Consider the following 56504-nt stretch of genomic DNA (forward strand, 5'->3'; position numbering starts at 1 on the left):
AGAAACGGGGGATACGGGTGACCAAGAAGCTCTACGTCATACGTCATTGTTCAGCCATAGGTCAAGCGCAGGATGCACCGTTGACGCGAGAAGGGGAGGAACAGGCTGAGTGTCTCGCAGAATTTCTGTTAGACAGCAAGATCGAGTGGATTGTTTCGAGTCCGTACCTGCGCGCTCGGCTTAGTATCGAGCCCCTGGCGAAACGGCTGAACGTGGGTATGCAGATTGATGCCCGTCTATCAGAGAGGGTACTTAGTACAGAATACTTGGACAATTGGTCATAATGTCTTCGACAGACGTTTCAGGATTTTGGCTTGGCGTTCGTGGGAGGGGAGACGAGCCGGGAGGCGATGGACCGAGTGGTTCAATGCGTAAGCGAGGTCTTATCCCAAAATTATGAGAGGGTGGCTATCGTTACGCATGGCAACTTGATGACCTTGTTGTTGAAGCATTTTGACGGACGATTTGGCTTCGAAGAATGGTCACGGCTGACCAATCCGGATGTATTCGTTGTCACAATATCCGGGGACAAATCAAGTGTGGAACGCATCTGGAGCCATTCGGGGGGCAACAAGCATCGATAAACGGGTTCGCAACTCAAAGCAGAGGGTGCTGAATATTGAGGTTTACGGTCAGTTTGAACAGAAGCATCTATTACATCCGGGATCCATTTTGCAGCACAAGAGGGCGTATTCGTGAAGGCTTATCAGCGAGATTTAGAAGAGGAAGGTGCAATCTCTGATTTGGGGCAGTTTGACAACATTATTGCCATTCATTTCGAGCCACCGTTGCATACGTTTCAGCAAATGTGTGGGATGTTGCGGCGAAATGGCATATCGCTCATGACTTTGTTTAATGTTCGGCAACACGCTGAAAGGAACTTCCCACAGGATGCTGCTATGCGGAACGTGAGTTTATCCCGTTGAATGAGTCACTTGAACTGATGGAGACGTATCCTATGGGGATAACGCCCTGCGGAGATACCGGGAGCGGGAAACATGGGGGAATGCCTATCGCAAGCCCAATGCTTACGGGAGACTGGTGGATACACATGTGGATCCACCGTTTTTCCGCAAGGATGCCAGGCGTTGAATATTAAACAGAAGATTTAATCAAATATTCAGGGCAGGGTGAGGCTTGAGATGGGCCAATGTTCGACCGGTGGTGATGCAGATTCGCTGCCGAGCCCACGAGCTTGAGGTTAGCAACTCAACGTTCGTTGCGTTGACAACCGAGGGCAGGTACAAGTGAGAATCCCGTGCCCCACAAGGACCGGGCTGTCCCGGACCTATCACATCGGAGTCTCCCAGAGGTACTCCCTGATGCGCGGCATCAGTCCGATTCCACACAAAGTGGCATGAACCGGGGACCGAAGATGCGGATTTGACAGCAAGATGCTGAAAGCGAGCTCGAACCAAGACATGGTATATCAAGGATGCAACCGCGTCGTGCCGGAACACAAAGTGCACAAATACCAAGCTGACGGGTTCGGGAGGTTCCAACGTGTCTGGTACAATGAAAAGCTCGATTTCGGTGTGGCAGGGGATTGCACTCTATGTCGGTGCTGTCATTGGCTCAGGCATCCTGATTCTGCCCGGCATGACCGCCGGGATTGCGGGAGCCGATGCCTTGTTTTCCTGGGGCGGAATGATTGTGCTCAGCATTCCCCTTGCCTACACCTTTGCGTTTCTGGCGAGGGAGTATCCCAGCGCCGGCGGGGTCTCTACGTTTGTCGAGAAGGCTTTTGGCCGTCACGCTGGGGCACTCATCGGTTGGTTTTACTTCATCGCGGCTTCCGCAGGACAGTTTGTCGTGCCATTGACCGGCGGCGTCTACGTGACGTATGCCTTCCATCTGCCAAATCTGGTGGCTTTCCTCATTGCGGCAGTGGTGCTTTTTGGGGCCGTCATCGGCAACTATCTTGGACTGCGGACGAGCGGGAGGGTGCAACTGGGTACGAGCGGGCTCATCGTCGTGGTGCTGCTGGCCACCATTTTGTTTGCCATTCCGTCCATGCACGCCAGTGCCTTCTCCACGCATGCTTCGGCGTCCGCGCTCCCATCCATAGGCAGGGCGGCAATGCTGATCTTCTGGTCGTTTTTTGGATGGGAGGCGATTGCGAGCCTGGCACCCGAGTTTCATCGTCCTGAACGGGATGTGACGCGGGCCACGTGGGGGGCAGTGGTGATTGTGGGTGTGCTGTATTTCGGGATCGCATTGGCGGTGATAGGCACGCACTCGTATGTCACCGGACAGCAATCGATGGCGCAGGCGATGAACAATGCTTCCCTGGCGCAGGTCATGGCAAACACCATTGGTGGAAGTGGAGTGGTGGCGACGGCCGTACTTGCACTCGTCATCTGTCTGGGCACCACGAACGCGTTTGTCGCCAGCATCAGCCGCTTGGCCTACTCGTTGTCGCATGAAAGATTGGCTCCGGCTTGGTTTGATCACGTCAACGAACAAAGGTCCACACCACAACGGGCGGTGCTGTTGGTGGGGGCGCTGGCTGGGATTGGGCTCGTCGTCACCTATGTATTCAACCTTAGCATGAGTCAGCTGGTGTACATCCCGAATTCACTTGGCATTGCCACCTACATTCTCGGCACCGCGGCCGGGGTGCGCTTGCTCCGAGCGTGGATTGGCAAGGTGTGCGCGGGCGTCGCATGCGTCCTCTGCTTGGTCGCATACCCGTTCGTTGGGGCATTCATCCAGATCCCGATGGTGGTGGCGGTATTGTGCATCGGGTACTTGCTGTGGAGAACCAGGCAGGAAAGGCGCAAACACAAGGCGGGCAGGACCGAAGCTGTACGAGTAGAATAATACCAGTAGAAGTCGTTGCATAGATTTGTTCGGATCTGAAAATTGAAAGAGGGGGCTGCCTTTGCTGCGATTGGTCATCTGGGATCTCGGCGACACACTCACCACGCCGCCTCCGGGTGGGCAGGACAAGAAGCCACTGGACGAGTATCCAGAAATCAGTCTGCGTCCGGGTGTTCTTGAGGTGCTGCAGACGCTTCAAGAGCAAGGGTATCGCCAGGCGGTGCTCAGCAATACGGCGGTAAGCGACAGCGACAGCGGCCGGCGCATGCTCAAAAGGCTGGGCATCGAGCTGTATTTTGACTCCATCTGTGCCACGGCCTCCGAGCTTGATTCGTCCATTTCCGGCAAGCCAGATCCGGTCGTGTTCCAAAGGGTGTTGGAGACGCTGAACATTCCCCCGGACGAGGCAGTGATGGTTGGGAATACCTGGGACACCGACATCCTGCGTGCCAATCGAAGCGGGATCCATGCGGTCTGGTTACAGAATCCTGAAGTCTCTGTGCGGAAAGACTTTTCTTCCCCGGTTGCGACCCCGCCTTTTATTCTGCCGGCGTGGGATGTACAACAAATTCCAGAAGCCATAGCCGTTCTAGCGCTGGATCGGGGAACCATCCTTCGTGTGCGAGACTTTAGCCACGTCACAATTAATGTGTCGGATTTGAACAAGTCTCTCGATTTTTACGCGGGTCAACTGGGGATGCGATTGGTGCACCGGGGGAGACGGGACGCTTATCTGGAGTGGGGGGCTGCGTGGGTCTGTCTGCAGGAGAGGCCGGAACTTGCGTCCCAGCGGCGCCAGTTTGGCGTTGATCATGTGGCCTTTTACATTCAGCCAGCGGCTTTTCATGAAGCGGTCGAAGGGTTGCGGAGAGCCAACGTGCCAATTGTCCGGGGACCGGTGGAGCGTGGTGGGGGATGGACCGTGAATTTTCTCGATCCCGATGGCACACAGCTGGAGTTTCACACGGGGACGCTGGCTGGGCGGATGAAGGTGTGGGCGTGAAAGTGTTAAATGGGTTAGACAGCGAGGCTATTTGCAAAGGGGAAGAGAATGGTGACTCTAGAAATTCGTCCGGCTCGCATCGAAGATGTTGAAGATTTGAGTCGCTTGATGGGACAGTTGACCGGTCATGAAGTGTCTGCGCAGACGATGGAGGAACGCATAGAGTTCGTATCGAACAGCGCTTTCGATTCTTTATACGTTTGTCACGAGGACCGGAAGGTATTGGGTCTGCTCGGGTTCCGTATTCGTGAGAATTTAGAGGAATCAAGTCGCTATGGCGAGGTATCTGTGATTGTAGTGGACTAAGGGGCAAGGCGCAAAGGGGTAGGTCGGTTTTTGATGGACTTTGCGGAGAAGCTCGCTCGGGATCAGGGTTGTATCGGGACTTGGTTGGTCAGCGGCTTCGGCCGGGAAGAAGAGGCCCATCACTTTTACAGGGCTCTCGGATATGAGATCACAGGATACCGTTTTGTGAAGAAATTCGGATTCGCGCCCGCAGAATAAATATGTGTCTCCCTTTATTCTCGTGGGACTGGGGCATCTATGCTTGGTGCAAGGCATATCGGACGTGTTGTCGCCTTTCGTGTAATATATTCTTGACATTATGTAAAAATTATATTACTATTGGTGCGGAGTGATGAGAATGATTCGTAAAGGACGTCTGACGAATCGGCTGATGGTGCTCCGCGCGGAGAAACGCTGGTCTCAAAAGGAGGTTGCGGAACGTCTCGGAATCAGTCGACAGACAGTCATCTCAATTGAAGCCAACCGATACAGCCCGTCTCTTATACTGGCTTTTGAAATAGCCAGATTATTTGATAAAGACATAAATGAAGTATTCCAATATATACCAGATGGGAGTGGCGAAGATGATTAAGTGGCTAACTCTCGTGACCGTGGCCCTGTACCTTGCGTCCCACTACTATTCAAGACGCTTCGTATTGCAAGAGGGTCGTGACGAAAGAGGAAGGCTGATTCTCGACAAATCCCGCGCAAAAGCCTTCCCTTTCATTTTGGGGGGATGGGCTGCCCTATATTTTTGCAATGCGGATTACCACCTGACGTATCCACAGTTCCAAAATTGTGTTGTTCTTTTAGTGGCTGGTGTAAACTTGATTCAATTCGCCTACTTACTTGTCTATCGGCGCCGATATTGACTTGAGTTCACGGAGCAGTCATGTGTCTTCGGATTCGCGCAGTCACTACCACGAAGTGAATACGCACTAATAGCCGATTCCGTTGACTGACCAATCGTGCAGCCGCTGCGAGCTACGTTTGTGGGCTTCCTCAATGCCTGTCATCGGGCCGGCAGGGTTGTGGTGATTGGTGACCGGATCGCCGTGTGTCGTGGTTTCCTCCTCTCTCACCTCCATAATGAAGGCCGTTTCACACTTGGATGGTAATGAAGAGGGGCTGGCTCCACGCATCTCTGCAGACGCCCCAGTCTTGAAATCGTCTGCAAACCTGTTTTCCGTGCACGCGTATCCTTTTGGCCCTCTCCATCGTTTATTACATGTCAGCGGAAAGGAGGGAGATGAAGTGAAGAACCATGTCGCGATGTCCTCGTCTGGACAACCGGAGTCGAGTGTCTGTGGAGGGTTGTCGGCCGTGCGTGACCACTTGCTCCGCTATTGCGAGTTCCTGAGCGGTTCCCGTCAGGAGGCCGAAGACGTGGTGCAGGCCACGTTGCTCAAAGCGCTCCCAGTTCTCCAGGGACAGCCGCACCCAAACATGTTGGCGCTGTTGCGGCGGATCGCGAAAAACACCTGGATTGACCACGTCCGCCAACAGAGAAAATGTCACCCGCTCGATCCCGGGCAACTGTCAGACCTGGGCGGATCCACGCCGCCGGAAGAGCATGTGGGAGTGGAAGCGGCCTTGCAAGTCCTGATACAGAGGCTGACTCCCAAGCAACGAGCCGTATTTCTCCTGTGCACTGTTTTTCAATATGCGGACAGGGAAGCTGCGGAACTGCTCGGTATGAGCCGAGGCGCTGTGAAGGCGTTGCTGCACCGGGCGAAAAGGCGATTGGCTTCAGTGACGGAGATGCAGCCTGCAACAGACCACGCTGTGCAGAAAGAGGTCCTACAAGCGTACGTGGCGGCGTTTCATGCGGCGGACACTGCAGCGCTCATCCAGCTGTGCCTGGGTGACGCGTTCGATCCGGTGCAGGCGACGAGCAAGGTGTTGATATCCGCCCGGAGTCCGGCCATTCCGAGCGCTGCAAACGGCCTGACCCCGATGTCCGTGCTTGCGGCGTAATGCACCAGCTAAAGGAGGCCTGCTCTAATGGGATTGATTCCCTACGTGGTGGAACAAACCAGCCGAGGTGAACGGAGTTACGACATCTACTCACGTCTGTTGAAGGATCGGATTGTATTCGTGGGTTCCGCCATTGATGATCAGCTGGCCAACTCGGTCGTGGCGCAATTGCTGTTCCTCGCAGCGGATGATCCGAGCAAAGACATTCATATGTACATCCACAGCCCGGGTGGTTCAGTCACGGCCGGGTTCGCCATCTACGATACCATGCAGCACATCAAACCGGACGTTTCGACTATCTGTGTGGGGATGGCGGCCAGCTTTGGTGCGGTTTTGCTTACGGCAGGCGCCAAGGGCAAACGATTTGCGCTTGCGAACAGCGAGGTCATGATTCATCAGCCGCTTGGTGGAGCGAGCGGCCAGGCATCGGACATTAAGATTCATGCGGATTGGATGCTGAAAACGCGCGAGAAAGTCAATCAAATTTTGGCCAAGCACACTGGGCAGACGGTGCAACGGATAGCGGCGGATACGGACCGGGATAGGTTCATGAGTGCGGAGGAAGCGAAAGCCTATGGCCTGATTGACGATGTGATTCTTCAATAAGATGTGCGACAGGATGGGCGACCGCGTGCCTCGCGCGCGCTAAGCTGAATCTACGGCCCGATTCAGCCTGAGACGGCGTCGGGCCGAGCGTATGCAGCCAGAACGTCACCTATGATGGAAGAGCGACAGGTTCACGGCGTTGGCCATAGCTTCGTATCCAGCGTCGTTTGGGTGAAGATGGTCTCCGGAGTCGTAAGCAGGCAAGAGACGCTGCGGGTCTTGCGGATCCTGTACAGCTTTATCCCAATCGATTACACCGTCAAACGCACCGCTCGTACGAATCCAATCATTCACGGCTTCCCGCGTTCTTTCATTGGCTGGACTGTAAAACCCAGATCCCTCAAAAGGTTGTAGGGTTGCCCCAAAAACCTTGATGCCTCGTTGATGGCATTGTTGGATAATCTGTTTATAAGCATCGATGATTTGAGCCACACTCTTATGCGCTTGGATGTCATTATTCGCCTCGAACAGGATGACGTCTGTCACCTTCGTCTGGTCCAAGACATCTCGTTGCAGGCGGTTCAGCGCACTCTGGCCGCTTCCGGCCGTGTCACTGAGCAATTGGTTTCCAGGGATCCCCTCGTTCAAAACAGATTTCCTCAGCCCTACAGGTTCTCGATTGATTCTATCTGCCAGATAATCGGAGACACGGTGGTTTGCGTTTACAGTGGAACCCGTGCCGTTGGCGGCGGAGGCACCCAATAAGACGATGGCCCCACGCTCCGACGGATTTTGGACATCGACGCCGTCTAACCAAAACCAGGAGTTGACTTGGCCGGAGAAGGCCTGGCCGCTGCTTTCCGACGCATAGTTGCCTGTGCTGGAAATATAGCTGGTTTGGAGGGAATCGGGATGCCAGGTTGTCGGACCGGTCTGCCCGGATACATAGATGCTGATGGTCAAATCATGGTAATGTGTAACCGGGAGTGATACGGGATCACTCAGTAACTCTTGGCCCACAGGAATCGTTGCGGAGCGGGTACCCCCAAACGTCACTCTGTGGTTGGTCCCAGGGATCACTTGAGCCCCCGTTCCCGTGTATCCAACGTAAACATCGCTTAGGGTGAGCGGATTGCTCCCAAACGTGTTGGAGAAACGAAGCCGTATGGCTTTGCCGTTCGCATGAGGGTGCACAATGATTCGAATGGTCTGGTTATCGAACCCTGTGTAAGAAATACCGCTGCTCGACGGGGCTTGTGGGCTGGCAGACCATGTTCCCACCCAATGTTTGTTGTTTGCATACCGAACTGTGTCCGCTTGAACAGGGAGCGCCGCGCTGAACAAAAGCGATGTCGTTGTCATGGCACTGACAACTAGTCCTGGCTTCATGGATCTGACCTTGAAATATCTACGCATTAGGAATGACACCTCGTTTCGCGATGGTGTACAAAAAAGAAACACTACAACAAGTGTTGCGGTGTCTCTGGCAGTCCAGTCGACAAATTTGATGTGAATACTCGTATTTATATTTATGCACATCGTGAGGAGAAGGAGCAATGAAATTTATGGATAATCAAAAAATGAGGGTAAAATCATACTGGGACAACAGATATAGCCGCGGGCGGATTTGGGGCGACTCGCCCTGCCCGTCCGCCATCATGGCGAGTGAGCATTTCCGGCGAGTGGGCGTGAAAAGCGTACTGGTGCCCGGATGCGGATACGGGCGGAACAGTGTGTTCCTGGCAGGCCAGGGTCTGCAGGTAACTGCGTTTGACGTTTCCGACGTCGCCATACAGCTGGCCATGGAACAAGCCAGGGAGCGGTCAGCCGATATCGAATATACGGTGGGTGATATTTTCGATGAAACTTTTCTCGTCGGAAGGCAGTTTGAAGGTGTGTATCTGTCGAATGTGCTACACCTCTTTCTGGCCCGGCAACGAGAGCAACTTCTGCGCCGCATGACCGCCGTGCTGAAACCTGGCGGCATCCTCACCTTCTCCTGTATATCGGTACATGACACAAACAATTATGGCGTGGGTAAAGAAATAGAACCAGACACGTTCGAGAAACACCCAGGGAAGCCTCTACACTTCTTCAACGAGAATGAGATTCAATCGATGTTGGAGGCCGATTACAAAATTCTGGAGTGCGAGCTTCACGTTCAAACCGAATCCGACCCAGGCGGCGATGTCGAAGATTTGAGGTTGTGGTTTGTGGCAGCGCAAAAACGCTAGGGTGTGTACCATCTGTCGTAGGAGTCATGATGGGGGCTGGTGTAGTCTCGCTGAAAATGTGCCGAGCGAATGGGCCAAAGGAGATAAAGCTCGGGCGGGGGTAAGCATGAATCTGCGATCATCACACATCTATTTGCGGAGGTTGGAGCGGAACGATGCTCATGCTCTACTCGAACTTCGATTGCGGAACCGTGGGTTCTTGAAACCGTGGGAACCGAGTCCATCGCACAACCATTTCACGCTGCTCGGGCAGCAAGAGGCGATAGAGAAGTCCATCGCTAACTGGGAGTCGGGAACAGGATACGGGTTTGGCATCTTTCTTGTTGACCGCAATGAGCTCATTGGTCGGGTCAACTTGAGCAACGTGGTGCGTGGCGCTTGGGAAAGTTGTACAATTGGCTACTTTCTGGATGAACAACACAATGGTCGGGGGTATATGACGGAAGCGGTTCGAATGGCGGTTACATTTGCGTTTAGGGAAGCGAATCTGCACCGAGTTCAGGCGGCTGTGATGCCGAGGAACGCTGCTTCCATCCGAGTCCTGGCGAAGGTCGGTTTTCGATTTGAAGGATTTGCGGAGTATTACTTGAAGATTAACGGGGTGTGGGAGCATCACAACATTTACAGCATCACACGCGAAACTTGGCCGGATGGCCTAGTATCATGAGAACAAGGGTGACCATTTTGACTCAACTATTCCCAGTCCACCAGCGCATCACGACGGAAGACGAACTTCGTCAATTGATGGGGCATCCAAGTGAGTTGGTTCGTCACAAGGTGATTGACCGCCTGGATGAACACTGCCGTCATTTTATCGGTCTCTCACCTTGCTTGTTCGTATCGACAGCAGACAGGTATGGTGAATGCGACGTGTCTCCTCGAGGAGACGCACCCGGATTTGTGTACGTGATTGATGAGAAGCATCTTGTCATTCCCGACCGACCCGGGAATCGTCGAATGGATCGCTTCGCAACATCCTTTCGAATCCACATGTTGGCCTCGTTTTTCTGATTCCAGGTTTGGAAGAGACGCTACGTGTCAACGGTACGGCTTGTATCCTTCGAGATGGTTCCCTATTGTCTCAAATGGAGGTCAATGGTAGACGGCCACTGGTCGCAATTGGCGTCGAGGTCAAGGAGTGTTACGTCCACTGCGCCAAGTCATTTAAACGATCCCGTTTGTGGCAGCCAGACTCATGGCCCGGTTCAGACAAATTGCCGAATCCGGCCAAAATATTAGCGGATCATGCTAGGTTGCCAGGAATGAACGTTGACAAGGTGGCTGATTCGCTGTCGGAGAGTTATACGAAACGTTTGTACTGAAATTGTCCACTTTTCGAGTGGAGGGGATATTTTGCCGCGGTGGTACTGGATTGATCGAGATTTCGTGGCAAGTGCCCAGAGGACAACGGATGATACCTGGCTCCAATCCTACGAACGCTATCTACCACGAAACTGGAGCCTATTATATAAAATTCACTTTACACCCAAGGGATTTGCGTCTGAGGCAGAGGTCATGGAGAGATGTCAGATCCTCGGAAAAGTTTACTTTCCCAGAACATTTTTGATTCTGGCATTCATGAACGTGGTGTCACAGAGGGACTGGAGATCCGTTTTTCTGAGGAGATTCAACCAGGCCGACCCATTCACGAGTATTGTTTTGTTCCTTGCCACACGGTCTCCTGGGTTCAATCGCATATGGACGAGATAAGCACATGGGTACAGACGATTGATCCAGGTGACAGCGACGCCATGTCTGCTCTTTTCTCACGTCACCTTGATAAGATCCCGATGTCCGGGATGCCGCCAAGAACCGGGTATGTCTATGGGCATCTACTCGTAAGAGCGTTTCAAAATCATGTCGGGAAAGATGCCGCCGAGTTGGCCAATGCTGATTGCGAGTTCGTGTTGGGGGGGTGAAGAAGTAAATGGTCGAATATGTAAGCTTCGAAAAGTACCCGGGCAAACCGTATGACAGTGGCATGTGTCGTCTGCACGACAGCATTTTCACAGAGCAAGATTCAGACACCATTTCCATGGAGCTGCAAAGGAAATCACGGTTTCTCATTCTTTTCGCCGTAAACCACGGTGAAGTTGTAGGTTACAAAGTCGGATATGAAGATCGGACGGAACGGTTTTACAGTTGGCTCGGTGGTGTCTATCCAGAATACCGTGGGCGGGGCATTGCATCGGAATTGATGCGCAGACAGCATGAGTGGTGCCGCAAGCGAGGATACAGGGTCATTCGAACGCAAACCAAAAACAAGTGGCGAGATATGCTGATTCTCAATCTGCGCCATGGGTTCGACATCGTTGGGACATACACGGACGAGAAGGGGGAACCGAAGATCATCTTGGAAAAGAAGTTGAACTGAATAGTGAACGGGAGAGGAGAAATTATGAAAGTGGTCAGCGCATGTCTGGCAGGATGCAGATGCCGGTATGATCACAGGGCAGCCACAAGGCAGGATATTGAGGCATGGGTCCAATCAGGTGACGCCATTCCCGTTTGCCCAGAGCAAATGGGCGGTTTGCCAACTCCGAGAAATCCGGCGGAAATTGTGGGCGGAGATGGATTCGACGTTCTCGACGGACGAGCCAAGGTGATGGACTCTCAGGGAAACGATGTAACAGATGAATTCATTCGAGGGGCGGTGGAAGCGCTGCGGATTGCGCAAATGGTGCAGGCCAAAGAAGCAGTCCTGAAAGCGAAGAGTCCGTCTTGCGGGAGCTCACAAATCTACGACGGATCGTTTTCCGGAAAGACAAAGGACGGTGTGGGCGTGACTGCAGCGCTGTTCATTCGCAACGGGATATCGGTGTCACAAGAAGAGGAATAATTTGCGAGGGATGTTCAATGGCTGTTTTCCTGCAATCTGAAATTACAACCATACGCAATACAAAACCGCAAGACCTCGATTTCGTCTTGCGACTGGAGAGTGACGAAGACAACGCTCGTTTCATTATACCCTGGTCCAGGGCCGAACACGAAAGGGCCATGACAGATGCGGACAAGGCACATCTTGTGATTGAGAGGACTGATGACCACAGGCGGATTGGGTACATGATCTTGGCAGGGGTACAGAACCTGAACCGCAGCGTGGAGTTGATTCGAATCGTCATTGCAGAGAAGGGTTTTGGTTACGGATCCGAGGCGATTCGACTCGTGCAGAGGTGGGTTTTTCTGGAACTAAGGGCCCACCGATTATGGTTGGATGTCAAGGAACATAACATTCGGGCGCAGCATGTGTACCATGCCTTAGGATTCACAGCAGAGGGTGTCCTCAGAGAGTGTCTTCGGGGAGCGGATGGTTACGAATCTCTTGTCGTGATGTCGATTTTAGAACAGGAATACCGAGGCAGGCAACTCGAACTGGCCGACACGTCACCGGAATGACGCATGCGGACAGGGAGATGAAACGCTGTGATGACATCCCGAATCGAGCTCTTTGTGCAAAACGTTGCAGCATCAGCCGACTTTTATGTGCGCGTTCTGGGGTTTTCCTCCAGTGAAAAGCAAACCGCAGAATATACCGTGGTCAGGAGTGGCGGTGTTCAAATTGGACTGGGGGCCCTGGCCAACCTGCCCCAAGATCATCCACTTCAATTACGCCATCCCAATGAACGAAAGGGAATCGGTGTCGAGATCGTTATCGAGGTGGATGACGTAGACGCATTCTACGAGAAGGTGCGAAGCTCTGGTTATCCCATCCAGGAGGCTCTTACAGTTCGCCCCTGGGGATTGAAGGACTTTCGGTTACAGGACCCTGACGGCTATTACTTGCGAATCACTTCCAGGTAACGAGAAACGAAATGCATGGTGTGGACCGTTCTACGCAAGCGGCTGCGACAGTCCGCTTTCCATATCCGCTGTCACGGCCATGTTGGGTGGCAATGTCACCCTTATCATGGGCTGGGTGGCCTCTCGCGGGTTCTTGAAGCATGAAAAAGAAAGAAGGTCCTGTCAGCCAGCAAGCTTTCAACGCGGGAGGGGGGATTCGTTGTGACAGGCCACGCAAGGCGGACGACATGTTTGACCGACGGAGATATCACGATCCGCTCGCTGGAAGATCATGATTACGAGACTTTATGGCGGTTCATATACGGACAACCGGACCCGGAATGGAAAAAGTGGGATGCGCCGTATTTTCCCCTTGAACATCAAGATTTGGAGCCGTTTTGTGACGAGCTTAGACAGCAGGTGCTCAGGGATGATGTGGTGCCGTCACGGTGTGCGCTCACCGTATCCGGCAAGTTGGTCGGCACGGTTTCTTATTATTGGGAGCACAAACCATCAAACTGGTTGGAAGTGGGGATTGTCATTTACGATCCGGCCTATTGGCACGGCGGCATAGGCACTCGGGCGCTTCGGCTGTGGATAGATCACTTGTTTGAGTCGATGCCGTCGCTGCCGAGGATTGGGCTGACTACGTGGTCGGGCAACCAACGAATGATACGCTGTGCGGAAAAGCTCGGTATGAAACTGGAAGGGCGTCTGCGAAAGTGCAGGTATTACAACGGTCATTATTATGATTCTATTCGGATGGGAATACTCCGTGAAGAATGGCGGCCCTCTACCCCACTTTCGCATCCATCTCCAATTTCATTTCCAACAGGGCGCACCATGCCGCCCAGAGACTGTTGTGGCCTGTTACATCACATCGAGATCAACGTGTCTGATCTCGAACGCTCGGCTGAATTTTGGGGATGGTTTCTCAGCCTTCTTGGATACCAACCCTACCAGATTTGGGAATGCGGGAGGAGCTGGCGGCTGGGTGACACGTATCTCGTGTTTGTGCAGGTCGCGGACCGATATAAGGAACCAGCTTTCCACCGGCGGCGTGTAGGGCTGAACCACCTGGCGTTTCACGCCCAATCCCGTGCCCAGGTTGATCAAGTCACGCATTGTCTCCGGGAACGCGGGGTACGCATCCTGTATGAGAACCGCCATCCCCACGCGGGAGGAACGAATCACTATGTGGTATTTTTTGAGGACCCCGACCGGATTAAGGTCGAGGTCGTGGCACGCGGGGACTAGCTCGTGCGCTCTTCAACTGTGGACAGGCGTCCCGCTTTCCAACCGCAGCAACTTTGCCTTCATGTCCGTGCCGCCCCGGTAGCCAGTGAGTGATCCGTTCTTGCCGATGACCCGGTGGCAGGGAATGACGAGGGGGATGGGATTGGCCCTGTTTGCCGCTGCCACGGCTCGGACGGCGGTGGGCCGCCCAATCTTCGCGGCCAGCTCGGAATAGCTCCACGTGGTCCCAAACGGGATGGCCAACAGTGCGCGCCAGACTTGCACCTGAAACGGCGTGCCTGTGAGAACCAGCGGGAGGGAGAAGTTCTGCCTGCGCCCCGTCAAATACTGCTCAATCTGCGTCCGATAGGTTGCCAATTTCCTCTCGTCATGCACCAAGGCCGCATCCGGAACATGCGTTGTCAACCAACGTTTCAAAGTGGCCAACGTTTCGTTGGGCAGTGTGACGCGGCAAAGTCCTTCCGCGGTGGCTGCCAGGTGAAAGGTCCAGTCACGGTGCTGCAGCGTGTCCCAATACACCACGTTCGATAGAAGGTTCATCGCGCGACCTCCTGTTCCGCCTGACTTCTCACATGGAGAGCTCGGTAGCGGCTAGGACTGCACCCGACGACTCGGCGAAAGGTGGTCGAGAAGTGTGAAGCGCTCTGAAATCCCACCGCTAGAGCGATATCCGTGATGGGGCGACCACATTCCGTCACAAGTGCCCTTTTTGCGGCCTCCACCCGGGTCTGGAGGAGGTATGCTGCCGGGGTCGTTCCAGCCACCCGACGAAACACCCGGTGCAAATGGTATGGGCTGACAGCGAGTTCGCGCGCGATGTCGCCCAGCCTCAGCGGGGCAGGGTAGCGTCGGTCCATGACCCTTTTCGCGCACTCGACCAGCGCCTCGTCGGGGCCAAGCGGGTCCTCATCTGGGCGGCAACGCTTGCAGGGGCGGAACCCAGCCGCGATGGCATCGTCGACGCTTGTAAAAATGCGGACATTTTCCGGAAGCGGCGTGCGCGATCGGCAGGATGGCCGGCAAAAGACCCGGGTTGTGACCACACCGTAGAAAAATTGCCCGTCGAACGTGGGTTCACACCGCACAATCGCCCGCCAGAGCGACTCGTCCATGCTTCTCACCTCTCCATCACTATATCGTCAAACGCGTGCGGCCGAAACGATGGGGGAATATGACCGCAAGATTTCGCAAGCCGTCCACAGGATGTGAGGAGTGGCCGGGGCCTTTTCGCGATCCCGTTTGGCGCATGCCGCCGCGCGGTCCCCAGCAGGTAACCAGCCATGCCGGTCGACATGGTGTGGGGATGGAACTGGTCCAAGACGCGACATTGGGGGTGCAACGGCGCGGGAGGGAAACAGGAGGCCATGATAGAACTTCTAAATTTTAAGGTGTATGGAGGAAATCGGAGCGTGATGGCCCAGCATGTTCAAACAGACAGGTGCTTGGTCTGGAAGTCCCATACGACAAAACCGTGCCCTTCTGATTGCCATGGCCTCTATGTCCTGTCTGTGGTTGGCTGGGACATCGCTGTCTTTACGTATGTTGGTCCTGCCATAAAGGATATAGTGGGGCACCATGTACTGACGCCTTGGAATGGGCTATTAAGTTCGTTGATTGGAACGTGGGTCGGAGAGTTTTTCTTTCCGGCTCTTCTATACTTTTTGATTGTCCGTCCCTATCGTCTTCGCCCGGTCATACCTTTATGTGGTAGGCCGAGTCGCATGCGGGTGGTGTTGATTGCCCTACTTGTCGTCGTGCTTTGTCTTGTCTTTCGACCGCAACCGCAACCGCAACCTGCGGACATTATGATTCTGGTGGCTTTAACCTATATTGGGGTTGGCTTTGCTGAAGAATACTCGTTCCGCGGAGTTCTCATGAGAGTTTTTCGAGACCGACTCGGTATGGTTTGGGCGGCCGTCGTTGTCAGCCTGCTCTTCAGTACGGCCCATTGGGGCGAGTGGTTTTATCACGAACATGTACCGTTTGGCCAGCTTGGAATGTCCTTTCTTGCCTTCTTCGTTTCGGGTATGCTGTTTACCGTGATGGCGTGGAGGAGCGGATCAATCTCTTGGGCGGCTCTCGTCCATGCGTTGAATGACGTTCAAGCTCAGACATCTGCATTTACGTGGCAACAGGCATGGACCCTCATGGTCTGTGGAGTCATTGGCGCGGAACTCCTGCGATTCGCGAGTAAAGTCATGTCGGCGAGGTGACCGGGGAGTCGTTGATGCCCAGGTTCGCAAGAGAGACGGCGCAACGCGTTCAGTGAGTTTTGAATACACGTGCAGGAAGAGGGATTCGTGTGCAATTGCGCAACATCCGTGAACAGGACTACGGGCCCATCATCAGCGTGATCGATCATTGGTGGGGAGGCCGGCGTATGGCCGATATGCTTCCCAGACTCTTTTTCCAACACTTTCAGGATACGAGTTTTGCCGTGGAGGAAAACGGTCAGATTATCGCGTTCTTGGTTGGCTTTGTGTCCCAATCCCAACCTGAGCAGGCGTACATACATTTTGTCGGTGTCCATCCCGAGTTTCGCCAGCGCGGGTTGGCTTGTCAACTCTACGACAGGTTTTCTGCAGTCGTGCGAGAGCGTGGTTGCCGAGAGGTGCGATGCATCACATCTCCAGGGAACCAATCTTCCATCGCGTTTCACACGGCCATGGGATTTGAGATAGAACCAGGCGACGCCGAAGTAGACGGGGTCCAGGTCACATCGGATTACGACGGCCGAGGTGGAGACCGTGTCCGGTTTGTCCGGAAACTCGGATGCGCAGCCGGGGAATCTGCCCATGTAGGAGACATATGCGTGCAATAGTGGTATGAATGTTTCTCGGTCCGGGTTTGCAAAGTGGAGCGGGCATACACCTTTCAGCGGTGAGGGACCGGTTATGGTCACCGGATCGTAAAACCTGTGCCTGATGGATGGCGTCATGAGTGACCCTGTGTGCAAGCTGCAAACAACCGTGAAACGGTGCAAATTTTCACATTTTGAAAACCAAGTTGGGAGTGTCGGTCGTGGATACCGCCATCATCATGGAAATGGAGCATGCGTACAAGCGTTCGTTTGCGAACACCAAGGAGGAGGACTGGGGTTATTTATACTGGAATGAGAACAATCCCTCACATTGGGATGCAAACCACGCTTGGGTGCTGAGGGTCCCTGAAAACCATGGCGCCACACGCGAGCAGGTTGAGCAGTTTTATGAAGGGAGAGGAATCGCTCCCCGTTTCTACATATGGAATCTACGGGCGAATCAAGACTTCATGAAACACCTGCAGATGAACGGCTATCGTACGGAGACATCTGTAAATGCGGTCCAGATATGGGGCGGGACCTTCGTGGAGACGGTCAGCCATGCGGAGGTCACTGTCGAACCGGTAACAGATGAAAATTATGTGGACGCCCTGCATGTGGAATGCAGCATGACGGAATTTGGGGGACGGGAAGTACGGGAGAAGGCGTTTGAACGTGAATTCCACAGTCCTCTGTATACCCACTTCCTGATGCGTGTTCATGGCCATCCCGCAGGAATCGCCTGTCTGTTTATGTGTGGCCGTCACGCCCGCGTGGAGTCGGTGGGCATCGTCGAGGCGTTTCGCGGGCGCGGATTAGTCAAACCATTGCTGCGTCGGGTGCAGGAAGAGGCCAGAACCCAAGGCTGCGCTCAGTTATGGGTGTTTCCTATCGATGAAGTCGCCGAGCGGATCTATCAAAAGTGTGGCTTTGCGACGTGCGGACGTTTCGAAAGCGCGCATGCGTATCGGGACACGAGCGGATGGGGCGGAGGTTGCAAACAATAGGGGGTACAGCTTTGGAATACGTCGAATCCAAGCTCAACTTTGCGGACCATTTGGTTCCTGTTTCCGGCGGGACATCGCCCTCCGTGGCGGTTACGGGCACGAAATTCGACCGCTTTAAGGGCCTGTCCATGGTGCTTCTGGGGGCTGTGCTTTGGGGCGTGTCCGGGACTGTGGCGCAGGTGTTGTTTCAGCGTGATGGATTGAATCCAGGCTGGTTGGTCGCGGTGCGTATGAGTGTTTCGGGCCTTCTGCTTTTGGCGGGGAGTTGCGTCAAGTCCGGTCCCAGGCAGGTACTGGCGGTGTGGAAGGATAGACGAGACGCCGGGAGACTTATCCTCTTTGGGATTGTGGGATTGCTGGGGGTCCAGTATTCCTATTTCGCATCCATCCGTTACGGGAATGCGGCCACAGGAACCATCCTTCAATACATGGGTCCCGTGTTCATCACCGTGTACGGCGCATGGCGAAGCCGGCGCATGCCGAGCGCCGGACAGGTGTTGTCCGCCTTTCTCGCTCTCGTGGGTGCCCTGTTGCTTGTCACCGATGGGGATTTTCACAGCTTTTCGGTGGCTCCCCTGGCTGTGTTGTGGGGGATTGTTTCCGCCATCACGGTGGCCTTCTATTCATTGTACCCGCAGCATTTATTGCGCCGATACGGTGCGGCGGCGACCGTGGGATGGGCTATGCTCATCGGCGGTGTCGGCATGTCCTTCGTAACCCCTCCCTGGCACTTTACCGGTCACTACACACTCGGCACCTGGGGGCTTATTGGGTTTGTTGTTGTGTTTGGAACGTTGATTGCGTTTTACGTCTACATCGCGAGCCTGAAATATATTTCCGCTTTCGAAGCAAGCGTCCTGTCTTGTGGCGAACCCTTGTCTGCCGCCATCATCGCGGTTGCGTGTCTACATGTACAAATGGGAGCGCTGGCGATGCTGGGAGGGGTGTGCGTCCTTGTCACTGTCATCCTTCTGGCACGCCAGCCTGCCGAGTCGAGGTAGCTGCTAGGGGGAAGGTGCTGTGGCTGTCTGACGGCTGGCTGGCGTCCACCCAGTCTTTTGGCGAGAGTGCTCACGCTTGGGGATCGTCCTCCTGAAAAAGTTCCTGAAGCAAGGCCTCTCGATGAAGCAAAAATTGTTTAGAAATGATATAGTGGTCGGTATCCTCGTACTTGACAGGAGATAGGGGGGAGGTATCAAAATTGAGGATGCGGGCCCCTGGATAACCCAGGAGAATGGGGGAGTGTGTCGCAATTATGAATTGGCTTTGCCCGCTTTGCTCGTGCTGCCAAAGGATGCGGAGCAGGGCCAGTTGTCGGGATGGAGACAGGGCAGCCTCCGGTTCATCCAGGAGATACAGCGCCTTTCCCCGGCCCCGAAACCGGTAGGTGAAGAGGGCCAGGAACGATTCACCATGAGACTGTTCGTGCAATGATTTGCCTCCATAGGCTGCGTAGCCGGTGGGGCACTCTCGTTCCACCTCTTCAATGTGACTGGCAAAGTTGAAGAAACTCTCTGCTCGCAGAAAAAAGCCGCGCGTGACTTTGGGAAGCCATGAGAGTTGGAGGTGTTCATACAGCTGAGATTCGGTCTTCGCCGTGGAAAACACGTTCTGCTTTCCGCCACCTTCCGGATTGAACCCCGCCTGGATGGCGATGGCCTCCAGAAGTGTGGACTTGCCCGATCCGTTTTCTCCGATGAAGAAGGTCACGGGTGTATCGAACTCGATTCTGGAAAGCCCGCGGAATGCCGGGATCTTGTAAGGGTATGCGGGACTTTCTTGAGGCCAGTCACGAAAGCGGACCTCGCGCAGGAACACAGCTTCACCTTCATTTCTTGTGGCAAGAACTTTTTAGATATTATAGCCGAATGTGTGCGACTGACGCAGACAGCAGCGATCTGATGCGCGTTGCAAGAGAGGACCCGCTCGCATGCGGATCGCGGGTCTGAACGGCGGAGTGGTACGGATGCGGAAAATCGTCATTATTGGTTCTCCTGGGGCGGGGAAGTCGACGCTTGCCCGGCGGCTGGGTCAGGCGACCAGGATCCCTGTGATCCATCTCGATTCGTTATTTTGGCGCCCCGGCTGGACGGCTACGCCTCGCCCTGAGTGGATTCGGCTGCACACGAAGGCAATCAGCGGTGAGGAATGGATTATCGACGGGCATTATGGTTCCACCTTGGACCTGCGCATCCAGGCGGCCGATACCATCGTCTTTCTCGATGTCCCACGCTGGCTGTGCCTGTGGCGGGTGTGCAAGCGGGCCGTGCAATATGTTGGTCGCACCCGGCCAGACATGGCAGAAGGGTGTCGTGAGAAACTGGATGTGGAATTCTTGAGGTACGTTTGGGGTTTTCGCAGACGCGAACAGGCGGGCATTCTACGACGGTTGCAGGACGCGCTACGTGAGGGCAAGTGTGTCATCCATTTGCGCACCCGTGCGCAAGTAGAAAGGTTTCTGAGCGAGGTTCAGGTAAGTCGGGTTGCACAAAGTAGAAAGTAAGCGACGGGGGCGACGAATCATATTTCGGGAGTGCGTGGATGAGCTGAATCGTGTCATCCGAGTGCTGCATGATTTTCCCTATCCTTGGTTGGTGGGCGGTGGATGGGCGATTGATCTCGCCCTGGGCAGAATTACCCGTGCCCATGAAGACGTGGACATATGCGTTTTTCGTGAGTATGCGCAAGAGCTCCTGGACTACTTCTCGGAATGGGAGATAATGGTGGCTGTTCCCGGCGAGCGTCGTTTGGAGGCATGCAGAACGGTTGAAGATACATCTCCGCCTCGATTTTCCCTGCACATGCGGAAGAACGACCAATTCATCGAAGTGTTTTTAACTGATAGAATTGGTGACGAAGTGATCTTCCGACGAAATTCGTCAATCCGCATGCCAATTCGCGACTTTTGTCGAGCGGACACCTGTGGTCGTCCGTTTGTGGCTCCCGAGTGGCAATTGTTATTCAAGGCCAAAGAAGGAAGGGACCAGGACAACCAGGATTTCCATGTCTGTCTGCCTCACCTGACCGAGGCCCAACTTCAATGGCTGTCGCGGGCATTGCAAAGACATCTTCCCAACTGCCCATGGCTGGCCGAGCTGGAAGGATGATTTGCCCAGGATAGAAACGATAGTGGGAGGGATGGGCATGGAAGAAGATGTGAAGACCTCTGTTCAAAGGCAATTCAGCCAAAATGCCAAAGATTATCGTGTGGAGCCGTTGTTCGCGCAAGGTGACGATCTGCAGTACTTGCTGAAAGCCGTACCCCTGACGGGAGACGAACGCGTCTTGGACGTCGCGACAGGGGCCGGCCATGTGGCGCTGGCGTTCGCTCCGCATGTTGAGCAATGTGTCGGAATTGACCTGACGGACTCTATGGTCGAAGTTGCGACGGATTTCGCGAGGGAACGGGGGATAGGGAACGTTCACTTTGCGACCGGGGACGCGGAACACCTGCCCTTTTCCGCAGCGTCCTTCGACCTGGTCACCTGCCGGTTCGCCGCACACCATTTCGCGGATGTCGGCAGAGCTGTGCAGGAAGTGGCGCGCGTACTGAAACCTGGGGGCGCCTTCCTGCTCATTGACCACTACGCGCCCGAAGACGAAGCGTTGGACACGTTCGTCAATCACCTGGACAAACTGCGCGATCCGTCCCATGTCCGGGAACACCGGCTGTCCGAATACCAGGCCTGGTTTGCGGATGCGGGATTGTTGTATCGCGAACAGCGCAGATGGAATCTGCCATTGCAATTTGAAAATTGGGTGCAAAGGGCACGAACCCCGGCAGATATGAAAAGGAAGTTGGCGGATTACCTTCGCGAAGCTTCTCCCTCTTGCAAGGAAACATTTTGCATTCAACTGGATGAGCACCAGCACCCCGTTTCCTTTTGTTTGAAGTGCGCCTTGGTCGTGGGCAGAAAGCCTTGATGTTTGGCGGTTTTCTTCTGGGACAGACAAGGGGGACGGGCTCCAACTTCGTTGCGACCGGAAAGGAGACAAGAAAACGGTGGCCTATCGGACATTGACGGACCGGGATGTGGACGATTGCCTCTCGATGCGCGAGGCTGTCCAGATCATCGAGAGGGCCTTCGTGGAGCGAGCCGAGGGAACATTCGTATCGCCGCCAAGATTTCGTGTGGACGGGGGCGGAGGGGCGCTTGTGTTCACGGCGGGAGGAGCCATCGGATCGGAAAAACTTGTCGGGTTCCGTGTCTATGACACCTTTCCTGGCGAGCACCCGGACCGGACACAATTGGTGGCCGTTTTCAGCGCAGAAACCGGCGTCCTGCAGGGAATCGTGATCGGGGAACGGGTGGGCATCATGCGTACGGGCGCAATCGGCGGCGTCGCCGTGAAGCACATGGCGAGGCCCGACGCGGCGACGTTGGCGATTCTGGGGACCGGCAAGCAAGCCCGGGCCCAACTCGAGGCTGCTGTGGCGGTGCATGACTTCCAGACCGTCAAGGTTTATAGCCCCAACGCGGAACACCGCCGGCGCTTTATCGAGGCTATGGAGCCGAAGGTTGCCGCCGATCTTTGTGCGGTCGAGTCAGCGAGAGCGTGCGTCGATGGGGCCGATGTCGTGATATGCGCGACCAACAGTTCCAGCCCTGTGTTGGAAGCCGACTGGGTAAAGGAGGGCGCGCACATCAATACGGTGGGTCCCAAGTACGTGGGTGCCCACGAGATCCCGATAGAGCTGATTCAGAGGAGCGGCGCCCTGGTGACCGATTCGCTGGAACAACTGCAGGCGTATCCGAAGCCACATGTGGCGACGCAAGCGTCTCGGACGCCCGACATGATTGATCTAGCGGACATCGTCGCGGGCAAGGCGGCCGGGCGCAAGGGCGTTCGTGACATCACCCTGTTCTTCTCCGTAGGGCTGGCGGGCACCGAGGTTGTTGTCGCAGGGGAGGTGCTGCGGAGAGCGGGCGTATCGGCCCAAGGCTGAATTTGCGGTCGTCTGCGGTCGTCCCCTTTACGGGGTGGCATGGCTGAGAAAAGACAATCGAGTCGGCTGATGTGACGCGGATACATTGGTCAGGCAACCTTTCAAAATGAAGGAGACGATGGCCAGAGTGCAAGACAGCACGTTTGACGTTCGACCGATAGCTGTTAGCGATGCTGCTGCGTATTTAGACCTTTGTCGACAACTGGACAGGGAAACATCTTTCATGCTATACGAACCCGATGAGCGAACGACAACAGTGGATGAGCAACGTGAACAAATCCAGTCGATATTGAGGACTGAAAACCAAATGTACTTTGTGGCTGAATCGGGACATCGGTTGGTGGGACACGTCCAGGCTTACGGGGGGAGCCACCGGAGAAACCGAAATACAGTCCATTTGGTTGTTGGTGTTTTACAGGCCTATTCCCGCAAGGGGATTGGCGCGGCCTTGCTGCGAATCATGGAGGAGTGGGCCCGACGTGTTGGCATTCATCGTCTTGAGCTCACAGTTATGACGCATAACTTGGCGGCTGTAAATTTGTACCGAAAAGCGGGGTTCGAAATCGAAGGAACCATGCGACATACGCTGTTCGTGGATGGGCGGTACGTGGACGAATACATTATGGGCAAGGTGATCTAGGGCTGCCATTGCTTATCGGCACAAAGGTGATATGGATGTGGAAGTCCTATACGTGTCGTGTTGAATCGGTTTACATAGCGGATCAGAAGGGGACATTCGTTACCAGGCCTGTGGATAGGATTCAACTGGAGTACGGTGGGATTCCAGGGGACCTGCACTTTGGTTTGACCAAACGGTCCGGTGTTCGGGAGTCGATGTATCCTCGCGGCACAGAGATTTTCAACCGCCGGCAGGTTACGGTGGTATCCGTGGAGGAATGCGGGCGAATCGCCGAGCGATTGGGGGTTCCGAGCGTGCGTCCGGAATGGCTCGGGGCCAACATCGCACTCGGCGGTTTTCCAAATTTGACGACTCTGCCCGTAGGGAGTCGCATTTTGTTCCCAGGTGGAGCCGGGCTCGTGTGCGAAGGGGAAAACCTGCCATGCACACAACCTGGAGGCGTCGTACAGTCCCAATATCCAGATGAGCCACGACTGTCGTCCCGGTTCGTGCGCCATGCGCTGGGGCTCCGGGGCATCATCTGTGTCGTCGAGCGTCCCGGCGTTGTCCAGACGGGCGACACAGTGAGGGTTGTGGTCTACAATCCACCGCACAGAAACACAAGGCCAGGAAAATAGGCCATGCATGGAAATAAGAAACACGGACGGTAATGCGCCTACCGCCATTCGTCTGCAGACGATGGTACGCCGAGAGGGCCTGGCCGAGCGGCTCCAATCCCCATGTGGGTCAGAGAGGCCGCACGGACAGGCCTCTCGAACAACATCGATGAATGCCTTCATCGCCGGGGAAAGCCACTTGTCTTTGTGCCAGGCGATCTGCGTGACGATGTTGAAGTCGCACCCGGTCCAAGCCAATGCCTTCATCCTGCCAGTTGCTATTTCGTCTCGGACGGCAACCTCCGGGAGGACGCCCAGCCCTAGCCCTTCCATCGCACACCGCTTAATGGCTTTGATACTCCCAAGTTCCAATCGATTTGCCGGGACAGTTTCGGCACTGGCAATCGCGCTTTCGAATGCGCTTCGGTAATGGCAGCCGGGCTCGGTCAACAGCAGAGTTTCATCGGTCAGGTCGGCAGGACACACAGCCTTTCGTTGCGTCAGCGGGTGTCTGGGATGGCATACGAGCACCACGGGCTCCGGACAGAGTGGCTCTATGTGCAGCGCATCCGAATCTGCCGCTGGCTCCAACAAAAAGGCCACGTCCGACAATTGCAGGATCTGTTCCGCATACCGCTGCAGACGGTGGCCGGCCTCGGTCAACATCACGCGTTTCCCCAACCGTTCAAACAAGCGCACGTCCAGTTCGGACTCCAATGATTGGATATGGGTTGTAACGGTCGATTGCGCGTAGTTCAATGTCTCCGCGGCGCGGCTAAAATTGAGCGTTTTTGCGGCGGCGAGAAAAACCTGAAGCTGCTTCAGTTCCACTTGGTCCACTCCCTTATCGGCTTTTCCGATAGGTGTTATCACATCTTTCGCATAACGCGATTATACACCCTGGTGTACAATCACATAGGTTCATCGTGCAACGAGGAGAGGTGCAATTGACGGCCGCGTTTGTCCATGGATTTCTGCTTTCATTGGGGCTCATCTTGCCGATTGGGATGCAGAACAGCTTCATCCTGACGCAGGGGGCGCTCCATCGCGGGAAGGACTGGCTGCCCGGCGTGGTGACGGCTTCCCTGTGCGACACCTTGCTGATTGCGTTGGCGGTTCTCGGCGTCTCGGGGGTTGCACTGCATATGGGCTGGGTGAGGTACACTCTGGGGGCCCTAGGAGGGGTGTTCCTGCTGTACATGGGATGGTCCACGTGGCGGGACGGGAAAGAGGAAGACGTATCCTCGGCCTCCAGCACAGCGTGGACTCCCAGGCGGCAGATTGGCTTCGCAGCTTCTGTTTCCCTGCTCAATCCGCACGCCCTCATCGACACATTGGCCGTTATCGGAGGGAGCGCGTCGGCGTACTCGACTTGGGATGACAAACTGGTCTTTGGCGCGGCCTGCGCCGCTGTTTCGTGGCTCTGGTTCTTTGGCTTGGCCAGTGCGGGCCACGTTCTTGGCAGGCGCGCGCTAAGGGATGCCTCTTTGCGGGTGCTCAATCGGATTGCGGCGGGGATGATGTGGGCCTCCGCGCTGTATCTGGGGTACATCCTGTATACGTTCCGTTGACTCTGGCCTCTTGGTGTGCCGTGCGCGGGCGCGGCGAAAACGAGTCGGCCAAGGGCCCGCTTCACCGTCCCGCTTGCTTGGCTCCGTCTATCGTGATTTCATGCGGCGCAGCAGCAAGCTGTTGGACACCACGCTGACAGAACTTAGCGCCATGGCCGCGCCGGCGATGATGGGGCTCAAGATGCCAAGAGCCGCCAGCGGGATTCCCAATAGGTTGTAGAAGAACGCCCAGAACAGGTTCTGCCGTATCTTCCGCATGGTGGCCCTAGACAGACGCAGGGCCTCGACAACGCCGCGGGTCCGGCCCCGCATAAGCACAATACTGGCCGCCTCCATCGCCACATCTGTGCCCGTGCCCATGGCGATTCCGATGTCCGCCGCGGCCAACGCGGGCGCGTCGTTGATCCCGTCCCCCACCATGGCGACCACGCGTCCTTGGTTTCTCAGTTCTTCTACCTTGGCCGCCTTGTCGCTGGGCAACACCCCGGCCATGACATATGGAATTCCGATTTCGTCGGCGACGGCCCGGGCGGTGCGCTCCTGGTCTCCTGTAATCAGCCAGACGTCAATGCGAAGCGCCCTGAGTTGCTCGACCGTTGCGCGGGCGTCCTCTTTCAACGTGTCTGCGATGGCGATGACGCCGAGCAGCTGCTCATCCCGCGCGACCACCACCGTCGTGCGGCCGGCGCGCTCGTGGCGGGAGAGTACCGCGTCCGGGAGCGGATCGGCCACAAGGTCCCGCAGCCATGCGCGACTTCCGACGCGCAGCGTGGTTTCTGCCACTTGCCCTTGGATGCCTTTCCCGGGAATCGCCTCGATGCCCTCCGCGTGCGGGATGTCCACGTCCTCTTCCTTGGCGCATGCCACAATCGCAGCGCCGAGCGGGTGCTCACTGTGCACCTCCAGCGCGGCCGCGGCAGCGAGGAGGTCTTGGCGTGACGCACCCGTTGCGGGCCAAACCGCCGAGACCTTGGGCTTGCCTGCGGTGAGGGTTCCCGTTTTGTCAAACACGACCGTGTCCACTCGATGGGCCAGTTCCAGGTGTTCACCGCCTTTTATCAGAATCCCTGACTCGGCCCCCAAACCTGTGCCAACCATGATGGCGGTGGGGGTGGCGAGCCCCAGGGAGCAGGGGCAGGCGATGACCAGCACGGAGACGGCGGCCATGAGGCCGTGGGACCAGTTGCCCGACGCGCCCCAGGCGAGCAGCGTGAGGATTGCCACACAGAGCACGACGGGCACGAAGACACCCGAAATTCGATCCGCCAGTCCTTGCACCGGCGCCTTGGAACCCTGGGCCTGGTCGACAAGCCGGATGACTTGGGCGAGAGCCGTGTCCCGGCCCACCTTTGTCACTTCCATGAGAAAGGCCCCGGTTTGATTGACGGAAGCCCCAATGACGGGGTCCCCGGGCCCTCGAGCCACCGGCATCGCCTCCCCGGTCAGGAGCGATTCATCTATCGAGGTGTGGCCTTCTTTCACCACACCGTCGGCGGGAACCTTCTCTCCCGGGCGGACACGGACGAGATCGCCCACGCGGAGTTCTTCCGCTGGCACGTCGGTTTCCACACCGTCGCGCAGCACATGCGCCTCTTTCGCTCCCAGCTTGGCCAGCGACTCCAACGCCGCGCCCGACCGCGCCTTGGCCCGCGCTTCCAGCAGCTTCCCCATAAAAATCAAGGTCACGACCGTCGCGGAGCTGTCAAAGTACACGTCCTCCCCGCCCAAAACGGTCAAGGCTGCGCTGTAAAAGTAAGCGACGCTGGTGCCGAGCGCCACGAGCACGTCCATGTTCGCGGTGCCGCCGCGGAGCGCGCGGTAGGCCCCCTTGTAAAACCGCCAGCCCACGTAAAACTGTACGGGCGTGGCGAGCGTCAGACTCACCCAGGCGGGGAGGAATGGGCGTCCCCCAAGCAGCATCTCGATCATCTGAACCCACAGCGGCAGCGTGAATAGCGAGGAAAACCCGAACGTGACCAGGTCGCGGCGGTAGGCCTCGTCTTTACGCCGTTTCTCCTCGTCTCTGCCAACGGCGCTGGCCAGGGCGGCGCCGTATCCAGCCTTTTCCACAGCACGGATGAGGTCCGGCGTGCCTATCAGGCCCGGCACGTACATCACCTGGGCCCTCTCCGAGGCCAGGTTCACGGAGGCCGACCGCACACCGGGCAGCCGTCCGACCACTTTTTCGATGCGGGCGGCGCAAGCCGCACAGGTCATACCCGTGATGACCAAGTCCGCTTCTTGAAGCGGCACTGTGTAGCCCGTTTTTTCGATCCTGTCGACGACGTCTTTCCAGGTTGTATCGCCATTGAGCACCACACGGGCTCTTTCGGAGGCCAGGTTGACGTGCACCGCCTGGACTCCGGGCAATTTCCCCACGGTCTTTTCAATTCGCGCGGCACAGGCGGCGCACGTCATGCCCTCGACAGGCAGCGTCATTTCTGTGACCTGTGACACAACTTCACCCCCGATTCTCGCTTATCCGCGGGTGAACTGGCGAATCACGCTCATCAGTTCCTCAATCTTTTCGTCACCGTGGTCTTGGTGAGCCAAGGCGTCGGCCACGCAGCCGCGGGTATGGGATTCGAGAATGGACAAGCCCACTTGGTGAACCGCGCTCTTGATGGCCGCGATTTGCACAAGGATATCGACGCAATAGCGGCCTTCCTCAATCATCCGCTGGATTCCGCGCACCTGTCCTTCCACCCGCCGCAGCCGGCTTAGCAGTTCATCCTTCTGATGGGCATAGCTGTGTTGGGCATGCTCTGCACTCATAGGGGACACCCTCACCTTCGCTTCTGATAACAGAACCTTACCCCCCTACCGTATCCATGTCAACCCTCATCCACGCGATGCCGACACATGTTGTATCATGGGTGTGTACGTATAGGAAGATACCTTTCCCTCGTGCGGGATGGCGTCTTGAAGGCGACGAAAGGGGCCGTAGGGATCACGTGCAGGACGACGTTCGAACCATAGACCAGGACGCATGCGACAGGAATGGGAGCAGGCCTGTGGCGCTGGATGTGCAGATTGGGCCTCCGAAGGAGGAAAGGGAGTGGCGCTGGCTGTACACCCTGTGGCAACAGGAATGGGGTGGAGAGACGATGGTCAGTCGCGGCCACGTCTACCGCCTCGCCGATCTCGATTCGCTAGTGGCCAAGATTGATGGGGAGATGGCGGGGGCGGCGACGTATCGCATGGATGGGGTCGGTGGCTGTGAACTGATGAGCATCAACGCGACCCGGAGCAACGCCGGGGTGGGCACCCGCTTGCTTGAAGCGGTGGAACGTGCGGCGAGGGAAGCCGGATGCCGCCGGGTGTGGCTGATTACCAGCAACGACAACCTGAACGCCCTGCGCTTCTATCAGCGCCGCGGGTACCGCATGACCGCCCTGTACCCAGGCGCCATTGATGAAGCCCGGCGCATCAAGCCGACTATTCCGCTGATAGGCAACGACGGGATTGAAATCCATGACGAATTGGAGCTCGCCAAAGCGCTCGCTTAATCCCTGGCGGGTTCGAACGCAAGGACGGGTGAGCTTGCTCCCGGGCGCAGCCGGTTGAGCAGGTGAGGAGGCACCTATGAAGAGGGTTTGTGTATTTGCTGGTTCCAGCACAGGAATTGACTCGGCGTACACGATGGCCGCGCGGCAGCTTGGGGAGGCCATCGCGGCAGAGGGGTGGGAACTGGTCTACGGCGGGTCGAAAGCAGGACTGATGGGCGAGGTGGCCAACACGGTGCTGCGACAGGGCGGCACCGTGATAGGCGTCATGCCAACGGGTTTGTTTCAAACCGAAGTTGTGCATACGGGACTGTCGCGGTTCATCGAGGTCAAGGACATGCACGAGCGCAAGGCCGCCATGGGCGACTTGTCCGACGCGTTTGTCGCTCTCCCGGGCGGATACGGCACCTTCGAGGAGTTATTTGAGGTGGTCAGCTGGGCCCAGCTGGGCATCCATCGCAAACCTATCGGGTTATTGAACGTTCAAGGATATTATGTCCCCTTATTGCAGATGGTCGACCACGCGGTACGGGCGGGCTTTGTCCGCAGCGCCTCCAGGCGACTGCTTCTCGCAGCGGACAATGCGCAGGACCTGCTGGATGCGTTGAAAGCTCATCCGCCCGCGCAAGTCGAGCCCAGTTGGCAGCCTGCAGCTCAGGAGTTTGAAGACTAGCCGCTCGGTGCGCCGCTAATGGGTTCATTTTCCCATAGGCCCCGTGGTCTATCCGTGGCTTGTAACCACGGCGCCGCGGGCTGCCGCCAAGTCCCAACTGGGCCTCGCATCGGGATACATGCGCCGCGGCACCGTGTGCGCGCCGTTCAGCGCCAGATCAATCGGCGCGTCGAACGAGGGTGCTTGAGTTCTTGGATGGTCTTCAGAATGGACGTCAGTTGTTCGTCCCGGCTCTTGCGATGAGCATCCTCTTGCAGCTCCAGGATGTTCAATATCCGCTCGACTTTCTCCTGGAGTTCCTGTTGCGTCTCCGCCAGCGTGTCTATAGCCGCTTGACAGGCAGCGATACGCTGGAGCAACCGTCCCTCAACTGCGGTCACGGAGGTCGCGCCGGACTGGGATGCGTCGCGTGCATCCCTGGGTTTTGGTCCCGGGGTCTCATCCATAAGGAAAGCTTGTACATCGCTGGGTTGGATGATATAGGTGGGGCCAAACGGTTCATCGACCTGTGTCGCCTTCAGCTTGCCCCGTTGAATCCAGCGCCGGACTGTGCTGGGATGGCAGCCCAGAGCCTGGGCGGCTTCGCGCACGGTCATGGGGCATCCCTCCTCGCCAGAGCTTTGTTTTGAGTGTAGCCCATGCTGGCCGCGAGGTGTGTCGAAGCGGCCTGTCGACTGCTGGCAGTCAGTAGGGTCGCGGCATCCTCGCCGGCCCGCTTTTCGCGGCGGCACGGATTTCCTATACTGAGAATGGCAAGTACAAGATGGGCAGTTCGCAACCGGGGGCAGCTGAACGCGATGGGGGGCTCGACCATGCTGGCAGATACGCATTTGCTGACATCATACGCCGAGTTGGCGATAGAAATGGGGGTGAACCTGCAGCCGGATCAGACCCTGGTCGTTGTGGCGCCGGTCGTGGCCTGCGAATTCGTGCGCTGTGCGGTTGAAACCGCCTACCGGAACGGGGCCAAGGCTGTGCACGTGCTGTGGGATGACGACCGGGTGACACATGCGCGCCTGCAGCATGAACGGCAGGAGCAACTGCAGCAATATCCGGCTTGGAAGGCGCAAGCCTATCGGGATCTGATAGACGCACGAGCCGCCTTTCTCACGGTTGTCTCACCGCATCCGAAGTTGATGGACGACGTGCCTACTGAACACATGGCGCTGGCCATGCGCGCCGCGAGTCAGGCCCTGGCTGGCTACCGGGAGGCCCTCCAGTCGGCGCAGGTGAATTGGTCTATCGTAGCCGTGCCGAATGACGACTGGGCGCGGGAGGTCTACCCGCAGATCCCAACGCCTGCACGGCTGGAGCGGTTGTGGCAGGCGCTGGCGCGTGTCATCCGCCTGGATACGGCCAATCCGATGGAAGCGTGGAGGCAGCACCTAGGGCGGTTGACGAGGCGAATCGAGACGCTGAATGGGGCACGTTTTCGGCAGCTTCGCTATCAGGGCCCAGGGACCGATTTACGGATTGGCTTGCCCAACGAACACGTGTGGCTTGGTGGGGGCACGAAGAACCAGGATGGGGTCTTGTTTGTTCCGAACCTCCCGACGGAGGAGTGTTTTACGGCCCCAGTCAAGACCGAAGTGGAAGGTGTGGTGTGCAGCACCCGGCCCCTCTTGCACGGAGGACAGTGGATAGAGGACTTTGAATTGCGGTTCTCGGAAGGCCGCATAGTGGAGTACCGGGCGCGCGTCGGGCAAGACGTGCTGGCGTCGATTCTCGACACCGACGAGGGGGCCCGTTTCCTGGGCGAGGTGGCTTTGGTCCCACACAGTTCGCCGGTTTCTCGGGAGGGCGTGACGTTCTGCCACACCCTCTTGGACGAGAATGCGTCCTGTCATCTGGCCATCGGATCGGCGTATCCCATGAATCTCCGCGACGGAGCCCAGATGAGCCGTGAACAGAGGCGCAGCAAAGGCTTGAACGAGAGCCTGGTGCATGTGGATTTCATGGTAGGGTCCGCGGAGCTGGATATCGACGGGCTCGATGCGTCCGGGCGGTGGGTGCCCATTCTGCGCCAGGGGGAGTGGGCGGCCAGGTTTGCATAAACGGCTGCGGGCAGCTGCTGCATGGAGGAATTTAGGGTTCATGCGGTGTGAACGACGCCGGGGAGGGATGCAAGATGTTGAAAACTTCTGTAACGCGATTGCTTCGCATCAAGTACCCGCTGATTCAGGCGGGCATGGCGGGCGGGCTGACCACCCCCGAGTTGGTGGCGGCCGTGTCCAACGCTGGCGGACTGGGGACGATTGGTGGCGGCTACCTGCAGCCCGAACAGCTTCGCCAGCAAATTCGACGGGTGCGGGAATTGACAGAGAAACCGTTTGCGGTTAACCTGTTTGTCCAGCCGCCTGTACAGGCGCCGGATCAGACGGTCGTCACGTGGATGAACGACTATTTGAATCAAATGCGCCGGGAGTTGGGTTTGCCCGAGCAGCCAAAGGCCACTGTGGCCGACGTGGATTTTGAACAACAAGCCGCCATCGTGGCGGAAGAACGGGTTCCGGTCTTCAGTTTTACCTTCGGCATTCCCCGGCCGGACGTCCTGCGTCGGATTCAGGAACACAGCGTGTGCATTGGCACCGCCACCAGCGTGGACGAAGCCGTGGCCCTGCAGCAAGCGGGGGTGGACGCGTTGGTGGCTCAGGGCAGTGAGGCCGGCGGGCATCGTGGCACCTTCCTGGGACCGGAGGAACGGGCTCTCACCGGGACGATAGCCCTGATTCCGCAGGTGGTGGACCGGGTGCAAATCCCGGTCATCGCTGCCGGGGGCATTGTGGATGGCCGCGGATTGGTCGCAGCCTTGTCTCTGGGAGCCAGCGCGGTGCAGATGGGAACCGCTTTCTTGGCCAGCCCGGAGAGTGGCGCCCACCCGCTTTACAAACAACGGCTGATAGAGGCTGAGGCAGACAACACCGAGCTCACACGGGCCTATTCGGGACGCCTGGCGCGCGGAATACGGACAGAGTATATGCGGAAAATGGCGCAGTTCACAGGCGAAATCCCTCCCTATCCGATTCAGCATCACCTGACCAGGGACATTCGCGAGGCGGCCCTGGAGAGGGGAGACCCAGAATACATGTCTCTCTGGGCCGGGCAGGCCCACCCGCTGGTCACCACGCATCCCGCCGCGGCGCTGGTGCAGGAGGTCATGGACGTGGCTGCGGCCACACTGCGTTCCTTGATTCATGCCGCGCGTCCATAGCCCCATCCTCTATTTCGCCAGCTTTGTGGTAATATATCTATTATCGCTATTCTGAGAGTTTTCCGAGGAGGAGATTCTGTGGCGAATTCGGGTGGGCATGAACTGAGGCTCGTGTTTCGTCTGCGCATTGACAAGGGTGTGCGGTTCAGCGAAGCGTATGCCGCCATCACGGAGGCGGGTGGGGATATAGTCGCCATGGATGTGCACTACGCCGCCAAGGAGCACAGCGTGCGGGATATCACGGTGAGCGTGCGCAGCGACGAAGACGGGCAGCGCGTGGTTGCCGCCTTGCAGGCGCGGCCTGGGATCGAGATCCTGCACGCGTCCGACCGGACGTTCTTAGTGCACCTGGGCGGCAAGATTGGCACCCACTTGAAGGTGCCGGTGAAAAACCGTGACGACCTGTCGATGGTGTACACGCCCGGTGTGGCGAGGGTTTGTCAAGCCATCCACCAGGACCCGAGCAAGGCGTTTCAACTGACCATCAAGCGCAACACCGTGGCCGTCGTTACGGATGGGTCGGCCGTATTGGGCTTGGGCAACATCGGCCCGCAGGCCGCTCTTCCCGTGATGGAAGGCAAGGCGATGCTGTTCAAACAGTTTGCGGATGTGGACGCCTTTCCCATTTGCCTGGATACCCAGGATACGGAGGAAATTATCCGCATGGTTAAGGGATTGGCGCCTGTGTTCGGTGGCATCAACCTGGAGGACATCTCGTCTCCGCGCTGCTTCGAAATTGAGGAACGGCTGCGCCGGGAATTGGACATCCCTGTGTTTCACGATGACCAACATGGCACGGCGGTGGTCATGCTGGCGGGTCTTTTGAACGCGCTCAAAATTGTAGGAAAGCGTATGCAGGACTTGTACGTCGTGGTCAGTGGCGTCGGCGCGGCGGGCGTGGCTTGTACGAAGATCTTGCTGGCGTCGGGGGTGCGCGAGGTGGTCGGCTGCGACCGCGCCGGCATCATTGAATCCGGCAAGACGTACGACAACCCCATCAAACAGTGGTACGCCGAAAACACCAACCGGGCGGGGCGGTCGGGTTCCCTGGCAGACGCCATCCGCGGGGCGGACGTGTTCATTGGCGTGTCCGGGCCGGGGGTCTTGCGTGTCGAGGACCTGCAGGCGATGGCGGCCGATCCGATTGTTTTCGCGATGGCCAATCCCACCCCGGAGATTCTGCCGGAGCAGGCGGAGCCCTATGTGCGTGTGATGGCCACGGGCCGATCCGACTATCCGAATCAAATCAACAATGTCCTGTGTTTTCCGGGCATGTTCCGCGGAGCCCTGGATGTGCGGGCGCGTGAGATTAACGAAGCGATGAAGCTGGCCGCCGCCCAGGCGATTGCTGCCTGCGTGCCCGAGGACCAATTGAACGAGCAGTATATCATTCCCAGTGTTTTCAATCCGCACGTGGTGGAATCGGTGCGCAGAGCTGTGGCCGAAGCCGCCGTCCAGACTGGGGTTGCCAGACGGGACGTGCGCGATGGCGGACTGGGAACAGCGGCACTGACGGAGCACGATTGAGGCAACTTGCGGCTGGACGCCACCAGCCAAGCGGTCAGCCGGCCGCGGCTTGCTTCACCGCCAGTGGCTCGCTGACCGACAAAGGCGGGGTTACTCGCGGACCGGACGGGACAACGAGGCTGCGGCTTGCACCCGGTGTCCTAGGTGAGCGGCCCTGCCTGAACGCGGGACGGTGCTGCCCCAATCGCCATGCGCCGCCGAAATTCCGTGCTGGCTGAGATCCAGGCCCATGTCCTCCTCGGCCGCGCTTACCCGCAGTGGCATCAAGCAGGCAATAAGCTTCAGGGTGCCGAATGTCAAAACCGCTCCCCACAGGCAGACTGCGACGGCCCCGAGAGCCTGCACGGCCAAGAGACGGATGCCGCCCCCGAACAACAGGCCGCCCTGTTCCGCGAACACGCCGACCATCACGGTTCCGAAAAGTCCGCAGGCGCCGTGGACCGCGACGGCTCCCACCGGATCGTCCACATGCAAGGCGTCGACCCAGCGGGTGGCGAAGATCATCAGAACCCCTGCTAAAGCTCCTATGACGAGCGCGCCCCAGGCGCCGACATAGGCGCAGCCGGCCGTAATGGCGACCAGACCGGCCAAGATGCCGTTGATGGTGGCCAGGACGTCCGCCTTGTCGGAAGTGACGAGCGTGTATGTCAGCGCACTGGCGCCACCGGCGATGGAAGCCAGCAGGGTATTGACGGCGATAGGGGCCAGTTCGGGAGTTTGGGCATCCAACGTGCTGCCGGCGTTGAACCCAAACCAGCCGAACCACAGGACATAGGTACCGATGGCGGCCAGGGGGACGCTGCTGGGAGGAAACGGGTTAGCGCCGGCAGCGGCGTCAAACTTCCCGATGCGTGGTCCCAACGAGCGGGCGGCGACGAGCGCGGACATGCCGGCCATGGCGTGGATGGCGGCAGATCCCGCAAAATCGCGCATGCCCAGACGGTTCAGCCAGCCGTCAGCCCCCCATATCCAGTGACCGGAAACCGGATAGATGATTGCTGTCATGATGAGTGCGAACAGGAGGTACGCCTTGAAATTCATCCGCTCCGCCACGGCGCCGCTGACGATGCTGACGGCCGCCACCGCGAACGCGGCCTGAAACAGCCAAAAGGCGTCGTGAGGCACCGTTGTTGGCAGGTGCGTCAATGATCCCGAAAGGGCGAACCCAGAGGTGCCGATGACCCCGCCCGCGTCGCGGCCGAACATCAGGCCGAAGCCGACTACGTAATAAGCCAATACACCGAAGATGAGATCGACGAAGACCTTCATGATAATGGAGACGTGGTTCTTGGAGCGGATAAGGCCGGCCTCCAGGAGAGCGAAACCACCCTCCATAAAGAAGATCATCGAGGCGGTCAACACCACCCATACCGTGTTGAGCCCCAGCGCCAAGTTGTTTCCCATCGATCCATCTCCGTTCTCTGGCTGTTCTTTCACCCATTATGCGGGGGAGGCAGGGGAATGAAAACTGTTTGTGTCAGGAAATATAACAGACGGATGTGATGTAATCGGATTCATATGGAGGAGCCCGTATCGCACGGAGGAGAAGGTTGGGGCCGCGGCTGGGATTAACTGCCTGGGTGCAACCAGCGCAGGGGCACCACGGTGCCCGGCGGGCAGGATACATCGTCGACGCGCACCAGGCAATTGGCATCGGCCAGGCTGGATAGCACTCCTGGCGACTGGGATGTCGCTGTGTCTACCCAGACGCGGCCCGATTCTATCCATCCACGCGCCCGCAGCACGCGCGTGTGCTTGACAGGCTTGAGGCTGAGGGGCCGCGTGAGAGCTCCTGAAGCGGGGAAGGGGGTGTCCAGCCAGCCTAGGCTGCGGCGAATGACCGGACGGACCAGCACTTCAAACTGGATGAGGCAGGCTGCTGGGTTCCCGGAGAGAGCGAAAACCACCGTCTCTCCCCATAATCCGGCCAGAAGCGGGGTGCCGGGCCGTATCCAGACCTTTTCGAGGACCGGGGTGATTCCCAGGTCCGCCAGGACCTTGGGAACATGATCGGCGTCACCCTTGGATATGCCTCCACTCAGCACGAGATAGTCCACTCCCGAGAGGCTGGTCACCGCGGCGCGGATGGCGGATGCGTCATCCGCCACGGTTTGCACGCTGGTGATGTCCACCCCGTCTTCCAGCAGAGCGGAGGCTAAAAAGGCGTCGTTGGTTGAGTAGATCTGTCCGCGACGCAGCGGCTGCTGGGGGTCTGCCACGAGTTCGCTGCCGGTTATCACGATGGCGGCAGTCGGGCGTACGGCCACGGATACTTCGGGGACGCCGAAGCCGTTGCAGGCGGCTAAGTGGCGGGCGCTCAGACGAGTCCCGCTCGGCACAATAACTTGGCCCGCTCGTGCGTCATCTCCAGCGGGTTGGACCGACTCACCTTCCCGGATGGAGCGCAGCACGATGACCTCGTCTTCGCCGTCGTCTTCACACCACTCGAAGCGCAGGACGCTGTCGGCTCCGGGAGGCAGCGGGGCCCCCGTCATGATGCGGACGGCCTCGCCCGGGTGCACCTCGCCAGCGCTCTCGTCGCCGGCCAGCACACACCCAACCCGGCGCAAGCGAGCGCCGCGCTGGGCGCTCTCCGCCCGCACCGCGTAGCCGTCCATCATGGCGCGGGCGAACGGGGGAACCGAGGCGCGTGCGCTGACCGCCGCCGTGGTAATGCGGCCCAAAGCCTGGGCGACGGGTATCCGCTCGCTGCGCACGGGACGGTGCAGCTGCAACAGCCGGTCAAAGGCGCCGTCCAGGCCTAGCATCGTGGTCAAACCGCATCCCTCCTGGGCCTTTCTCATCCAGACACCAGCCTCATGTCACCCAATCGTCCGGCCTCAATATCCGCGCACAACTCCGCCACCGCTCCGTCCCTGTACACCGGAACGGCGAGGGCGGCTGCCGCCTCCATGAGCCCCTCGGTGGTCACGACGGCGCGCAGGTTGTTCATAGGCGAGCCAGCCAGCCAGTTCAACTCGCTCGCTTGGCGGATCATCGCCAGCTTGGGAAGCGGGTGGGACTTAAAGCCTTCGACCAGGACGGCATCCAGTGAACGCCCCTGTCGACGGGCGCGATCCGCCAGCCGGCGGCAGAGGACCAGGGGTTGCTCCGCCGCCTGGTCTGCCATGTCCCGCCACAAGGTGCGCCCGCCGCCTGCCAGCACGGTGGCCACCGCGCCGCTGTGGATGTATCTCTCGGTGTCGGAGGACGCTTTTTCCCAATCGTCTGGAGCGTTCTCCCATAGGTGACCGTCGTGTTTAATCACCGCGACGCGCCAACCCTGTCTCGTCCACACCTGCAGGATGCGTTCAATCAACCGCGTTTTGCCGGCATCCTGAACCCCGACGATGGATAGGACAAGGGGCCGTGGCATCATCGCCGCGGATTGATGCCTTCCATCGCGATGTTCACCCCACCGGTGCGGGCCGAAAACGTTCCTCCCAATGCAGGCAGCGCTAGAGGCACGGCGAGGGCGAGAGTGGTGGTACCAAGCCGGGGATTGGCCAGTACGGTCATCATGCGTCACACCCTTTCCGTCCCGCTCTACTGATGAATGCCGGTGTCAGGCCGGCAAGCACGCTCGACACCATTTGGACGTTTGGTCCGCCCGCGGAGAGCGCGGTCAAGAAGATGGCCGTAACCAAGCACATTTCGACTTCGACCTCCGGGAGCCAAAATCCTGCTGTCGCGCGTGACCTGGGAATAGTCTGCCGTCATCACCCTGGAGCCCATGCGCAGGCTTGGTGTACAGTAGACGTGCCTGGGTGGGCGAAGCCTGCGCCGGGTGTGAACGCCAGTGTATAAGGAGGATGTCCGGTGTACGACGAAGAACAGTTCACGACCTACGAGGATGTCGAGCGAGCCCTGGATGCGTTTGTCACGGAGGCTTTTTTTGCCGCCCCGTTTCTGACCTCCCTCCAATCCGGGCGCTATCAACCGCACCAAGTGCGCCACTTTGCGGTCCAATACAGCTACTATTCTCGACACTTCCCGAGGGTCCTGGGAGCAGCCATTTCCGCGATGGCTCCACTGGCTGATTGGTGGGTGCCGCTGGCCGACAACCTGTGGGACGAGGCCGGTCGGGGAGTGCCTGGTCGTTCCCACGAGGAACTGTACAAAACCTTTCTCTTTTCCGTGTATCCCGAGGTGCCCCTTGATGAGCGCGGAGTCCCGCTGCAGCCGATGTCGCCGGCCGTCGAGCGGGCTGTCGACACGTTCATCCGCTTCTTTCAGAACGCCACCCCGTTGGAGGCCATGGCGGCTGTTGGCTTGGGATCCGAAATGTTTGCCGGGCGTGTGATGAAAGCTATCGGGGAGGGCTTCACACGGCCGGAGTACAACCGTGAGAGGAGACTGGACGTGCGCTTTTGGGAGGTGCACGCGGACGAGCATGAACCGCGGCATTACCAACTGTGTCGCGAAATTTTGAGTCGATACACAAAGCCGCGTGAATTGGCAATGATGTTTCGGGTGGGGCGCGACATCGCGAAATCAGAGGCGGACATGTACCAGGGCCTGCATGAGGAAATGCTGACTCTGCCGCCGGAGGAGTGAGGGAACGTGGCTGTACAACCGGCCATTCAAGATTGCCTGCAGAGGATTCGACCCGTGTCGTCTGCCGCGGCCGATGCTGCTCGCCTCCGGTTGGACAGACTGACGAAGCCGCCCGGCAGCCTGGGCCGGCTGGAAGACGTGATGGTGCGGATTGCGGCCATGGTGGCTTCTCCCGCCCCGCGCTTGGAACAGCCGACTTGTCTGGTGTTTGCTGCCGATCACGGTGTCGCCGCCGAAGGGGTCTCGGCCTACCCGCAGGAGGTCACCGCCCAAATGGCGGTCAATATCGCCAGCGGCGGGGCCGTCAGCAGCGTCCTGGCCAGGCAGCACCAGGTTCGCCTGCAGGTGGTGGATGTGGGTGTGACAGCGCCTTTGCGCCACCCTGGCATCCTGAATCGACGAGTGCGTGCGGGTACGCGCAATTTTACCGCAGGGCCGGCGATGACCCGCAGCGAGGCGGAGGCGGCAGTCTGCACCGGGATTGACACCGTTAACCAGGCCCACGCGGCTGGGTGCGGGTTGTTGTTGGTCGGCGAGATGGGGATTGCCAACACGACCCCCGCTGCCGCCATGGCGGCCGTGCTTGGCCAGTGGCCGGTGTCTCAGGTGGTCGGGACGGGAACCGGCATCTCAAAGGCCCAATGGGAACACAAGGTCCACGTAATTGAACGCGCCTTGGACGTCAACCACCCGGATGCGGAAGATCCTTGGCAAGTTTTGGCCGCTCTGGGCGGGCTGGAGATTGCGGCCCTGGGCGGCGCGATATTGGCCGCCGCCGCCCACCGCATGCCGGTCCTCCTGGATGGGCTCATGACCGGGGTCGCAGCCCTGTGGGCGTACCGATTGGCCGCCGATGTGAAAGATTATCTGCTGGCCTCGCACGTTTCGGCGGAGCCAGGGCACCGTATGGTGATCTCGGCTTTGGGGCTGCAGCCGCTGCTGGACCTGGAACTGAGGCTTGGCGAGGCCTCCGGCGCCCTGTTGGCGTTGCCGCTTTTGCTTGCGGCCCAACGTGTGTTCACGGAGACGGCGACGTTTGAGGAAGCCGGGGTGAGCGAACAAGTCTAGTCTAGCTTCTGTGGCCTTGCTGACCGTGCGATTCGTCCGGTTGTGCGGCCGTGAGACGACAATGCTCTGGATCTTTCGGCTTTGTTTCGATTCTCTTATATGTACGTACAAAATGTACGTACAAATGAATCTCTGATAAGCATGCAAACCATGCCAAAATTGGCGTGGTTTGCTGGGTGTTTGTTGAAAGCGGTTGATGAATTCGCTACAATAGACACGTGTTTCGTGACATTTCCATGTCAAATCCGGAATTCCAAGGAGGGGTTCTTCTCGAAATCACATCGAAAGGCATATAAAGGAATCTAAGACGTCGTAGATGTACGTACCAATGTGCATACCAATGTCCGAAGATCCTACGTTCCTTCCCGCTAGGAGTGTGACGAACCATGGGCCATGCCCTGTTCCACCCGTCAGGGATCGATTACCTGATTGTGGTAGCCTATTTCGTTTTTGTGCTTGCGGTGGGATTCCTGTTGCGCAAGCAAACGACCACTGGGGAAGACTTCTTTCTCTCCGGACGGGCGTTGCCGGCTTGGATAACCGGTATCGCGTTCATGTCGGCTAACCTGGGCTCCACGGAGATCATCGGCATGAGTGCGGGTGGGGCCGAATACGGCATGACACAAACCCACTTTTACTGGATTGGCGCGATTCCGGCCATGGTTTTCATGGGCTTGTACATGATGCCGTTCTACTACGCGTCGCGTGCCCGCTCCGTGCCGGAATACCTGAAGCTGCGATTCAATGAAGCCACGCGCGGCGTGAACGCGGCCGCGTTCGCGGTGATGACCATCCTGGTTTCGGGCATCGGTCTGTATTCGATGGCCATCCTGTTTCAAACCCTGGTCGGGTGGTCGTTGAACACCAGCATCTGGGTGTCGGCCGCCATTGTCGTCGTGTATGTGTTTCTGGGTGGATTGACGTCGTCCATCTTCAATGAGGTGACGCAGTTCTTCTTGATTGTTCTGGGGCTCTTGCCGGTGACCGTGATTGGCATGCACAACCTCGGCGGCTGGAGCGGGCTTGCCCGCCGCGTGCCGGCCGACTTTTCCCACGTTTGGGCAGGGCTTGGAAGCGCCAACAATTCGCTTGGGGCCAACTGGGTCGCCGTTGTGCTCGGCCTCGGCTTCGTGACTTCGTTTGCGTACTGGACCACAGATTTTTTGGTCGTGCAGCGAACGTTTGCGGCCAACAGCATGCGGGCTGCCCAGGTGACGCCGATTTACGCGTCGTTTATCAAGATGTTCATCCCGTTCATCAGTGTAGTGGTGGGACTGATTGCGCTGGCGGTCTTTCCGCACATCGGCAAGGACGGGACGAGTTACAATTTGGCGTTCCCGCTGTTGATGGCCAAATACTATCCGGTGGGGATGATAGGCCTCGGCATCACAGCCCTGATGGCCAGCTTCATGAGCGGCATGGCCGGTAACATCACGGCGTTCACCACCGTGTGGACCTATGACATCTACCAGGCTTATATCAAAAAGGATGCGTCGGATGCGCACTACCTGTGGATGGGGCGGATCGCCACGGTGGTCGGGGTGCTCATCTCCATCGCCACGTCGTACATCGCCGCCGGCTTCCCGAGCATCATGGACTATATGCAAACGCTGTTCTCGTTCTTTAACGCTCCCATCTTCGGCGTGTTTTTGCTCGGGATGTTCTGGAGACGCGCGACCGGCTGGGGCGCGTTCTGGGGATTGGTTTCCGGCATTGCGTTTGCGTTCATCTTCTACTTTTTCCTGCCCTTCCACTTCGCCACGCCCAACGCGGGCAACTTCTGGCGCGCTTGGTGGGTATGGGTGGTTACGACTGGGGTCTGCGTGCTCGTCAGTCTCGTGACCAAACCTAAGTCCGACGAAGAATTGAAAGGTCTCGTCTACGGGGTGACGAAATACCGTTCGTACAAGGGGTACCCGTGGTACAAGCGGCCTGGCGTGTTGGGCTGCATCTCACTGGCGATGTTCATTGCTCTCGACATTATCTTCTGGTAAGGGGTGAGACACCATGGCACCGTCCCCGCACAACCGATTTCTCGATCTGCGCCGCTTGATTGGTGTTCTGTTGACTTTTGACGGGCTGATCATCGCCATCTACGGTGCCGTCAAGCATCCCGGCAATCCCGATGTCCCGCTGAACCTGGACCTTTGGTGGGGATTGTTGGTTCTGGTGGTCGGCCTGCTGTTTTTGTTCGCTTCTTTGCGCCCGCCGAAGCCGCCCGAAGAGGAGCCCGATTCTTTGTCATAACAGCACCGCGTTGGCCGCTGGCGCGCCACCCGGGGAGACCCGGGTGGCGCTTGCAATTTTTTGTTTCCCGCGAGAAGATGAAAGAGGAAGCAACTGGCCAGGTTTTCCTGCGCAATCTTGGCAGCACAATCTTCATCATAATAAAGGAGCGATGACGGATGGACGAACAGGCGAAAAAGACCGCGCTCAGAGGCATCACATACGGGTTGTACGTGATTGGTACGAAGGTCGGCGACGACGTAAATGCGTTCACGGGCAACTGGGTGACCCAAACCTCATTTACGCCGCCTCTTGTCGCCGTGGGAGTCAAGAAGGGAACAAGCTCCTGTGACGGAATTCTGGAGAGCGGCGTGTTTTCGGTGAACGTGCTGGAAAGCGGACAGAAAGACCTCGCGTTCGCGTTCTTCAAGCCGGTCTCGCGGGTCGGCAACAAATTCGGGGACATCGAGTTTTACACGGCGACGACAGGCAGCCCCATTCTGAAGGACGCTTTGTCTTGGTTTGAGTGCAAGGTGGTGGACCACAATGACCGAGGCGACCATGTGTTGGTCGTCGGGGAGGTCATCGATGCCGGTGTACATCGCGAGGGGAAGCCGCTGACGTTGGGCGAATTGGGCCTGTTTTACGGCGGATGAGCGGAGGGACAAACGGCGCATGCGCATTTACACCCGCGGCGGCGATAGAGGAAAGACCACTCTGATTGGCCGCAAGCGCAGGTTCAAGTCGGACGCGCGCGTCGAGGCGTACGGCAGCGTGGACGAGGCGGGGGCGTTTCTGGGCTTGGCCTGCAGTTTCCTCAGGCCTGACGAGGACGCTGATATTCTCGACCTTTTGGGCGGTGTCCAGCAGCGCCTGTGGGATGTCGGGGCCGACCTGGCGGCACCCCCGGACGCGGGTTTCACGTATCGAACACCCGACACCGCGGCCGCGGAACTGGAACCGATGATAGACAAATATCAGGCGGAGGCGGGACACCTCAGCCAGTTCATCATCCGCGGCGGCGACACGGCGGCGGCCGCCCTGCACGTTGCCTGCACCGTGGTGCGGCGGGCCGAACGCCGTGCTGTCGCCTTGATGCAGCAGGAGGAACTCCACCTACCGGCGCTCACCTACCTCAATCGGCTGTCCGACCTCTTGTTTGTCCTCGCGCGGGCTGTCAATGCCCGCCGCCAGCTTGGCGATGTGGTCTATGAGCGCAGCGGGGAAGTGTTTCGAGAACCGCACGCGGCACCCAAGGCGGACAGAAAATCGGACAATTGACAGTGCGTTGGCGACTTCTGTACAATTTCGGTGGACAAACTATCATTTCGCCTGTCAGGTGCCCTGCGTGAGCAGGGAGAATAGGGAAACCGGTGCGAATCCGGTGCGGTCCCGCCACTGTGATCAGCGGTTTGGGCGGGCGTCACTGCGGCTAAGCTGTGGGAAGGCGTTCGCTGGTCAGTGCTGAGAGCCAGGAGACCTGCCTGACGGGTGTGCGAGCTGAACCTTCGAGGAGAGGTTGAGTGCGCCGACGGGGATTTTCACCCAGTGCGTGAACTCTGCCTGCGGGCGGAGTTTTTCTATGACCACTCGCAAACGACTCGCAAGGGGACGCTCCAGACTGGTGGATGGAGGGTTCCATGTTGAAGCGCAAGATGATCTCAGTCACCACAGTAGCTGTGCTCGCCGCCGCGCTCGCGGCCGCATGCGGTAGCCCAGGAGCGGGCAACCATGCGTCCGGCGCGAACCTGTCCGGCGGCAACAGCGCGTCCGGAACCGGCAGCGCGCAAACTGTGCACTATCCCCTGACGCTGACCGACGATGTTGGCCACAAGGTGACGTTGGACAAGCAGCCTCAGCGCATCATATCCGCGACGGAGGGCACGGACGAAATCCTCACGGCGCTGGTGCCCAAGAAGAGAATCGCTATGGTCACCTCCTACGCGGCAGATCCCAGCTACTCCAATGTTCGCTCCTTCGTCAAAGGTATTCCCACCATCTCCGACGCCGCCACCGATGCGGAGAAGATCCTGGCCGCCAAGCCCGACCTGGTGCTCTTGGCGTCCTATACCAAACCAGGAGCCGTGAAGCAGATTGAGCAGGCGCACGTGCCCACATACGAGTTTGACAACTTCAACTCCATCTCCGACATCGAGCGCAACATCGGCGTCGTCGGCAAGCTCGTCGGCGAACCGGCAAAAGCTCGCCAGGTGGTGCGGGACATGGAGCGGAGCTTGACCGCCATTCATCAAGCCGTGAAGAGGGAAAAGCCGGTCACCGTGCTGGACTACAGTTCCTATGGCTTTGCGGCCGGGCGCAACACGACGGTCAACGATGTGATCATCCATGCTGGCGGCAAAAACGCGGCTTCCCAGTTGAACGGATGGGCCAAGATCAGCGATGAAGAAGTCGTCAAGTTGAACCCGGACGTCATCATCGACGCTTCGGATGACAAATCGTTTGTCAACAAGATCCTGCAAGACCCCAAGCTGCAAACAGTGTCGGCTGTGAAAAACCACCGGGTGTACGTGATCAACAGCGCTGACCTGGGAAGTGTGTCCCAGTATGTGGTCAAGGGCGTTTGGGATGTGGCCCATGTCCTGTACCCGAAGGCCGACCTGCCCAAGGTCACGGTTGCCCGCCCATGACCCGCGTCTCCGCCCTGCTGGTGCTGTGCAGTCTGGCGGTGGCCCTCGCAGTGGCCGCCGCCTTGGAGGTCTCCATCGGTCCCATGATGATTCCGGCGGGACGCCTGATTCCAGACACCTGGGCTTATTTGCATGGCGCGCGCAGCGGCGATGCGGTGGTGATGGGGGCCATTCGCTGGCCGCGCGCCCTGGCGGCCGTTCTCGTCGGGGCGGGACTCGCGGCGACGGGCGCCGTGCTGCAAGCCGTGTTTCGGAACTCCATGGCCGATCCGGCCGTCATAGGCGTCTCCAGCGGCGCCTCGTTGGGGGCGGTGTTGACGATTCAGACCGGTCTGGCCCAGCTGAACGCTTGGTCCACTCCCGTCGGCGCGTTCGTCACCGGGCTGCTTGTGGTCTATGTCATCTACCGTCTTGCCACCCTGCAGGGGAAGACCGCCATCCATGCCCTGCTTTTGGCAGGCGTTGCCGTCGGTTCCTTTTCCAGCGCCATGGTCACTCTGTTGCTCTCGCTGGCGCCGCTGGAGACGATGCAGCAGATGTTGTTCTGGCTCATGGGCGGGCTGGATGGCACGACGTGGATGAATGTATGGATGATTTTGGTGTTCGTGGCGGGCGGATTCGTCGTTTACCTGGGGCACGCACACGCGCTCGACATCCTGTCGCTCGGCGAAGAGCAGGCGGAAGGGCTCGGCGTCCCGTTGCAGCGTACCAAACAGGTCCTGTTTGCCACTTCCGCCCTTGTCGTCGGGGCGTGCGTGAGCGTGAGCGGTGTCATCGCCTTTGTGGGCTTGATAGTCCCGCACTTGGTGCGGATGTGGGTAGGTCCGCGCCATCGTCTGCTGCTTCCGGCCTCGGCGATGGGCGGCGGTATCCTCTTGGCGCTGGCCGATGTGCTCGCGCGCATGGCGCTGCAGCCAGTGGAACTGAACGTGGGCGTCGTCACGTCCTGTTTGGGGGCCCCGTTTTTCCTCTACCTGCTGCGCCGGCATTACCAAGCCTTCGAACGGGGGGCGAAAGGTTGAGCGTCCGAATTGACCTGGAACTCGCCGGGCTGGGTTTACCCCCCCGGTTGCAGGCGGTATCCGCGCGTTGGCGGGGCGGCCAGGTGATCGGCGTCGTCGGCCCAAACGGGGCGGGGAAATCGACACTGCTGCGGCTCATCGCCGGGGTTCTGCCCGCTGCCACAGGTACGGTGTCGCTCTCTGGGCGCCCTTTGCGGGGGCTTGCCAGCAGGGAGCGGGCGCGCTGGTTGGCGTATCTGCCGCAGCAGCTGCCAGAGGACTGCCCGTTCACCGTGCGTGAGTTTGTCGAGATGGGGCGCTACGCACACCGAAGCCCTTGGGGCGGGGTGGGTGGCCACGGATGGCAGGTCATCCACGACTCGATTGCACGTATGGGACTTGGCTCATACGAGGATGTGCCCCTGTCACAGCTGTCTGGGGGAGAACGGCAACGGGCGGGCGTCGCCCGCTGCTTGGCGCAAGAGAGTCCAGTGCTGTTGCTTGACGAGCCGATATCGAACCTGGATGTGCACTATCAGCTCGACATGCTCCAGCGCCTGCGTGAACTGGCAGACGCCGGCAGGCTGGTGGTTGTGGCCATCCACCACCTGGAGTTTGCGGCCCGCTATTGCTCCCAGTTGCTCCTGTTGGACAAAGGGCGCGTGTATGCGTGCGGACGGCCACAGGAGGTGCTGACCGCAGCCGCCCTTCGCGACGTTTTTGGCGTGGAAGCCGAGGTCTTCACGGATGCTCACGCTCACCTTCGCTTCACGTACCTGTACCCCAGGGAGGGTGATGCGCAGCGGCCGTCAACAGCTGTGCAGGCCGGAGAGGAGGCCAACCGTTGAAGTCGGTGTTCGTATTGGGAGGGGCGCGCAGCGGCAAAAGCGGCTACGCGGAACGCTTGGCCCGCACGTTGGCGGCGGAGAGACGCCTGTCGGTGACGTTTGTGGCCACAGCGCAGGCGACGGACGAGGAAATGGCGGACCGGATAGAGCGGCACCGCGAGGCACGCCCGCGCGATTGGGAGACGGTGGAGGAAGCGTTCGACATCGTGCCCATCCTGCGCCGTCAGCGTACGGATCAACTTATCATCGTGGATTGTCTGTCGCTGCTTCTCAACAATTGGATGTACGCTGGGTGCTCCGAGGAGCTTTACCGGCGGCGCGTGAACGCTTTGGCGGATGCGGTGACCATGGCTGTCGGCTCGGTGATTATGGTCAGCAACGAGGTGGGGGCTGGGATTGTCCCGGCGGATGGCCTGTCCCGCCAGTACCGCGACTGGCTCGGATGGTTGAATCAACGGATGGCGGCCGTCGCAAGCTCGGTTGTCTGGATGGTGGCCGGGATACCGGTGACTGTGAAAGGTTCGACCGAGACGCCATGATAGCCTGGCCACCGGGATTATCCCATCTCGCTCTGGCCGCATCCGCGTTGCTGTGCGACCGCATCGTGGGCGATCCTGCCCGCATCCCGCATCCGGTGGTCCTCATGGGTTGGTGGGTCCGCCGCGTGGAGGGTGTCTTGTATCGGCCGCAAGCCAGTCCGCGGACGCAGAGGTGGGCGGGTGTCGCCTTGTGGCTGCTCGTGTGCGCCCCGGTGGTGGTCCTCTCGGAAATGTTTCTCGTCCTGTTGTATCACCTCGCCCCATGGCTGGGGTGGATGGGCGGACTGGTCCTGACGAGTACAACCATTGCCTGGAAAGGTTTGCGGGCGGCGGTGGCCTCCGTCTATCAGGCCCTGCAGTGTGAGGGGCTGCCTGCCGCGCGGCTGGCGGTGGGCCAGATTGTCGGTCGGGACACAGCTCACCTGTCCGAACCGGAGGTGGTCCGGGCGGCGCTGGAGACGGTCGCCGAGAACCTGGTGGACGCCGTGGTGTCACCGGTATTGTTCGGGCTTCTGGGTGGACCCTCGCTGGCGATGCTGTACCGGGCGGTGAACACCCTTGATTCGATGGTCGGTTACAAGAACCCTCGGTATCAGTACTTTGGCTGGTTCAGCGCCCGCATGGACGACGGGTTTAACTACGTCCCAGCTCGCTTGTCTGGCCTCCTCTTGCTGGGCGCCGCTGGCTTGTGCGGCGGTAGCATGCGCCGGGGGTGGCGGGCATGGCGGGAGGACGCCCACAAGCACCCGAGCCCCAACGGTGGCATCCCAGAATCCGTCGTGGCTGGAGCCTTGGGGGTGCAGCTGGGCGGTGTCAACTCGTATGCGGGTGTGGTCTCCGTTCGCGCCCGCTTGGGCAAGGCCACCCGGCCGCTTGAGCGAAGGGATGTTTTGCGGGTCATTTCCTATTTAGACAGCGCCGCGTGGTTGCTGCTCGCGGCCTTGACGATAGGGGGCGCGGTGTATTGGCGGTTATCCGCTGGCTGACGCTCGCAGTGCAGTTTGCGACTGTATGCCCAACGCCGCGCGTGCGCGTAGTTCGGGGGTCCGACCTGCACGCGAGCATGGGCCTGGTGCCTGTGGTGGGGCTTGGCCTCGGCGGGTTTCTCTGGATTGTTTATCTGGGATTGGCGGCTGTGCTGCCTGTGCGCACGAGTGCCGCCGTTGCGCTTGCGCTGTACACTGCGAGCACGGGCGCCCTGCACCTGGATGGCTGGATGGATACTGTCGACGCTCTGGCCTGCAGGCGGTCCCGAGACGAGGCGCTGGCGGTCATGAAAGACAGTCGTTCCGGCGCCGTCGGGGTTGTGTTTTGCGTCTTGATGATCTTGGTGAAATACACAGCTTTGGTCTCCGTGCCGGCGGCATGGCCGGCCGGCGACAAACCTTGGTTGATCCCGGACGCGTGGCTATGGTGGGCGCCGATGCTCTCCCGGTTGGGCATGGTCTGGTCCATGCGGATGGCGCCTGCGGCTCGACCCGGGCAGGGCTTGGGGGCGATATACGCCGGTCGATTGCCGTTGCCTGTAATCTTGCTGGCTACCTTCCTCACGGGTTTATGTGGACTGGCCTTGCTTCCTGCTTGGCACGTCCTTGCCGCTGGCGCGCTCACGCTGGGGGCATGCGTCGGCTTCACAGCCTGGATGCGACGGCGCTTTGGCGGCATGACCGGAGACACCTACGGGGCGCTGCACGAGGCTCTTGAGACGCTGCTGTGGTTGATGGCGGCGGCGTTGTTGGCGCGGGAGGGATGACCATGCTGGACGTCCACGGTGGGCGAATAGAGGATTATATGGAGGATACGGGCCTGGCCGAGACGGAGATTGTGGATTTCAGCGCCAATATCAATCCCTTAGGTCCTCCGAGATCCGTGCAGGCCGCCATAGCGGACGCCCTGCCAAGCGTCCGCCATTACCCCGACATCCATCAGCGCCAAGTCAGGCGCGTGTTGTCTGAACGCTTTCAGGTCGGTGAAGAGTGTATCCTTTGCGGCAATGGAGCCAGTGAAGTAATCGATCTGTTTTTCCGCGCGCTGCGTCCAGCACGTGTCCACCTGGTTGAACCTGCCTTCGCAGAATACGCGCGGTTTGCCCGGCGCAGCGGAGCGGACATCCATGTACTGACTGCCGCCTCCGAACTGCTGGCCGGGCGACTGGAGCCGGTCCTGAAGAGACTGGACGCGGCGGTGCGACCTGGTGATGCCGTAGTCCTGAACAACCCGCACAATCCCAGCGGCCGCTTCTTTTTCCGCTCGGTGTGGGAACCGTTCGTCCTCGATTGGGCGGAACGCGGCGTCTGGGTGTTGTGCGACGAGTCGTTTCTGGATTTTCGGAAGGACGGGGACGCGCACTCGGCCATTCACCTGTCTGCCCAAACGCGGCGCCTTGTGACCGTGCGTTCAGCGACCAAGGTGTACGCCATGCCCGGCCTGCGCTTTGGCTTTGGCGTCGCGCACCCCGATACAGTGCGCCGTTTGGAGGCGGGGCGAGACCCTTGGAGCGTCAACCGCCTGGCGCAAGCAGCGGCAGCGGCCGCTTACCAGGATGACTCGTTTCTGCAGGAGACTTGGCGCTGGTTGGCAGAGGAACAGGATTTTCTTGCCGCGCGCTGGGGGAGGGAGGCAGACTGGCGGTGGTATGCGGGAGACGCCAACTTCTTTCTCGTTCGGTGGAATGACGCGTCGGTCGAGGGGTTGCTTGTGTATCTCCAACGGCAGGGACTGTTCCTCCGCTCCTGCGCCAACTTTCCGGGGCTGGGACCGAACTTTTTGCGCATTGCCGTCCGCAGCCGTCCCGAGAATGAACGGCTGTGGCAAGCGGTGACGAGCTACCTGCATTCCTCTGCGTCCAGGCCCGCCGCGGTCTCTCTGCCGCATATCCCAGAGCCTGTTCCGCGCCGGGCCAAAAGTCTCATGCTGGTCGGCACCGCATCGGGTGTCGGCAAGAGCGTGTTGACTGCAGCGCTGTGCCGCATTTTGCACGAGGACGGGGTGGATGTCGCCCCGTTTAAGGCGCAGAACATGTCGCTGAACTCCGCCGTCACCCCCTCCGGGCGCGAAATTGGCCGGGCGCAGGCGGTGCAGGCCGAGGCATGCGGAATTCCTCCCAATGAGCATATGAATCCCGTGCTGCTCAAGCCAACCGGTCCGCACCAGAGCCAAGTGGTCTTGCAAGGGCGCGTGTACGACTCGGTCACTGCCAGGGAGTACTTTGCCGGCGACAAGCGTGAGCTGTGGAACGCCGTGCAGGAAAGCTACGCCTACCTGGCCGAGCGCCACCAGGTGGTGGTCATCGAAGGGGCCGGGAGCCCGGTGGAAGTCAATCTCAAGGCGCGCGACATCGCCAATTTCAAGGTGGCAGCGATGGCGGACGCGGACGTGCTGCTCGTGGCGGACATCGACAGAGGGGGCGTCTTCGCGTCCATCGTCGGTACGCTGGCGCTGCTTGACGCGGACGAACGAGCGCGCGTGAAAGGCATTCTCATCAATCGCTTTCGGGGCGATGCGAGCCTGTTTCGCGAGGGAGTGCGGTGGTTGGAGCAGCGGACTGGCCTGCCGGTCGTGGGCGTGGTTCCGTTCATTCCCCGCATCGGCATCGATGAGGAAGACTCTGTGGCCTTGGACTCCGTCCGCTACCAAGGCGGAGGACCGGCAACGGACCAGCACCGGATCCCCGACGCACACCAACTCCGGATCGCCATCGTGCGGCTGCCGCATATCGCCAATTTTACCGATTTCGATCCATTGTTTTTGGAGCCGCAGGTAGAGGCTCACTTTTGTACCCGGCCCGAGGAGCTGCGGGGCGCGGCCGCGGTCGTACTGCCGGGGACCAAGAGCACGTTGCTGGATCTGGCCTGGCTGCATGAGTCCGGATGGGCACAGGCCTTGCAATCGTTTGCCGAGGCAGGCGGATGGGTGCTCGGCATCTGTGGGGGCTTTCAGATGCTGGGCGTGCATGTACTCGATCCGTACGGTATTGAGGCTGGGGCGGACGAGGAGCCAGGACTTGACTTGCTTCCGGTCAGCACGGAAATTTTGCCACGCAAGCGCACCGCGCTGGTCCGGGCGGAGTTGATGGGCCCGTTTGCTCCCCTGCGCGTCGATGGGTACGAGATCCATATGGGGAAAACGAATTGGCAAAGTGAATCGGTGCTGCCGTTTGCCCGTCTTGAGGCGGACACCGACGGGCGGGCGCGTGTGGACGGGTGTATCGCCGAGGACGGCCGTGTCATCGGCACCTATCTGCACGGAATACTCCACAATGACGATTTTCGGCATGCTTGGTTGCGTCGCCTCTGTCAAGCGCGGGGCGTACCTTTTTACTCGGTGCCCTTGCGGGCGCAGGCGGTGCGCGAGCAGGCGTTGGCACGCCTGGCCGAGGTGGTGCGCAACCATGTCCAGCTTCCCCGAATCTATGAATGGCTGGGGATATCGAGCGGTTTTGTATCTTAAGGTGAGTCTGGTAAACTAATTCTTGAGCCTCTTGTTAAGATAAGACGCGGACAGATACGTCTGTTGGCCAGGAGGTGAAAAATGGAAGTTGGGCTGCTGCTGTTGTCGCTTGTCCTCATTGCTGGCGTCTATTCAGCCCGGGTGAACAGTCGCATTGGATTTCCAGCGTTGATTGGCTTTGTCTTGATAGGCGTCCTCATCGGTCCCAACGGGTTCGGCATCGCGCCGCGGATAGACGAACACGTGGCCCAGTACCTCGGTTATGTCGCTTTGATTCTCATTTTGTTTGAAGGTGGTTTGCATACCTCCTGGACACGCATCCGTAACGCGTGGGCCCCTTCCCTGTCATTGGCCACGCTGGGCGTGCTCATCAGCTCCGCGTTCATGACGGTTCTGGTTCTGGAACTGCTCCATCTGCCGTTCTATGCGGCGGCGCTGTTGGGCGTGGCTGTCAGTTCCACGGATGCGGCCTCCGTGTTCTCCATCCTTGGCGGAGCCTCCTTGCGGCGCAGGTTGGTGGATATCCTTGAGGTCGAATCCGGCACCAACGACCCGATGGCGTTTTTTCTCACGCTCATCCTCATCGAATGGGCGGAACACGGGCCAGGTTCGCCAGGGGCCGCCACTTTGCACGTGGTTGTCCTGTTCGGTTTGCAGATGCTGGTCGGCTTGGCTGCTGGCGTGGCCATCGGGTATGCAGGCTCCTTCGTGAACCAGCGGATTAAACTGGACACAGGCGGGCTCTATCCAACCCTCTCCCTGGCGTTTGCCTTGCTCGCTTTCGGGGTCGCCAGCGTCCTCGATGGCAGCGGGTTTCTGGCGGTATATGTGGCCTCCGTGTGGATGGCCAACCATCGTCTCGAACACCGCTACAGCATCCTGCGTTTCCACGAAGGCGTCTCGTGGACCATGCATATCATCATGTTTGTGGTGTTGGGGCTGCAATTGAATCTCACAGGGGTTTATCGCATTATAGTGCCCGGCTTGGGACTGGCAGTCGGGGCGCTGTTTCTGGCACGGCCGACAGCCGTGTGGCTGTCCACGCTGGGCATGGGATTGAACTGGCGGGAAAAGGTGTTCTTGAGTTGGGCCGGTTTGCGGGGCGCCGTGCCGATTGTGTTGGTCTTGACGGCCATGCTTGCCCCCGTATATACACCCGGGACCATGCTCGACGCCGTGTTTTTCGTCGTGTTGGCATCCACTTTGGTGCAGGGCTTGACGGTCGTCCCGTTCGCCAAACGACTTGACCTGTTTGATCCGTCCCCTTCCGAAGGGCTGTTTGAATTGGTGGCGATAGCCCGGGAGAATGCGATTGTCCTGCCGGTGGAGATTGTTGCGGATTCACCCTTGGTGGAAAGGAAGCTGGTGGAGGTTCCGTTTCCGCCCAACACCCTCTGTTACGCCGTCGTTCGCGGCGGAAGCGTTCTGGTTCCGCGCGGGGCGACGCGGCTGCAGGCGAATGACCACCTGTTGGTGCTTTCCGATCGGCGGCACATTCCCGATTTAATGCGCTTGTTTGCCAATGAGTCTGTCGGTTCACCCCAATTCCTCCCATGAAAACGGGTCTGCAGCGGGGAAGGCATCATCCCAGGGCCGGATCGAGCAGCCCGTAAAGCCAAACTCTCCGGCCGGGCAGCGGTACGCCTCGCCACGTCATCAGCGGCGAGATCATGGTCTCCTGCCAACCGGCCTGCTCAAGGTAGCGGCGGAATTCGGTTTGGGCACTGGGCACGTCCACGCGCATCATCCCGGTTGCCAACCGTTCGGCGGCAGCGGTCACACTCTTGGCCACGGCCAGGGATTCTGCCAGCAGCGGGCCTATGGTGAGCGCGCCGGGTTTGGGCACGAGGACGGCGGTGCCAACGAGCTGTCGTTCGCGGTTCCGTGCGGCTACGGACAAGCGGGCGAGGTTTCGCAGCGCCTGTCTATCTGGTTGATCTGCGGGGGAGAGGAACAGGCGATGGCGGGGCGCGCCGTTGGCTTCCTGGTCGAGGCGGGCGATGAGGGACCAGTCTCTGGGGCTTATCTCCACGCATCTCGCCAACTGCCAGTCATTTTCCGTCTCTTCGTCGATGAGGACGTCCGCGTGGATGCCGGGTGATGCCGTGTCGCCTCCAATCGGACGCTGCATGCGGTGGATGAAGCCGACCGTCTCAAACCCCAGCGATTCATAGAGACGGTAGCCCGGCGCGGTGGAGACCAATGACACGCAGGCTGCCCGCGACTGGGCGTAGGCTAAACAGGCGGATACCAAGCGGCGTCCGATGCCGCGCCGTTGGACATCAGGGTGAACCATGACCATGCCGATGGAGGCCCATGTGGGTGGGTAGGCGAACACGGCGGCGGTCGCGAGCAATTGGCGGCTGCGACGCAGACCAATCACCCACCCAGAGGTCAAAAGCCACAGCACCTGTTGGCGGCGAAACGCCCATCCCAGCTGGGCAGCCAGTGCCTGAACGGCCGCCGCGTCCGACGTGCGCAAAACCTCCCAATCGTCGCTGCTGTTCATCCGTTTGTCTCCTTTGCTCCCTCTTATCTCTGACGCCATTCTATCACGGCGCACTCATAGCGCGTACCCATCTGCTGTCGCGGCAGAGCGACGAGGCATAAGTGGGGGGGATTTCGCGAACATTGTAACCTGTCACAGTCATGACAGGGGGATCGTCCATGCATCCATTGCAAACGGTGGCCGACGTCTTCGTCATCATCGCCTTCATCCTGGGCAGCCTTCTCCTGCTTGCGCTGGCGGGGATTGTCCTGATGCTGTACGTGCATGATCGGCGGCAAGACCAGCATCCCGTCCTGCGCAACTTTCCCGTCATTGGCATGGCGCGCTATTTTCTTGAGAAGATAGGTCCTGAACTGCGCCAGTATCTTTACAACAGCGACACGGAGGGCAAACCGTTTTCCCGTGTCGATTACGAGACCATCGTTAAGAGCGCCAAGTATCAACGCAATGTGATTGGCTTCGGTTCACAGCGGGATTTCGACAGGCCTGGGTATTACATCCGCAACGCGATGTTTCCCAAGCAAATGGAGGAGCTGCGGATGGACCGCGAGACGCGCGTGAAAAGCAAAAAATATGTCCTGGTGTCCGATCCGCTGTTTGGACAACGAAAGGAGAAGTGGGTGGATGCGAGTCCGTTGGCGTACCTGTTGGCCGACGAGGACGCCATCACGATTGGCGCGGGGGTAGCGCACCCGTTTGTGGTCAAGGGTCAGATTGGCATGTCCGGCATGAGCTTTGGCGCCCTGGGCAGCCACGCCATCTTGGCTCTCTCGCACGGCCTGGCCATCGCCAAGGGAACCTGGATGAATACGGGGGAAGGTGGGCTGTCGTCCTACCACCTGGCCGGCGGAGTGGATATCATCATGCAGATTGGTCCCGGACTGTTCGGGGTGCGCGACGCCCACGGCCGGTTCAATTGGGACGAACTGCGGCGCAAAGCGGAATTGCCGCAGGTGCGCGCCTTTGAGTTGAAACTGGCACAGGGAGCGAAGGCGCGTGGCGGTCATATCGACGGCGACAAGGTCACACCTGAAATCGCCAAGATTCGTCTGGTGGAACCCTACAAGCCTATCGACAGTCCCAACCGTTTCCACGAGTTTGACGACTTGCCGTCACTGTTCGATTTTGTGGAGCGCATCCGCGCCGCGACCGGCAAACCCGTGGGAATGAAGATGGTGGTCGGCAGTCCGGAACAGGCTGACGAGTTGGCGGCGTACATGCGCCAATCCGGGGCAGGGCCGGATTTTATCACCATCGACGGCGGGGAAGGCGGGACGGGAGCTTCTTATCAAGAGCTGGCGGATACCGTGGGACTGCCCATCAAGTCGGCGCTGCGTCTGGTTGACGCTGCCCTGATCCGCCACGGGGTGCGTGACCGGGTGCGGCTGATAGCTTCCGGAAAATTATTTTCACCCGACAGGGTGGCGGTCGCCTTGGCCATGGGGGCGGACCTGGTCAACATAGCGCGCGGGTTCATGATCACGGTGGGCTGCATTCAGGCCCTGAAGTGTCATGCAAATATCTGTCCGGTTGGGGTCGCCACAACCAATCCGGCTCTGGAGAAGGCCCTCGTGGTGGACGAAAAGAAGTATCGAGTGGCTAACTACGTGGTCACGATGCGGGAGGGCTTGTTTCGGCTGGCGGCTGCGGCCGGTCTGAATTCGCCTGTCCAGTTCACGCGTTCGCACGTGGTCTTTCAAGATGTTGCCGGAAGAGTGTCCAGTCTGGATGAGGCGGAGCCGGTCTTGAGCCGCCAGGGAATCGCCGGGCCCTGACGGCGGCCGTACCCGCTCACCGTTTTGGCTGGTGATGCGGGGGATGCATGGGGGGAGCAAACGGTATACGCGGCCGCTGGCTGTGAATGGGTGGGACCGGAGGCGCTAGAAGCCCTCTCCGTTTGACGCCCTGGTGGGCGATCTTGACCAACTCCCGCACCCTTTCATCCTGGGCGACATGGAACGCCAAGGAACCAAACTTGAGAAAGGTGTCCAGCTTCAATTCCCTTCACCCGCCTCTTTGACGCATGAATTGAGCCCGCAGGCCAAAGGACTAGGGGCTTTGCCATCTACCGTATTCGCTCGGCCACCCTGTGTGCTGGCGAATGCCTGGAGCGTGGCACCAGGCGGGTAATGGGCTTGGGTATAGCGCTGTCCGTTTGGCGCCAGACTGGGAGAATAGGTATCCTGTGCTGGAGAGCAGCGCAAATTTTCGATGCAGGAGCATAAACGTGCATTTTGACATTCTGGAATGGTTGCAACACTATGGCTACTTCGGC

General features: G+C 58.8%; 57 protein-coding genes, 7 pseudogenes and 1 riboswitch (1 of these 65 running past the window's edge). Of the genes and pseudogenes, 51 read left to right on the forward strand and 13 right to left on the reverse strand.

Annotated elements, in window-relative coordinates; translation table 11 throughout:
- Positions 1-17 precede the first annotated feature (17 nt).
- From AK2_RS10765 to clpP, 9 genes and pseudogenes are all read left to right on the forward strand, one after another.
- Positions 18-584: pseudogene (locus tag AK2_RS10765) on the forward strand (histidine phosphatase family protein).
- Between the two features lie 111 nt (positions 585-695).
- Entirely contained in the window at positions 696-926 is a 231-nt protein-coding gene (locus AK2_RS10770) for a hypothetical protein (RefSeq protein ID WP_067934219.1), read from the forward strand.
- A 577-nt stretch (positions 927-1503) separates the two neighbouring features.
- The gene (locus AK2_RS10775; protein ID WP_245632870.1) at positions 1504-2823 is read left to right on the forward strand and encodes an APC family permease; all 1320 of its coding nucleotides are present in this window, start codon (positions 1504-1506) and stop codon (positions 2821-2823) included.
- 70 nt (positions 2824-2893) lie between these two features.
- Positions 2894-3295: pseudogene (locus AK2_RS17655) on the forward strand (HAD family hydrolase); the annotation flags it as partial.
- 138 nt (positions 3296-3433) lie between these two features.
- A complete protein-coding gene (locus AK2_RS17150) occupies positions 3434-3826 on the forward strand; it encodes a VOC family protein (RefSeq protein ID WP_067934377.1) in 393 nt (130 codons plus the stop codon).
- Between the two features lie 51 nt (positions 3827-3877).
- Positions 3878-4330 (forward strand): annotated as a pseudogene (locus AK2_RS10785) (GNAT family N-acetyltransferase).
- 139 nt (positions 4331-4469) lie between these two features.
- Positions 4470-4703 (forward strand): helix-turn-helix transcriptional regulator, encoded by a 234-nt coding sequence (locus AK2_RS10790; RefSeq protein WP_067934223.1) that lies wholly within the window; start codon positions 4470-4472, stop codon positions 4701-4703.
- A gap of 662 nt (positions 4704-5365) precedes the next feature.
- Positions 5366-6088, forward strand: a complete 723-nt coding sequence (locus AK2_RS10800) for an RNA polymerase sigma factor (RefSeq protein ID WP_067934228.1) — start codon at positions 5366-5368, stop codon at positions 6086-6088.
- A 27-nt stretch (positions 6089-6115) separates the two neighbouring features.
- Positions 6116-6694, forward strand: a complete 579-nt coding sequence (gene clpP, locus AK2_RS10805; protein WP_067934231.1) for an ATP-dependent Clp endopeptidase proteolytic subunit ClpP — start codon at positions 6116-6118, stop codon at positions 6692-6694.
- A 105-nt stretch (positions 6695-6799) separates the two neighbouring features.
- On the opposite strand, the gene AK2_RS10810 is transcribed toward clpP, so the two are convergent.
- A complete protein-coding gene (locus AK2_RS10810) occupies positions 6800-8023 on the reverse strand; it encodes an SGNH/GDSL hydrolase family protein (RefSeq protein WP_169794774.1) in 1224 nt (407 codons plus the stop codon).
- A 167-nt stretch (positions 8024-8190) separates the two neighbouring features.
- On the opposite strand from AK2_RS10810, the gene AK2_RS10815 reads away from it, so the two are divergent.
- From AK2_RS10815 to AK2_RS17915, 10 genes and pseudogenes are all read left to right on the forward strand, one after another.
- The gene (locus AK2_RS10815; RefSeq protein ID WP_067934236.1) at positions 8191-8868 is read left to right on the forward strand and encodes a class I SAM-dependent methyltransferase; all 678 of its coding nucleotides are present in this window, start codon (positions 8191-8193) and stop codon (positions 8866-8868) included.
- Positions 8869-8974: 106 nt separating this feature from the next.
- Positions 8975-9535, forward strand: coding sequence for a GNAT family N-acetyltransferase (locus AK2_RS10820; RefSeq protein WP_067934238.1), 561 nt, complete (start codon positions 8975-8977; stop codon positions 9533-9535).
- Positions 9532-10190: pseudogene (locus AK2_RS16515) on the forward strand (pyridoxamine 5'-phosphate oxidase family protein). Before AK2_RS10820 ends, AK2_RS16515 begins: the two are co-directional and overlap by 4 nt.
- 201 nt (positions 10191-10391) lie before the next feature.
- Positions 10392-10787 (forward strand): hypothetical protein, encoded by a 396-nt coding sequence (locus AK2_RS17305; RefSeq protein ID WP_217994693.1) that lies wholly within the window; start codon positions 10392-10394, stop codon positions 10785-10787.
- A gap of 8 nt (positions 10788-10795) precedes the next feature.
- Positions 10796-11242, forward strand: a complete 447-nt coding sequence (locus AK2_RS10830; protein WP_067934243.1) for a GNAT family N-acetyltransferase — start codon at positions 10796-10798, stop codon at positions 11240-11242.
- Between the two features lie 24 nt (positions 11243-11266).
- Positions 11267-11707: a 2-thiouracil desulfurase family protein gene (locus AK2_RS10835; protein ID WP_067934245.1), complete on the forward strand. Its 441-nt coding sequence runs from the start codon at positions 11267-11269 to the stop codon at positions 11705-11707.
- A gap of 17 nt (positions 11708-11724) precedes the next feature.
- Entirely contained in the window at positions 11725-12264 is a 540-nt protein-coding gene (locus tag AK2_RS10840; protein WP_067934248.1) for a GNAT family N-acetyltransferase, read from the forward strand.
- A 30-nt stretch (positions 12265-12294) separates the two neighbouring features.
- Positions 12295-12669, forward strand: coding sequence for a VOC family protein (locus tag AK2_RS10845; protein WP_245632877.1), 375 nt, complete (start codon positions 12295-12297; stop codon positions 12667-12669).
- A gap of 231 nt (positions 12670-12900) precedes the next feature.
- Positions 12901-13434: pseudogene (locus tag AK2_RS17910) on the forward strand (GNAT family N-acetyltransferase); the annotation flags it as partial.
- 96 nt (positions 13435-13530) lie between these two features.
- Positions 13531-13905: pseudogene (locus AK2_RS17915) on the forward strand (VOC family protein); the annotation flags it as partial.
- A 12-nt stretch (positions 13906-13917) separates the two neighbouring features.
- Here the strand turns inward: AK2_RS17915 and AK2_RS10855 are convergent.
- Both AK2_RS10855 and AK2_RS10860 read right to left on the reverse strand, forming a co-directional pair.
- On the reverse strand, positions 13918-14445 hold the full coding sequence (locus AK2_RS10855; protein WP_067934253.1) for a methylated-DNA--[protein]-cysteine S-methyltransferase: 528 nt from the start codon (positions 14443-14445) through the stop codon (positions 13918-13920).
- On the reverse strand, positions 14442-15017 hold the full coding sequence (locus AK2_RS10860; protein WP_067934255.1) for a bifunctional transcriptional activator/DNA repair enzyme AdaA: 576 nt from the start codon (positions 15015-15017) through the stop codon (positions 14442-14444). The genes AK2_RS10855 and AK2_RS10860 overlap by 4 nt, the downstream gene beginning before the upstream one ends.
- 609 nt (positions 15018-15626) lie before the next feature.
- Here AK2_RS10860 and AK2_RS17155 point away from each other — a divergent pair.
- The 4 genes from AK2_RS17155 (at position 15627) to AK2_RS10880 (ending at position 18713) form a co-directional block, all read left to right on the forward strand.
- On the forward strand, positions 15627-16118 hold the full coding sequence (locus AK2_RS17155) for a CPBP family intramembrane glutamic endopeptidase (protein ID WP_169794775.1): 492 nt from the start codon (positions 15627-15629) through the stop codon (positions 16116-16118).
- Positions 16119-16207: 89 nt separating this feature from the next.
- A complete protein-coding gene (locus tag AK2_RS10870; RefSeq protein ID WP_067934259.1) occupies positions 16208-16726 on the forward strand; it encodes a GNAT family N-acetyltransferase in 519 nt (172 codons plus the stop codon).
- Between the two features lie 200 nt (positions 16727-16926).
- Positions 16927-17712, forward strand: coding sequence for a GNAT family N-acetyltransferase (locus AK2_RS10875; RefSeq protein WP_067934261.1), 786 nt, complete (start codon positions 16927-16929; stop codon positions 17710-17712).
- A gap of 11 nt (positions 17713-17723) precedes the next feature.
- On the forward strand, positions 17724-18713 hold the full coding sequence (locus AK2_RS10880; protein ID WP_369406141.1) for a DMT family transporter: 990 nt from the start codon (positions 17724-17726) through the stop codon (positions 18711-18713).
- 70 nt (positions 18714-18783) lie between these two features.
- Here the strand turns inward: AK2_RS10880 and AK2_RS10885 are convergent, their stop codons facing one another.
- Positions 18784-19530 (reverse strand): AAA family ATPase, encoded by a 747-nt coding sequence (locus AK2_RS10885; protein ID WP_067934264.1) that lies wholly within the window; start codon positions 19528-19530, stop codon positions 18784-18786.
- Positions 19531-19678: 148 nt separating this feature from the next.
- Here AK2_RS10885 and AK2_RS10890 point away from each other — a divergent pair, with 148 nt between their 5' ends.
- From AK2_RS10890 to AK2_RS16525, 6 genes are all read left to right on the forward strand, one after another.
- The gene (locus tag AK2_RS10890) at positions 19679-20215 is read left to right on the forward strand and encodes a DNA topology modulation protein (protein WP_067934381.1); all 537 of its coding nucleotides are present in this window, start codon (positions 19679-19681) and stop codon (positions 20213-20215) included.
- 34 nt (positions 20216-20249) lie between these two features.
- Positions 20250-20819, forward strand: coding sequence for a nucleotidyltransferase domain-containing protein (locus AK2_RS10895; protein WP_067934266.1), 570 nt, complete (start codon positions 20250-20252; stop codon positions 20817-20819).
- 37 nt (positions 20820-20856) lie between these two features.
- A complete protein-coding gene (locus AK2_RS10900) occupies positions 20857-21636 on the forward strand; it encodes a class I SAM-dependent methyltransferase (RefSeq protein ID WP_067934268.1) in 780 nt (259 codons plus the stop codon).
- 79 nt (positions 21637-21715) lie between these two features.
- Positions 21716-22660 (forward strand): ornithine cyclodeaminase family protein, encoded by a 945-nt coding sequence (locus AK2_RS10905; protein WP_067934270.1) that lies wholly within the window; start codon positions 21716-21718, stop codon positions 22658-22660.
- A gap of 127 nt (positions 22661-22787) precedes the next feature.
- On the forward strand, positions 22788-23300 hold the full coding sequence (locus AK2_RS10910) for a GNAT family N-acetyltransferase (protein WP_245632871.1): 513 nt from the start codon (positions 22788-22790) through the stop codon (positions 23298-23300).
- A gap of 35 nt (positions 23301-23335) precedes the next feature.
- Positions 23336-23917 (forward strand): MOSC domain-containing protein, encoded by a 582-nt coding sequence (locus AK2_RS16525; protein ID WP_083521116.1) that lies wholly within the window; start codon positions 23336-23338, stop codon positions 23915-23917.
- 138 nt (positions 23918-24055) lie between these two features.
- On the opposite strand, the pseudogene AK2_RS16530 reads toward AK2_RS16525, so the two are convergent.
- Positions 24056-24769, reverse strand: a pseudogene (locus AK2_RS16530) (LysR family transcriptional regulator); the annotation flags it as partial.
- Between the two features lie 74 nt (positions 24770-24843).
- Between AK2_RS16530 and AK2_RS10920 the strand changes: the two are divergent.
- The gene (locus tag AK2_RS10920) at positions 24844-25467 is read left to right on the forward strand and encodes a LysE/ArgO family amino acid transporter (protein ID WP_083521101.1); all 624 of its coding nucleotides are present in this window, start codon (positions 24844-24846) and stop codon (positions 25465-25467) included.
- Between the two features lie 87 nt (positions 25468-25554).
- Here AK2_RS10920 and AK2_RS10925 read toward each other — a convergent pair whose 3' ends face one another.
- Together AK2_RS10925 and AK2_RS10930 are read right to left on the reverse strand one after the other, a co-directional pair.
- A complete protein-coding gene (locus AK2_RS10925) occupies positions 25555-27906 on the reverse strand; it encodes a heavy metal translocating P-type ATPase (protein WP_067934386.1) in 2352 nt (783 codons plus the stop codon).
- A gap of 39 nt (positions 27907-27945) precedes the next feature.
- A complete protein-coding gene (locus AK2_RS10930; RefSeq protein ID WP_067934276.1) occupies positions 27946-28242 on the reverse strand; it encodes a metal-sensitive transcriptional regulator in 297 nt (98 codons plus the stop codon).
- 239 nt (positions 28243-28481) lie between these two features.
- On the opposite strand from AK2_RS10930, the gene AK2_RS17310 reads away from it, so the two are divergent.
- On the forward strand, positions 28482-28976 hold the full coding sequence (locus tag AK2_RS17310) for a GNAT family N-acetyltransferase (protein ID WP_245632872.1): 495 nt from the start codon (positions 28482-28484) through the stop codon (positions 28974-28976).
- Positions 28977-29052: 76 nt separating this feature from the next.
- Entirely contained in the window at positions 29053-29646 is a 594-nt protein-coding gene (locus tag AK2_RS10940) for an LOG family protein (RefSeq protein ID WP_067934279.1), read from the forward strand.
- A 146-nt stretch (positions 29647-29792) separates the two neighbouring features.
- On the opposite strand, the gene AK2_RS10945 is transcribed toward AK2_RS10940, so the two are convergent.
- Positions 29793-30242, reverse strand: a complete 450-nt coding sequence (locus AK2_RS10945; RefSeq protein ID WP_067934282.1) for a helix-turn-helix domain-containing protein — start codon at positions 30240-30242, stop codon at positions 29793-29795.
- A gap of 216 nt (positions 30243-30458) precedes the next feature.
- Here AK2_RS10945 and AK2_RS10950 point away from each other — a divergent pair, with 216 nt between their 5' ends.
- The 3 genes from AK2_RS10950 (at position 30459) to AK2_RS10960 (ending at position 34384) form a co-directional block, all read left to right on the forward strand.
- Positions 30459-31700, forward strand: coding sequence for an aminopeptidase (locus tag AK2_RS10950; protein ID WP_067934285.1), 1242 nt, complete (start codon positions 30459-30461; stop codon positions 31698-31700).
- A 74-nt stretch (positions 31701-31774) separates the two neighbouring features.
- On the forward strand, positions 31775-32857 hold the full coding sequence (locus AK2_RS10955) for an NAD(P)H-dependent flavin oxidoreductase (RefSeq protein ID WP_067934287.1): 1083 nt from the start codon (positions 31775-31777) through the stop codon (positions 32855-32857).
- Positions 32858-32935: 78 nt separating this feature from the next.
- Entirely contained in the window at positions 32936-34384 is a 1449-nt protein-coding gene (locus tag AK2_RS10960) for an NAD-dependent malic enzyme (protein ID WP_067934289.1), read from the forward strand.
- A gap of 90 nt (positions 34385-34474) precedes the next feature.
- Here the strand turns inward: AK2_RS10960 and AK2_RS10965 are convergent, their stop codons facing one another.
- From AK2_RS10965 to AK2_RS16900, 4 genes are all read right to left on the reverse strand, one after another.
- Complete coding sequence (locus AK2_RS10965; RefSeq protein WP_083521103.1) at positions 34475-35788, reverse strand: ammonium transporter; 1314 nt, start codon at positions 35786-35788, stop codon at positions 34475-34477.
- 164 nt (positions 35789-35952) lie between these two features.
- Positions 35953-37152 carry a molybdopterin molybdotransferase MoeA gene (locus AK2_RS10970; protein ID WP_245632878.1) on the reverse strand — a complete coding sequence of 400 codons (1200 nt, stop codon included), beginning with the start codon at positions 37150-37152 and terminating at the stop codon, positions 35953-35955.
- A gap of 32 nt (positions 37153-37184) precedes the next feature.
- Positions 37185-37763 carry a molybdopterin-guanine dinucleotide biosynthesis protein B gene (locus tag AK2_RS10975; RefSeq protein ID WP_067934295.1) on the reverse strand — a complete coding sequence of 193 codons (579 nt, stop codon included), beginning with the start codon at positions 37761-37763 and terminating at the stop codon, positions 37185-37187.
- Positions 37760-37906, reverse strand: a complete 147-nt coding sequence (locus tag AK2_RS16900) for a hypothetical protein (protein ID WP_174521155.1) — start codon at positions 37904-37906, stop codon at positions 37760-37762. Before AK2_RS16900 ends, AK2_RS10975 begins: the two co-directional genes overlap by 4 nt.
- 297 nt (positions 37907-38203) lie before the next feature.
- On the opposite strand from AK2_RS16900, the gene AK2_RS10980 reads away from it, so the two are divergent.
- The 14 genes from AK2_RS10980 to AK2_RS11045 all read left to right on the forward strand — a co-directional run bounded on the left by AK2_RS10980 (position 38204) and on the right by AK2_RS11045 (position 53277).
- Positions 38204-38941, forward strand: coding sequence for an iron-containing redox enzyme family protein (locus AK2_RS10980; protein ID WP_067934298.1), 738 nt, complete (start codon positions 38204-38206; stop codon positions 38939-38941).
- A gap of 6 nt (positions 38942-38947) precedes the next feature.
- The gene (gene cobT, locus AK2_RS10985) at positions 38948-40009 is read left to right on the forward strand and encodes a nicotinate-nucleotide--dimethylbenzimidazole phosphoribosyltransferase (RefSeq protein ID WP_067934299.1); all 1062 of its coding nucleotides are present in this window, start codon (positions 38948-38950) and stop codon (positions 40007-40009) included.
- A gap of 386 nt (positions 40010-40395) precedes the next feature.
- Positions 40396-42003 carry a sodium:solute symporter family protein gene (locus AK2_RS10990; protein ID WP_067934301.1) on the forward strand — a complete coding sequence of 536 codons (1608 nt, stop codon included), beginning with the start codon at positions 40396-40398 and terminating at the stop codon, positions 42001-42003.
- Between the two features lie 13 nt (positions 42004-42016).
- On the forward strand, positions 42017-42256 hold the full coding sequence (locus AK2_RS10995; protein ID WP_067928988.1) for a hypothetical protein: 240 nt from the start codon (positions 42017-42019) through the stop codon (positions 42254-42256).
- A 158-nt stretch (positions 42257-42414) separates the two neighbouring features.
- Positions 42415-42891, forward strand: coding sequence for a flavin reductase family protein (locus tag AK2_RS11000; protein ID WP_067928989.1), 477 nt, complete (start codon positions 42415-42417; stop codon positions 42889-42891).
- A 19-nt stretch (positions 42892-42910) separates the two neighbouring features.
- Positions 42911-43516, forward strand: a complete 606-nt coding sequence (locus AK2_RS11005) for a cob(I)yrinic acid a,c-diamide adenosyltransferase (RefSeq protein ID WP_067934304.1) — start codon at positions 42911-42913, stop codon at positions 43514-43516.
- Positions 43517-43555: 39 nt separating this feature from the next.
- Positions 43556-43737: riboswitch (cobalamin riboswitch) on the forward strand.
- A 138-nt stretch (positions 43738-43875) separates the two neighbouring features.
- The gene (locus AK2_RS11010; protein ID WP_067934306.1) at positions 43876-44883 is read left to right on the forward strand and encodes an ABC transporter substrate-binding protein; all 1008 of its coding nucleotides are present in this window, start codon (positions 43876-43878) and stop codon (positions 44881-44883) included.
- Positions 44880-45905, forward strand: coding sequence for a FecCD family ABC transporter permease (locus AK2_RS11015; protein ID WP_067934309.1), 1026 nt, complete (start codon positions 44880-44882; stop codon positions 45903-45905). Before AK2_RS11010 ends, AK2_RS11015 begins: the two co-directional genes overlap by 4 nt.
- Complete coding sequence (locus tag AK2_RS11020; protein ID WP_169794778.1) at positions 45902-46732, forward strand: ABC transporter ATP-binding protein; 831 nt, start codon at positions 45902-45904, stop codon at positions 46730-46732. The genes AK2_RS11015 and AK2_RS11020 overlap by 4 nt, the downstream gene beginning before the upstream one ends.
- 5 nt (positions 46733-46737) lie before the next feature.
- Positions 46738-47271, forward strand: a complete 534-nt coding sequence (cobU, locus tag AK2_RS11025) for a bifunctional adenosylcobinamide kinase/adenosylcobinamide-phosphate guanylyltransferase (protein ID WP_245632879.1) — start codon at positions 46738-46740, stop codon at positions 47269-47271.
- On the forward strand, positions 47268-48257 hold the full coding sequence (gene cbiB, locus AK2_RS11030) for an adenosylcobinamide-phosphate synthase CbiB (protein WP_067928993.1): 990 nt from the start codon (positions 47268-47270) through the stop codon (positions 48255-48257). The genes cobU and cbiB overlap by 4 nt, the downstream gene beginning before the upstream one ends.
- Positions 48236-49024 (forward strand): adenosylcobinamide-GDP ribazoletransferase, encoded by a 789-nt coding sequence (locus tag AK2_RS11035; protein ID WP_067928994.1) that lies wholly within the window; start codon positions 48236-48238, stop codon positions 49022-49024. Before cbiB ends, AK2_RS11035 begins: the two co-directional genes overlap by 22 nt.
- 2 nt (positions 49025-49026) lie before the next feature.
- Positions 49027-51720, forward strand: coding sequence for a cobyric acid synthase (locus tag AK2_RS11040; protein ID WP_067934314.1), 2694 nt, complete (start codon positions 49027-49029; stop codon positions 51718-51720).
- 81 nt (positions 51721-51801) lie between these two features.
- A complete protein-coding gene (locus AK2_RS11045) occupies positions 51802-53277 on the forward strand; it encodes a potassium/proton antiporter (protein WP_067934316.1) in 1476 nt (491 codons plus the stop codon).
- A gap of 25 nt (positions 53278-53302) precedes the next feature.
- Here the strand turns inward: AK2_RS11045 and AK2_RS11050 are convergent, their stop codons facing one another.
- A complete protein-coding gene (locus AK2_RS11050) occupies positions 53303-54229 on the reverse strand; it encodes a GNAT family N-acetyltransferase (RefSeq protein ID WP_067934318.1) in 927 nt (308 codons plus the stop codon).
- A gap of 158 nt (positions 54230-54387) precedes the next feature.
- Between AK2_RS11050 and AK2_RS11055 the strand changes: the two genes are divergently transcribed.
- Together AK2_RS11055 and AK2_RS11060 are read left to right on the forward strand one after the other, a co-directional pair.
- Positions 54388-56004, forward strand: coding sequence for an FMN-binding glutamate synthase family protein (locus tag AK2_RS11055; RefSeq protein WP_067934320.1), 1617 nt, complete (start codon positions 54388-54390; stop codon positions 56002-56004).
- Between the two features lie 452 nt (positions 56005-56456).
- Positions 56457-56504, forward strand: the 5' portion of a protein-coding gene (locus tag AK2_RS11060; RefSeq protein WP_067934323.1) for a DedA family protein. 552 nt of this gene lie beyond the right edge of the window; 48 of the gene's 600 nt are visible here — the first part of the coding sequence; its start codon is at positions 56457-56459; the stop codon falls past the right edge of the window.

Origin of the sequence: Alicyclobacillus kakegawensis NBRC 103104 (genome assembly GCF_001552655.1) — a bacterium.
Taxonomy (GTDB): Bacteria; Bacillota; Bacilli; order Alicyclobacillales; family Alicyclobacillaceae; genus Alicyclobacillus_G; species Alicyclobacillus_G kakegawensis.

Excerpts from the sequence above, each read along its gene's own strand:
- AK2_RS10790 (WP_067934223.1), top strand. The coding sequence starts at position 4,470 with ATGATTCGTAAAGGACGTCTGACGAATCGGCTGATGGTGCTCCGCGCG.
- clpP (WP_067934231.1), top strand. The coding sequence starts at position 6,116 with ATGGGATTGATTCCCTACGTGGTGGAACAAACCAGCCGAGGTGAACGG.
- AK2_RS10810 (WP_169794774.1), bottom strand. The coding sequence starts at position 8,023 with ATGAAGCCAGGACTAGTTGTCAGTGCCATGACAACGACATCGCTTTTG.
- AK2_RS10815 (WP_067934236.1), top strand. The coding sequence starts at position 8,191 with ATGAAATTTATGGATAATCAAAAAATGAGGGTAAAATCATACTGGGAC.
- AK2_RS10820 (WP_067934238.1), top strand. The coding sequence starts at position 8,975 with ATGAATCTGCGATCATCACACATCTATTTGCGGAGGTTGGAGCGGAAC.
- AK2_RS17305 (WP_217994693.1), top strand. The coding sequence starts at position 10,392 with ATGTCAGATCCTCGGAAAAGTTTACTTTCCCAGAACATTTTTGATTCT.
- AK2_RS10830 (WP_067934243.1), top strand. The coding sequence starts at position 10,796 with ATGGTCGAATATGTAAGCTTCGAAAAGTACCCGGGCAAACCGTATGAC.
- AK2_RS10835 (WP_067934245.1), top strand. The coding sequence starts at position 11,267 with ATGAAAGTGGTCAGCGCATGTCTGGCAGGATGCAGATGCCGGTATGAT.
- AK2_RS10840 (WP_067934248.1), top strand. The coding sequence starts at position 11,725 with ATGGCTGTTTTCCTGCAATCTGAAATTACAACCATACGCAATACAAAA.
- AK2_RS10845 (WP_245632877.1), top strand. The coding sequence starts at position 12,295 with ATGACATCCCGAATCGAGCTCTTTGTGCAAAACGTTGCAGCATCAGCC.
- AK2_RS10855 (WP_067934253.1), bottom strand. The coding sequence starts at position 14,445 with ATGAACCTTCTATCGAACGTGGTGTATTGGGACACGCTGCAGCACCGT.
- AK2_RS10860 (WP_067934255.1), bottom strand. The coding sequence starts at position 15,017 with ATGGACGAGTCGCTCTGGCGGGCGATTGTGCGGTGTGAACCCACGTTC.
- AK2_RS17155 (WP_169794775.1), top strand. The coding sequence starts at position 15,627 with ATGCGGGTGGTGTTGATTGCCCTACTTGTCGTCGTGCTTTGTCTTGTC.
- AK2_RS10890 (WP_067934381.1), top strand. The coding sequence starts at position 19,679 with ATGCGGAAAATCGTCATTATTGGTTCTCCTGGGGCGGGGAAGTCGACG.
- AK2_RS10900 (WP_067934268.1), top strand. The coding sequence starts at position 20,857 with ATGGAAGAAGATGTGAAGACCTCTGTTCAAAGGCAATTCAGCCAAAAT.
- AK2_RS16525 (WP_083521116.1), top strand. The coding sequence starts at position 23,336 with ATGTGGAAGTCCTATACGTGTCGTGTTGAATCGGTTTACATAGCGGAT.
- AK2_RS10925 (WP_067934386.1), bottom strand. The coding sequence starts at position 27,906 with ATGACGCTGCCTGTCGAGGGCATGACGTGCGCCGCCTGTGCCGCGCGA.
- AK2_RS10930 (WP_067934276.1), bottom strand. The coding sequence starts at position 28,242 with ATGAGTGCAGAGCATGCCCAACACAGCTATGCCCATCAGAAGGATGAA.
- AK2_RS10940 (WP_067934279.1), top strand. The coding sequence starts at position 29,053 with ATGAAGAGGGTTTGTGTATTTGCTGGTTCCAGCACAGGAATTGACTCG.
- AK2_RS10945 (WP_067934282.1), bottom strand. The coding sequence starts at position 30,242 with ATGACCGTGCGCGAAGCCGCCCAGGCTCTGGGCTGCCATCCCAGCACA.
- AK2_RS10950 (WP_067934285.1), top strand. The coding sequence starts at position 30,459 with ATGCTGGCAGATACGCATTTGCTGACATCATACGCCGAGTTGGCGATA.
- AK2_RS10955 (WP_067934287.1), top strand. The coding sequence starts at position 31,775 with ATGTTGAAAACTTCTGTAACGCGATTGCTTCGCATCAAGTACCCGCTG.
- AK2_RS10965 (WP_083521103.1), bottom strand. The coding sequence starts at position 35,788 with ATGGGAAACAACTTGGCGCTGGGGCTCAACACGGTATGGGTGGTGTTG.
- AK2_RS10970 (WP_245632878.1), bottom strand. The coding sequence starts at position 37,152 with ATGCTAGGCCTGGACGGCGCCTTTGACCGGCTGTTGCAGCTGCACCGT.
- AK2_RS10975 (WP_067934295.1), bottom strand. The coding sequence starts at position 37,763 with ATGATGCCACGGCCCCTTGTCCTATCCATCGTCGGGGTTCAGGATGCC.
- AK2_RS16900 (WP_174521155.1), bottom strand. The coding sequence starts at position 37,906 with ATGATGACCGTACTGGCCAATCCCCGGCTTGGTACCACCACTCTCGCC.
- AK2_RS10990 (WP_067934301.1), top strand. The coding sequence starts at position 40,396 with ATGGGCCATGCCCTGTTCCACCCGTCAGGGATCGATTACCTGATTGTG.
- AK2_RS10995 (WP_067928988.1), top strand. The coding sequence starts at position 42,017 with ATGGCACCGTCCCCGCACAACCGATTTCTCGATCTGCGCCGCTTGATT.
- AK2_RS11000 (WP_067928989.1), top strand. The coding sequence starts at position 42,415 with ATGGACGAACAGGCGAAAAAGACCGCGCTCAGAGGCATCACATACGGG.
- AK2_RS11005 (WP_067934304.1), top strand. The coding sequence starts at position 42,911 with ATGCGCATTTACACCCGCGGCGGCGATAGAGGAAAGACCACTCTGATT.
- AK2_RS11010 (WP_067934306.1), top strand. The coding sequence starts at position 43,876 with ATGTTGAAGCGCAAGATGATCTCAGTCACCACAGTAGCTGTGCTCGCC.
- AK2_RS11015 (WP_067934309.1), top strand. The coding sequence starts at position 44,880 with ATGACCCGCGTCTCCGCCCTGCTGGTGCTGTGCAGTCTGGCGGTGGCC.
- cbiB (WP_067928993.1), top strand. The coding sequence starts at position 47,268 with ATGATAGCCTGGCCACCGGGATTATCCCATCTCGCTCTGGCCGCATCC.
- AK2_RS11040 (WP_067934314.1), top strand. The coding sequence starts at position 49,027 with ATGCTGGACGTCCACGGTGGGCGAATAGAGGATTATATGGAGGATACG.
- AK2_RS11045 (WP_067934316.1), top strand. The coding sequence starts at position 51,802 with ATGGAAGTTGGGCTGCTGCTGTTGTCGCTTGTCCTCATTGCTGGCGTC.
- AK2_RS11050 (WP_067934318.1), bottom strand. The coding sequence starts at position 54,229 with ATGAACAGCAGCGACGATTGGGAGGTTTTGCGCACGTCGGACGCGGCG.
- AK2_RS11055 (WP_067934320.1), top strand. The coding sequence starts at position 54,388 with ATGCATCCATTGCAAACGGTGGCCGACGTCTTCGTCATCATCGCCTTC.